This is a genomic window from Kribbella sp. NPDC055110 (assembly GCF_053607525.1).
Genome location: NZ_JBSGTS010000007.1, coordinates 57,672 through 113,315 on the forward strand (window position 1 = coordinate 57,672; position 55,644 = coordinate 113,315).

55 protein-coding genes, 3 tRNA genes and 1 riboswitch (2 of these 59 running past the window's edge) are annotated in these 55,644 nt (G+C 66.9%); of the genes, 31 read left to right on the forward strand and 27 right to left on the reverse strand.

Going from position 1 to position 55,644, the window contains the following annotated elements; translation table 11 throughout:
- The 3 genes in view from ACWF0M_RS13245 to ACWF0M_RS13255 are tightly spaced (at most 55 nt apart) and all read right to left on the reverse strand, a layout consistent with a single transcriptional unit that may run on beyond the window.
- Positions 1-96, reverse strand: partial view of a histidine kinase gene (locus ACWF0M_RS13245; RefSeq protein ID WP_452235884.1) — the start only. It extends 1,035 nt beyond the left edge of the window; the window shows 96 of its 1,131 coding nt (coding positions 1-96); the start codon lies at positions 94-96; the stop codon falls past the left edge of the window.
- 17 nt (positions 97-113) lie between these two features.
- Positions 114-851, reverse strand: a complete 738-nt coding sequence (locus tag ACWF0M_RS13250) for a metallophosphoesterase family protein (RefSeq protein ID WP_452235885.1) — start codon at positions 849-851, stop codon at positions 114-116.
- 55 nt (positions 852-906) lie between these two features.
- Positions 907-2,076, reverse strand: a complete 1,170-nt coding sequence (locus ACWF0M_RS13255; protein ID WP_452235886.1) for a hypothetical protein — start codon at positions 2,074-2,076, stop codon at positions 907-909.
- Between the two features lie 123 nt (positions 2,077-2,199).
- Here ACWF0M_RS13255 and ACWF0M_RS13260 point away from each other — a divergent pair, with 123 nt between their 5' ends.
- Positions 2,200-3,615, forward strand: a complete 1,416-nt coding sequence (locus ACWF0M_RS13260) for a serine/threonine-protein kinase (RefSeq protein ID WP_452235887.1) — start codon at positions 2,200-2,202, stop codon at positions 3,613-3,615.
- On the opposite strand, the gene ACWF0M_RS13265 is transcribed toward ACWF0M_RS13260, so the two are convergent.
- Positions 3,612-4,547, reverse strand: coding sequence for a hypothetical protein (locus tag ACWF0M_RS13265; RefSeq protein WP_452235888.1), 936 nt, complete (start codon positions 4,545-4,547; stop codon positions 3,612-3,614). The two genes, ACWF0M_RS13260 and ACWF0M_RS13265, sit on opposite strands and share 4 nt — an antisense overlap.
- Positions 4,548-4,664: 117 nt before the next feature.
- Between ACWF0M_RS13265 and ACWF0M_RS13270 the strand changes: the two genes are divergently transcribed.
- From ACWF0M_RS13270 to ACWF0M_RS13285, 4 genes are read left to right on the forward strand one after another with little or no spacing between them, the layout of a single operon-like run.
- Positions 4,665-5,999, forward strand: coding sequence for a M20/M25/M40 family metallo-hydrolase (locus ACWF0M_RS13270; RefSeq protein ID WP_452235889.1), 1,335 nt, complete (start codon positions 4,665-4,667; stop codon positions 5,997-5,999).
- Between the two features lie 43 nt (positions 6,000-6,042).
- Entirely contained in the window at positions 6,043-7,164 is a 1,122-nt protein-coding gene (locus tag ACWF0M_RS13275) for an NAD(P) transhydrogenase subunit alpha (RefSeq protein WP_452235890.1), read from the forward strand.
- Positions 7,161-7,466: an NAD(P) transhydrogenase subunit alpha gene (locus ACWF0M_RS13280; RefSeq protein WP_131293106.1), complete on the forward strand. Its 306-nt coding sequence runs from the start codon at positions 7,161-7,163 to the stop codon at positions 7,464-7,466. The genes ACWF0M_RS13275 and ACWF0M_RS13280 overlap by 4 nt, the downstream gene beginning before the upstream one ends.
- Positions 7,463-8,833: an NAD(P)(+) transhydrogenase (Re/Si-specific) subunit beta gene (locus ACWF0M_RS13285; protein ID WP_452235891.1), complete on the forward strand. Its 1,371-nt coding sequence runs from the start codon at positions 7,463-7,465 to the stop codon at positions 8,831-8,833. Before ACWF0M_RS13280 ends, ACWF0M_RS13285 begins: the two co-directional genes overlap by 4 nt.
- A 341-nt stretch (positions 8,834-9,174) precedes the next feature.
- Here ACWF0M_RS13285 and ACWF0M_RS13290 read toward each other — a convergent pair whose 3' ends face one another.
- Both ACWF0M_RS13290 and ACWF0M_RS13295 read right to left on the reverse strand, forming a co-directional pair.
- On the reverse strand, positions 9,175-10,161 hold the full coding sequence (locus ACWF0M_RS13290; RefSeq protein ID WP_452235892.1) for a hypothetical protein: 987 nt from the start codon (positions 10,159-10,161) through the stop codon (positions 9,175-9,177).
- Positions 10,162-10,168: 7 nt separating this feature from the next.
- A complete protein-coding gene (locus ACWF0M_RS13295) occupies positions 10,169-11,152 on the reverse strand; it encodes a helix-turn-helix transcriptional regulator (protein WP_452235893.1) in 984 nt (327 codons plus the stop codon).
- Between the two features lie 261 nt (positions 11,153-11,413).
- On the opposite strand from ACWF0M_RS13295, the gene purF reads away from it, so the two are divergent.
- Complete coding sequence (purF, locus tag ACWF0M_RS13300; protein ID WP_452235894.1) at positions 11,414-12,976, forward strand: amidophosphoribosyltransferase; 1,563 nt, start codon at positions 11,414-11,416, stop codon at positions 12,974-12,976.
- A gap of 22 nt (positions 12,977-12,998) precedes the next feature.
- Positions 12,999-14,072: a phosphoribosylformylglycinamidine cyclo-ligase gene (gene purM, locus ACWF0M_RS13305; RefSeq protein WP_452235895.1), complete on the forward strand. Its 1,074-nt coding sequence runs from the start codon at positions 12,999-13,001 to the stop codon at positions 14,070-14,072.
- A gap of 188 nt (positions 14,073-14,260) precedes the next feature.
- Here purM and ACWF0M_RS13310 read toward each other — a convergent pair whose 3' ends face one another.
- The 3 genes from ACWF0M_RS13310 to ACWF0M_RS13320 form a co-directional block, all read right to left on the reverse strand.
- Entirely contained in the window at positions 14,261-14,446 is a 186-nt protein-coding gene (locus tag ACWF0M_RS13310; RefSeq protein ID WP_131293116.1) for a DUF3073 domain-containing protein, read from the reverse strand.
- Between the two features lie 194 nt (positions 14,447-14,640).
- Positions 14,641-15,447, reverse strand: coding sequence for an ABC transporter permease (locus ACWF0M_RS13315; RefSeq protein WP_452235896.1), 807 nt, complete (start codon positions 15,445-15,447; stop codon positions 14,641-14,643).
- A gap of 27 nt (positions 15,448-15,474) precedes the next feature.
- On the reverse strand, positions 15,475-16,374 hold the full coding sequence (locus ACWF0M_RS13320; RefSeq protein WP_452235897.1) for an ABC transporter ATP-binding protein: 900 nt from the start codon (positions 16,372-16,374) through the stop codon (positions 15,475-15,477).
- Between the two features lie 142 nt (positions 16,375-16,516).
- Here ACWF0M_RS13320 and ACWF0M_RS13325 point away from each other — a divergent pair, with 142 nt between their 5' ends.
- Positions 16,517-17,749 carry a sensor histidine kinase gene (locus ACWF0M_RS13325; RefSeq protein WP_452235898.1) on the forward strand — a complete coding sequence of 411 codons (1,233 nt, stop codon included), beginning with the start codon at positions 16,517-16,519 and terminating at the stop codon, positions 17,747-17,749.
- A complete protein-coding gene (locus ACWF0M_RS13330; protein ID WP_452235899.1) occupies positions 17,746-18,402 on the forward strand; it encodes a response regulator in 657 nt (218 codons plus the stop codon). The genes ACWF0M_RS13325 and ACWF0M_RS13330 overlap by 4 nt, the downstream gene beginning before the upstream one ends.
- A 154-nt stretch (positions 18,403-18,556) precedes the next feature.
- On the opposite strand, the gene ACWF0M_RS13335 is transcribed toward ACWF0M_RS13330, so the two are convergent.
- Both ACWF0M_RS13335 and ACWF0M_RS13340 read right to left on the reverse strand, forming a co-directional pair.
- The gene (locus ACWF0M_RS13335) at positions 18,557-19,414 is read right to left on the reverse strand and encodes a C40 family peptidase (RefSeq protein WP_452235900.1); all 858 of its coding nucleotides are present in this window, start codon (positions 19,412-19,414) and stop codon (positions 18,557-18,559) included.
- A riboswitch (cyclic di-AMP (ydaO/yuaA leader) is annotated at positions 19,414-19,581 on the reverse strand. Its footprint overlaps the gene before it by 1 nt.
- Before the next feature lie 295 nt (positions 19,582-19,876).
- Complete coding sequence (locus tag ACWF0M_RS13340) at positions 19,877-20,833, reverse strand: threo-3-hydroxy-L-aspartate ammonia-lyase (protein WP_452235901.1); 957 nt, start codon at positions 20,831-20,833, stop codon at positions 19,877-19,879.
- Between the two features lie 101 nt (positions 20,834-20,934).
- Between ACWF0M_RS13340 and ACWF0M_RS13345 the strand changes: the two genes are divergently transcribed.
- On the forward strand, positions 20,935-21,297 hold the full coding sequence (locus ACWF0M_RS13345) for a YciI family protein (protein ID WP_452235902.1): 363 nt from the start codon (positions 20,935-20,937) through the stop codon (positions 21,295-21,297).
- A 72-nt stretch (positions 21,298-21,369) separates the two neighbouring features.
- Here the strand turns inward: ACWF0M_RS13345 and ACWF0M_RS13350 are convergent, their stop codons facing one another.
- On the reverse strand, positions 21,370-21,555 hold the full coding sequence (locus tag ACWF0M_RS13350; protein WP_134121754.1) for a YegP family protein: 186 nt from the start codon (positions 21,553-21,555) through the stop codon (positions 21,370-21,372).
- 117 nt (positions 21,556-21,672) lie between these two features.
- Complete coding sequence (locus tag ACWF0M_RS13355; RefSeq protein WP_452235903.1) at positions 21,673-22,338, reverse strand: TetR/AcrR family transcriptional regulator; 666 nt, start codon at positions 22,336-22,338, stop codon at positions 21,673-21,675.
- A 98-nt stretch (positions 22,339-22,436) separates the two neighbouring features.
- Between ACWF0M_RS13355 and ACWF0M_RS13360 the strand changes: the two genes are divergently transcribed.
- From ACWF0M_RS13360 to ACWF0M_RS13370, 3 genes are all read left to right on the forward strand, one after another.
- The gene (locus tag ACWF0M_RS13360; RefSeq protein WP_452235904.1) at positions 22,437-23,861 is read left to right on the forward strand and encodes a DHA2 family efflux MFS transporter permease subunit; all 1,425 of its coding nucleotides are present in this window, start codon (positions 22,437-22,439) and stop codon (positions 23,859-23,861) included.
- Positions 23,862-24,154: 293 nt separating this feature from the next.
- Positions 24,155-25,075, forward strand: a complete 921-nt coding sequence (locus ACWF0M_RS13365; protein WP_452235905.1) for a serine hydrolase domain-containing protein — start codon at positions 24,155-24,157, stop codon at positions 25,073-25,075.
- 71 nt (positions 25,076-25,146) lie between these two features.
- On the forward strand, positions 25,147-25,656 hold the full coding sequence (locus ACWF0M_RS13370; RefSeq protein WP_452235906.1) for an N-acetyltransferase family protein: 510 nt from the start codon (positions 25,147-25,149) through the stop codon (positions 25,654-25,656).
- Here ACWF0M_RS13370 and ACWF0M_RS13375 read toward each other — a convergent pair.
- Both ACWF0M_RS13375 and ACWF0M_RS13380 read right to left on the reverse strand, forming a co-directional pair.
- A complete protein-coding gene (locus ACWF0M_RS13375; RefSeq protein WP_452235907.1) occupies positions 25,606-26,808 on the reverse strand; it encodes a hypothetical protein in 1,203 nt (400 codons plus the stop codon). The two genes, ACWF0M_RS13370 and ACWF0M_RS13375, sit on opposite strands and share 51 nt — an antisense overlap.
- On the reverse strand, positions 26,805-27,932 hold the full coding sequence (locus tag ACWF0M_RS13380) for a hypothetical protein (RefSeq protein WP_452235908.1): 1,128 nt from the start codon (positions 27,930-27,932) through the stop codon (positions 26,805-26,807). The genes ACWF0M_RS13375 and ACWF0M_RS13380 overlap by 4 nt, the downstream gene beginning before the upstream one ends.
- Before the next feature lie 750 nt (positions 27,933-28,682).
- Here ACWF0M_RS13380 and ACWF0M_RS13385 point away from each other — a divergent pair.
- From ACWF0M_RS13385 to ACWF0M_RS13395, 3 genes are all read left to right on the forward strand, one after another.
- Positions 28,683-29,420 (forward strand): hypothetical protein, encoded by a 738-nt coding sequence (locus ACWF0M_RS13385; RefSeq protein WP_452235909.1) that lies wholly within the window; start codon positions 28,683-28,685, stop codon positions 29,418-29,420.
- A gap of 148 nt (positions 29,421-29,568) precedes the next feature.
- Positions 29,569-29,805: a hypothetical protein gene (locus tag ACWF0M_RS13390; protein WP_452235910.1), complete on the forward strand. Its 237-nt coding sequence runs from the start codon at positions 29,569-29,571 to the stop codon at positions 29,803-29,805.
- 568 nt (positions 29,806-30,373) lie between these two features.
- Complete coding sequence (locus tag ACWF0M_RS13395) at positions 30,374-30,886, forward strand: DinB family protein (RefSeq protein ID WP_452235911.1); 513 nt, start codon at positions 30,374-30,376, stop codon at positions 30,884-30,886.
- 7 nt (positions 30,887-30,893) lie between these two features.
- Here ACWF0M_RS13395 and ACWF0M_RS13400 read toward each other — a convergent pair whose 3' ends face one another.
- Positions 30,894-33,017 carry an MMPL family transporter gene (locus ACWF0M_RS13400; protein ID WP_452235912.1) on the reverse strand — a complete coding sequence of 708 codons (2,124 nt, stop codon included), beginning with the start codon at positions 33,015-33,017 and terminating at the stop codon, positions 30,894-30,896.
- Between the two features lie 156 nt (positions 33,018-33,173).
- Here ACWF0M_RS13400 and ACWF0M_RS13405 point away from each other — a divergent pair, with 156 nt between their 5' ends.
- Together ACWF0M_RS13405 and ACWF0M_RS13410 are read left to right on the forward strand one after the other, a co-directional pair.
- On the forward strand, positions 33,174-34,313 hold the full coding sequence (locus ACWF0M_RS13405; RefSeq protein ID WP_452235913.1) for a sensor histidine kinase: 1,140 nt from the start codon (positions 33,174-33,176) through the stop codon (positions 34,311-34,313).
- A complete protein-coding gene (locus ACWF0M_RS13410) occupies positions 34,313-34,969 on the forward strand; it encodes a response regulator (RefSeq protein ID WP_452235914.1) in 657 nt (218 codons plus the stop codon). Before ACWF0M_RS13405 ends, ACWF0M_RS13410 begins: the two co-directional genes overlap by 1 nt.
- A gap of 36 nt (positions 34,970-35,005) precedes the next feature.
- Here the strand turns inward: ACWF0M_RS13410 and ACWF0M_RS13415 are convergent, their stop codons facing one another.
- Positions 35,006-35,827, reverse strand: coding sequence for an SCO6745 family protein (locus tag ACWF0M_RS13415; protein WP_452235915.1), 822 nt, complete (start codon positions 35,825-35,827; stop codon positions 35,006-35,008).
- 337 nt (positions 35,828-36,164) lie between these two features.
- Between ACWF0M_RS13415 and ACWF0M_RS13420 the strand changes: the two genes are divergently transcribed.
- Positions 36,165-36,668, forward strand: coding sequence for a ComEA family DNA-binding protein (locus tag ACWF0M_RS13420; RefSeq protein WP_452235916.1), 504 nt, complete (start codon positions 36,165-36,167; stop codon positions 36,666-36,668).
- Between the two features lie 63 nt (positions 36,669-36,731).
- On the opposite strand, the gene ACWF0M_RS13425 is transcribed toward ACWF0M_RS13420, so the two are convergent.
- Both ACWF0M_RS13425 and ACWF0M_RS13430 read right to left on the reverse strand, forming a co-directional pair.
- Positions 36,732-38,267 carry a M28 family peptidase gene (locus ACWF0M_RS13425; protein ID WP_452235917.1) on the reverse strand — a complete coding sequence of 512 codons (1,536 nt, stop codon included), beginning with the start codon at positions 38,265-38,267 and terminating at the stop codon, positions 36,732-36,734.
- A gap of 257 nt (positions 38,268-38,524) precedes the next feature.
- Positions 38,525-39,502 (reverse strand): VOC family protein, encoded by a 978-nt coding sequence (locus tag ACWF0M_RS13430; RefSeq protein WP_452235918.1) that lies wholly within the window; start codon positions 39,500-39,502, stop codon positions 38,525-38,527.
- A 146-nt stretch (positions 39,503-39,648) separates the two neighbouring features.
- Here ACWF0M_RS13430 and ACWF0M_RS13435 point away from each other — a divergent pair, with 146 nt between their 5' ends.
- The 5 genes from ACWF0M_RS13435 to ACWF0M_RS13455 all read left to right on the forward strand — a co-directional run bounded on the left by ACWF0M_RS13435 (position 39,649) and on the right by ACWF0M_RS13455 (position 46,166).
- Positions 39,649-40,527 carry a hypothetical protein gene (locus tag ACWF0M_RS13435; protein ID WP_452235919.1) on the forward strand — a complete coding sequence of 293 codons (879 nt, stop codon included), beginning with the start codon at positions 39,649-39,651 and terminating at the stop codon, positions 40,525-40,527.
- 193 nt (positions 40,528-40,720) lie between these two features.
- Entirely contained in the window at positions 40,721-41,158 is a 438-nt protein-coding gene (locus ACWF0M_RS13440) for a hypothetical protein (RefSeq protein ID WP_452235920.1), read from the forward strand.
- 405 nt (positions 41,159-41,563) lie between these two features.
- Positions 41,564-42,745, forward strand: coding sequence for a Fic family protein (locus ACWF0M_RS13445; RefSeq protein WP_452235921.1), 1,182 nt, complete (start codon positions 41,564-41,566; stop codon positions 42,743-42,745).
- Positions 42,746-43,441: 696 nt separating this feature from the next.
- Complete coding sequence (locus ACWF0M_RS13450) at positions 43,442-44,740, forward strand: ApeA N-terminal domain 1-containing protein (RefSeq protein ID WP_452235922.1); 1,299 nt, start codon at positions 43,442-43,444, stop codon at positions 44,738-44,740.
- A 97-nt stretch (positions 44,741-44,837) separates the two neighbouring features.
- Positions 44,838-46,166 carry an AlbA family DNA-binding domain-containing protein gene (locus tag ACWF0M_RS13455; RefSeq protein WP_452235923.1) on the forward strand — a complete coding sequence of 443 codons (1,329 nt, stop codon included), beginning with the start codon at positions 44,838-44,840 and terminating at the stop codon, positions 46,164-46,166.
- Between the two features lie 270 nt (positions 46,167-46,436).
- Here ACWF0M_RS13455 and ACWF0M_RS13460 read toward each other — a convergent pair whose 3' ends face one another.
- A complete protein-coding gene (locus tag ACWF0M_RS13460) occupies positions 46,437-46,829 on the reverse strand; it encodes a pyrophosphohydrolase domain-containing protein (RefSeq protein WP_452235924.1) in 393 nt (130 codons plus the stop codon).
- Positions 46,830-46,918: 89 nt separating this feature from the next.
- Here ACWF0M_RS13460 and ACWF0M_RS13465 point away from each other — a divergent pair, with 89 nt between their 5' ends.
- On the forward strand, positions 46,919-47,458 hold the full coding sequence (locus ACWF0M_RS13465; protein WP_452235925.1) for a site-specific integrase: 540 nt from the start codon (positions 46,919-46,921) through the stop codon (positions 47,456-47,458).
- Between the two features lie 154 nt (positions 47,459-47,612).
- On the opposite strand, the gene ACWF0M_RS13470 is transcribed toward ACWF0M_RS13465, so the two are convergent.
- From ACWF0M_RS13470 to ACWF0M_RS13480, 3 genes are all read right to left on the reverse strand, one after another.
- Positions 47,613-47,685 (reverse strand) — tRNA-Phe (locus ACWF0M_RS13470).
- 48 nt (positions 47,686-47,733) lie between these two features.
- Positions 47,734-47,807: transfer RNA gene (locus ACWF0M_RS13475), tRNA-Asp, on the reverse strand.
- Positions 47,808-47,866: 59 nt separating this feature from the next.
- A tRNA-Glu gene (locus tag ACWF0M_RS13480) sits at positions 47,867-47,939 on the reverse strand.
- Positions 47,940-48,023: 84 nt separating this feature from the next.
- Here ACWF0M_RS13480 and ACWF0M_RS13485 point away from each other — a divergent pair.
- The 3 genes from ACWF0M_RS13485 to ACWF0M_RS13495 all read left to right on the forward strand — a co-directional run bounded on the left by ACWF0M_RS13485 (position 48,024) and on the right by ACWF0M_RS13495 (position 50,002).
- Positions 48,024-48,374 (forward strand): metallopeptidase family protein, encoded by a 351-nt coding sequence (locus ACWF0M_RS13485; protein ID WP_452235926.1) that lies wholly within the window; start codon positions 48,024-48,026, stop codon positions 48,372-48,374.
- 96 nt (positions 48,375-48,470) lie between these two features.
- The gene (locus ACWF0M_RS13490; protein WP_452235927.1) at positions 48,471-49,652 is read left to right on the forward strand and encodes a hypothetical protein; all 1,182 of its coding nucleotides are present in this window, start codon (positions 48,471-48,473) and stop codon (positions 49,650-49,652) included.
- Positions 49,652-50,002, forward strand: coding sequence for a hypothetical protein (locus tag ACWF0M_RS13495; protein ID WP_452235928.1), 351 nt, complete (start codon positions 49,652-49,654; stop codon positions 50,000-50,002). Before ACWF0M_RS13490 ends, ACWF0M_RS13495 begins: the two co-directional genes overlap by 1 nt.
- On the opposite strand, the gene ACWF0M_RS13500 is transcribed toward ACWF0M_RS13495, so the two are convergent.
- Together ACWF0M_RS13500 and ACWF0M_RS13505 are read right to left on the reverse strand one after the other, a co-directional pair.
- Positions 49,999-50,727, reverse strand: coding sequence for a polyprenol monophosphomannose synthase (locus ACWF0M_RS13500; protein WP_452235929.1), 729 nt, complete (start codon positions 50,725-50,727; stop codon positions 49,999-50,001). The two genes, ACWF0M_RS13495 and ACWF0M_RS13500, sit on opposite strands and share 4 nt — an antisense overlap.
- Before the next feature lie 55 nt (positions 50,728-50,782).
- Complete coding sequence (locus tag ACWF0M_RS13505) at positions 50,783-51,166, reverse strand: STAS domain-containing protein (RefSeq protein ID WP_452235930.1); 384 nt, start codon at positions 51,164-51,166, stop codon at positions 50,783-50,785.
- A gap of 213 nt (positions 51,167-51,379) precedes the next feature.
- On the opposite strand from ACWF0M_RS13505, the gene ACWF0M_RS13510 reads away from it, so the two are divergent.
- On the forward strand, positions 51,380-52,105 hold the full coding sequence (locus tag ACWF0M_RS13510; RefSeq protein WP_452235931.1) for a DNA alkylation repair protein: 726 nt from the start codon (positions 51,380-51,382) through the stop codon (positions 52,103-52,105).
- A 9-nt stretch (positions 52,106-52,114) separates the two neighbouring features.
- On the opposite strand, the gene ACWF0M_RS13515 is transcribed toward ACWF0M_RS13510, so the two are convergent.
- The gene (locus ACWF0M_RS13515) at positions 52,115-53,593 is read right to left on the reverse strand and encodes a DHA2 family efflux MFS transporter permease subunit (protein WP_452235932.1); all 1,479 of its coding nucleotides are present in this window, start codon (positions 53,591-53,593) and stop codon (positions 52,115-52,117) included.
- A gap of 4 nt (positions 53,594-53,597) precedes the next feature.
- Entirely contained in the window at positions 53,598-54,371 is a 774-nt protein-coding gene (locus tag ACWF0M_RS13520; protein ID WP_452235933.1) for a hypothetical protein, read from the reverse strand.
- A gap of 252 nt (positions 54,372-54,623) precedes the next feature.
- On the opposite strand from ACWF0M_RS13520, the gene ACWF0M_RS13525 reads away from it, so the two are divergent.
- Together ACWF0M_RS13525 and ACWF0M_RS13530 are read left to right on the forward strand one after the other, a co-directional pair.
- Positions 54,624-55,418, forward strand: coding sequence for a DUF4397 domain-containing protein (locus ACWF0M_RS13525; protein ID WP_452235934.1), 795 nt, complete (start codon positions 54,624-54,626; stop codon positions 55,416-55,418).
- A gap of 38 nt (positions 55,419-55,456) precedes the next feature.
- A protein-coding gene (locus ACWF0M_RS13530; RefSeq protein WP_452235935.1) for a class F sortase crosses the window boundary here: on the forward strand, positions 55,457-55,644 show its start. It continues 421 nt past the right edge of the window; 188 of the gene's 609 nt are visible here — the first part of the coding sequence; it begins with the start codon at positions 55,457-55,459; the stop codon falls past the right edge of the window.

A 55,644-nucleotide genomic window follows, 5' to 3' on the forward strand; every position in this document is an offset into this window, starting at 1 on the left:
GCGCAAATGCGGGCTGGCCAACGAGGCGGTATGCAGGGTCGCATACGTCGCCTTGTCGGCCGGAGTCCCGAAATGCTTCCGCCGCCGCGCGAACACCCCCTGACGGTAACCGCTCAGCCTTCTGCGCGCGGCCTGAACGCCTCCAGCGCCTCCGTGTCGGAGTAGTTGTGCAGCAGGTACTCAGCAACCCATTCAGTACGGCCCGGGTACGTCGACTCGCTCTCGATCCTGGCTGCTGCTTTGGTCGCGTCAAGCGGTGCACGACGCAGTTGTACGCCGTCCTCGGTCAAGAGCGCCCAGCTCGGACCAGGAGCGCCGTACGGCATCCCGACGCTGCCGGCGTTCACCACCAGCCGCCGATCGACCTGCCGGGCGAACGGCATGTGCGTGTGCCCGCAGACGACCGTCCTGACCTCATCCGGCAGGCCCTCGAACACCTGCGCCCACCGGGAGATGGGGCTGTCCACCAGCACCATCTCCTCGTCGTCGCGCGGAGTGGCGTGACAGAACAACACGTCCCCGATCGTCACCGTCGTGGGCAGCCCAGCCAGGAGCTCAACCTGGTCCGCCCGCAACTGCCCAGCAGCCCACGGGCTCACTGCATCCGGCGGCACACCGGCGTACATCCCCCGAGCCATCTCCACGAGCTCCCGGTCCGCGTTACCGCGCACCCACACCACCCGCTCGCCCAGCGCCCTCAACAAATCCAACGTCTCCACCGGCTGCGGCCCACTCGCAATATCCCCCGCCAACACAACCAGGTCGGCCGCCCGCACGTCAGGCTCGTTTAGCACCGCCTCCAGAGCAGGCAACACCCCATGAACATCAGCGAGAACAGCAACCGTGGTCATGCCCGCAGTCTGCTCCAGAACCCCAGCAAACCCAGGCCAATCTGCTCCAAGCAGATCAGGCGCCGATCAGCAGCTGGCCCTTGGCGAGCGGAGTAGCGAGCTCGCAGGCGCCCGTGGAGATGGTGCAGCGCACGATTGACGCCGGAGTCTGGTCGCCGGTGTCGGCGAGCAGCAGGATGTGCTGGTCGTCCTCGGGGACCGCCTGCCGGAAGACTCCGGACCATTCGTGCAGCAGGCTGCCGTTCTTCGCGTCCAGGACCGCCGCGATGCCGTCGCCGTACCCGTCCTGGTACTTCGACCCTGCGATGACTGTGGCACCGTCCGGTGTGAAGCCGGTGATCAGGTAGTCACAGGTGCGCCACAGGCGCTTGCCGGCCGGGACGGTGAGGAGGCTGCTGCAGCTGCTCTGGTCCGAGAGCGTGGTCAGCGAACCCGCCGTACCTGCCCCAGACACCGCCAGCGCCTTCGGGATGCTCTTGAGCAACGTGGCCTTCGACTCGCCGGGCGTCCACTCGTACAGCGCGGAGGCCCCGTCCTGCGTGGGGGAGGCGTCGAAGTAGACCTTGCCGTCGACGTACGCCTCCAGCGTGGTGTTCCAGATATCCGGAACGGTGATCTTCTGGACGCCCTGCGCCTCGGCCTGCTCGGCATAGATGGTCGCACCGGCGGTCTGCTCACCGGTGTCCTTCAGCTTCGTGCCGGCGTACGCCGCTGCGCTGCCGTCGTCTGTGGTGACGATCTGGGTGACGTCCGGCGTTCGTTGGGTGACGTTGCCTTGGCTGTCGAGGGTTAGCATCTCGTTGCCGAAACCCTTGGTGACCACGGCGAGCGACGAACTGCCCAGCCGCGCGACCTCCTGGATGTCGGTGGTGCCGGGGACCTTGACGTCCTCGCCGGCGCCGCCGCGGATCGTCCGGCCGCTCAGGTACGTGATCTGCGGGGTGCGGCCCGGGGTGAGCTTCTTCAGGTCGATCTTCGTCTTCACGGGACCGGCCGACGTGGTCGACGGCTTGGACGAAGGGGTCCCAGTCGAGGTCGGCTTGACCGTGGGGGTGCTTTTCGTCGGGGTGCTCGGGGCCGGGGATGGGGAGCTCGACAGGGGTGCGGCGTCGGCTTCCGCGTTGGCCTGCGGGCCCTGGCGGTATGCGAGGGCTCCGCCGCCCGTGATGGCGGCGACGGCAACAGCTGCGACGAGGGCGACCAGGCGGCCGTTCTGCACTCGCATCGGCGATCTCCTCAACACTTCACGGTCAGTTCGGCATCCCGCTGTCGCAGATGTGACGCCGGAAAATACCGCTTTGTTCACTCCAGCGAACCGGTCGCAGAACGGATCGAGCATAATTACGCCATGGACCAGCCACCGCGGATCGGCCGGTACTCCCTGGTCCGCCGGGTGGGTGCCGGGGGTTTCGCGACCGTTTGGCTGGCGCGCGACGAGCAGCTGGACGCCGAGGTCGCGGTCAAGATCCTGTCCGAGAACTGGGTCGAGGACGAGGACGTCCGTCGGCGTTTCCTGGCCGAGGGCAGGTTCCTGCGCAAGGTCGACTCGCTGTACGTCGTCGGCGTGCACGACATCGGCGAGGCCGACGACGGCCGCCCGTTCATGGTCCTCACCTACGCCGACGGCGGCACGCTCGCGGACCGGATCAAGGCCGGCCCGCTCGAGTTCGGCGAGGCGGTCCGGATCATCACGCAGGTCGGTCGCGGCCTGAAGCACCTGCACGCCCGCGGCGTCCTGCACCGCGACGTGAAGCCGGCCAACGTCCTGTTCCGCACCGATCCGAACGGCGATCGCGCGATGCTGTCCGACCTCGGTCTGGGCAAGTCGCTCGCCGAGGTCTCCCGCATCACGATGCCCGGCGGCACCCCGGCGTACGTCGCTCCCGAACAGGTGATGGGTGAACGGCTGGACCACCGCGCCGACCTGTACTCGCTCGGTGCGGTCGCGTACGCCGCCTTCACCGGCCAGGCGCCGCATGGTGTGGCTAGCCTCGGTGCGGTGATGCAGATCGAGGCGCCACCGCCCTCGATGACCACACTGCGCGAAGACGTGACGGATGCGGTCGATGTCGTCGTACGGCGTGCTCTCGAGCCGGACCGGGACAAGCGCTGGCCGGACCTCGACAGCTTCCTCAATGCACTGCGGGAGGCGCACTCCACGGGCAAGATCCCTGCGGGGCTGGTACCGGCCGCAGAGATGCCTGCACCGAGTCCTACGACCGCTCCGGTCGACCAGGCGACCGCACTGGCCAGTGCCGGCCAGTCCACCGTTGCTGCGAAGCCGGAGCGTCGCAGGCGGGCAGGTGTCTTCACAGCACTCGCTGCAGTGGTGCTGGCAGCAGGCGGCGGGTACGGCGGCTACCAGTACGTCCTGACCCGCCCGGTGAAGGTGGAGAACCAGAACCTGTCAGTACAGGTCCCGCGTCTCTGGAAACAGAAGGCTGTCGACGACGGGAAGTCGCTCGTGGTCAGCACGAACACCTCCAACTGGCAGACCGATCCGAACACCGAAGGCGTCTATGTAGGCCTGGTGGACGCCACTCAACTGCCGACGACTGCCTCCCCGCCGGCCGGCTGCACCGGAGGCACCGACCCGGAGACGACCGAGAACACCGTCACCTTCAGGTACAGCTGCAACAACGTGCCGACTGTTCTGGAGCAGTACAAGGTGGTGGACACCACGCACCTGCTCCGGGTGCAGGTGCGTGACGACAACCCGACTACGCGTCAAGCAGTAGTGGACTCGGCGACGTACAAGTCCTAAGGCACCAGGGACGTCAGGGACGAGATGGTGGCCTTGTGCATGCGGGGGATGACGTTCAACGTGGCGGGATCCGACGCGTAGAGGTAGGACCCGGACTCGTAGACCAGGTACGCGGTGCCGTTGTACTCCGTGATGCCCTCGGTCATGCTCGGTGCGCGGAAGCAGCTCAGGGCCGCCGCGTCCAGGTCCTTCTGGCCGCGCTTCACCACGTAGATGTTGCTGCGGTTCCCACGCCCGTACGACGTGCTGTAGATGAAGTGGTTCGCGGTGACCGTCAGCCCCTGCGTCTTCGTCGGGACCTCCCAGGCGCCGGCCAGTGTGGTCAGCGTGCCGTCGTCCGCGATCTTGTACTCGTACATGGTCCCGCGGCCGGTCTCGTTGAACGTCCCGGAGAACAACGAGTCCCCGTAGCTCCCGATGAACGACGATCCGGCCACGTCGCGCGCCGTACCGACCTGCGCGAGGTACGGCGTACCTGCGGCCTTCAACGCATCGCGCAACTCCGTCAGCCGGTACTTGCGGATGCTGCTGCCCTGGCCGGCCACGAACGCCCAGCCCTTGCTCACGGTGATCCCACCGACATGGGACTCGGCGATCGCGACCACGCCGACCGTCGAGCCGGTGGACGGATCGATGCCGTAGATCTGCGAGTCGGCACCGTCTCGGTACGCCGCGATCAGGATCAGGTTCTTGCCGGAGCCGTCCCAGTCGTACCAGGTGCCGGCGCCTTGCGGGGTGTGCGTGCTGAGGTTGGGGATGCTCGCGCTGTTGCTGAACCGGGCGTCGTACTTGTAGGACGCGGACGGTCCGTCGTAGAACGTCGAACCGCCGCTGGTCGAGGTGTCGCAACTGATCGCGGCGTGCGCGGGCAGAGCGCTCGTGAGGGCGGCAGCTGTGGTGATGAGTGCGGTCGAGATGGCAAGAATGCGCATGGTGACCTCCGGAGGTTGGGCGGAAACCTACGAGAATCTCAGAGTAAATCGGCAATCAGTTACGCGCGAGGGTTCACCGGGGGTCAGCTCCGCGAACGGACGCCGTACGGTTGTCGCATGAGCGATCTGTCAGCGGCGATCGACCGCGTTCTGCCCAGCGTCCGTGCCGACCTCGAGGACCTCATCCGGATCCCGTCGGTCAGTTACGAACCGGCCCGCGCGGCCGACGTCCAGCGGTCCGCGGAGGCGACCGCGGCGTTGTTCGAGGCCGAAGGCTTCACCGTGAAGATCGTCCGGGCCGGCGACGGCGCGCCCGCGGTCATCGCGAAGAAGGCCGCACCGGCCGGCAAGCCGACGGTCCTGCTGTATGCGCACCACGACGTCCAGCCGACCGGGGCCGTCGAGCAGTGGACGTCGGACCCGTTCGAGCCGACCGAGCGCGGCGACCGGCTGTACGGGCGGGGCGCCGCCGACGACAAGGCCGGGATCGCGGCGCACCTGGCCGCCGTACGGGCCTTCGGCAACGATCTTCCGGTGGGTGTGACCGTGTTCGTCGAGGGCGAGGAGGAGATCGGCTCGCCGACCCTCCTGCAGTTGCTGGACGAGTACTCCGACGAGCTCGCCGCCGACGCGATCGTGATCGCGGACTCGGGCAACTGGGATGTCGGCCGGCCGGCGCTGACAGTGTCGCTGCGCGGCCTGGTGGAGGCGTACGTCGAAGTACGGACACTGGATCATGCGGTCCATTCCGGTTTGTTCGGTGGACCGATCCCGGACGCCCTGTCGGCGTTGTGCCGGCTGCTCGCGACCCTGCACGACGACAAGGGCGACGTCGCGGTGGACGGGCTGCATGCGTCCCGGGCGGCCGATGTGGAGTACCCGGAGGACCGGCTGCGGGCCGAGTCGAGCGTGCTGGACTCCGTCCGGCTGACCGGATCAGGTTCGCTCGTCGACCGGTTGTGGACCCGGCCCGCGATCGCCGTACTGGGGATCGACGCGCCGTCCGTGGCGGAGGCCAGCAACACGCTCGTGCCGGTCGCGCGGGCCAAGGTGAGCCTGCGGGTCGCGCCGGGCGACGACGCAATCAAGGCCAGCGCGGCGCTCAAGGCGCACCTCGAGAACCACGCGCCGTGGGGTGCGCAGGTCATCGTCACCGAGGGCCAGAACGGTCAGCCGTGCAGCGTGAACGCGCGCGGCGCCGGGTACGAAGCGGCCCGGGCGGCGTTCAAGACGGCATGGGGTGTCGAGCCGATCGACATGGGCATGGGCGGCTCGATCCCGTTCATCGCGGAGTTCCAGCAGACGTTCCCGCAGGCCTCGATCCTGGTCACCGGCGTGGAGGATCCGGACACCCGCGCACACGGTATCGACGAGGGTCTGCACCTCGCGGAGTTCGCCAAGGTCTGCCTCGCCGAGGCTCTTCTGCTGCAGAACCTCGCAAACCAGTCGTGACCGGGCTTTTCGGCGACCCAGTGTTTGGCATAGGTTTCGGCGAGTGAAGATCGCAGTCGTACGGGAGACCAGACCGGCGGAGCGCCGGGTCGCGCTGGTGCCGGAACAAGTCGCGAAACTGATCGAGCTCGGCTACGAGGTCGCGGTCGAGCCGGCCGCCGGTGAACGCGCACTGTTCTCCGACGACCAGTACCGCGACGCCGGCGCCGAAGTGGCCTGGGGCGCCGACCACGCAGCCACCATCGTGACCTCGGTGCAGCCGCTCGAACGTGAGCGCCTGCAACGGTTGCACGCCGGTACGGCGCTGATGTCGTTCCTGCCGACGAACCCGCCAGACGTGGTCCGGACCGCAACCCGGGCCAAGCTGACGGTGTTCGCGATGGAGCTGATCCCGCGGATCTCCCGGGCCCAGTCGATGGACGCCCTGTCGTCGCAGGCGCTCGTCGCCGGGTACCGGGCCGCGATCGTCGCCGCCGAAAGGCTGCCGCGGTTCTTCCCGCTGAACATGACCGCGGCCGGCACCGTCCCGCCGGCCCAGGTCCTCGTCCTCGGCGCCGGCGTGGCCGGCCTGCAGGCGATCGCCACCGCGAAACGCCTCGGAGCAGTGGTCAAGGCGTACGACGTACGTACTGCCGCCGCGGAGGAGATCGCGTCGATGGGCGCCGTACCGATCGAGCTCGAACTCGGAACGCTCGACGGACCCGGCGGGTACGCCCGCGAGATGACCCCGGAACGCGCGCAGCTCCAGCGTGAACTGCTCACGCCGTACGTCGCCGCCGCGGACGCCCTCATCACGACAGCCGCCGTACCGGGCCGGACCGCACCGATGCTGGTGACACGGCAGATGGTCGAGCAGATGAAGCCCGGTTCGGTCGTGGTGGACCTGGCGTCGGAACAGGGCGGCAACGTCGAGGGATCCGTCGCCGGGACCGAGCTGACGATCGGCGACGCACTGGTCTGGGGCGGGGCGAACGTGCCGTCGCAGATGGCCGGACCCGCCTCGCGGCTCTATGGTCAGAACATCGCGAACCTGATCCGGCTGATGACCCGGAACGCCGCCTTCGATCCCGACTTCGACGACGAGATCGTCCGCGGCTGCTGCGTCACCCACGACGGCGCCGTACTCCACGAGCCCACCCGAGAGCTTCTGAAGGGCCAGGCATGACGGAATCCATCGCGTTGCTGACGATCTTCGTACTCGCGGCGTTCGTCGGGGTCGAGGTGATCAGCAAGGTCTCCTCGACGCTGCACACCCCGCTGATGTCGGGGGCGAACGCCATCCACGGCGTCATCCTGGTCGGTGCCATCATCGTCACCGGAGCCGCCGACTCCGCGATCGTGGTGATCGTCGGACTGCTGGCCGTCGTACTGGCGACGGTGAACATGGTCGGCGGGTTCGTGGTCACCGACCGGATGCTGGAGATGTTCAAAGGCCCGGGGGCTCGCAAGAAGGAGCTGCACAAGTGATCCCCACCTGGGCCCAGATCGGCTATCTGGTCTCCGCGGTCTGCTTCATCGTCGCGCTGAAGGCGCTGTCGTCGCCGCGGAGCGCGCGGACCGGCAACCTGATCGGCGCCGCCGGAGCGGTTCTCGCGGTGATCATCACGTTCGCGGCGTACAAACCCGACCACCTGGTGCCGATCCTGATCGCGCTGGCGATCGGCACCGTCGGCGGTGTGATCGGGTCGCGGCGGGTGCAGATGACCCAGATGCCGCAGCTCGTTGCCCTGTTCAACGGCGTCGGCGGTGGCGCGGCCGCGTTGGTCGCCCTGCTCGAGCTCAGCGACGTACCCTCCGACGCGACCGTCGCGGCGATCGCCACGGCGTTCACGATCCTGGTCGGCGCGATCAGCTTCTCCGGCTCGGTGGTGACGTTCGCCAAGCTGCAGGAACTGATGAGGACCCGTCCGGTGACGTTCCCGGGTCTGCCCGTGCTCTTCGTCGCGTCGCTGCTGGGCGGCGTCGCGCTCGCGGTCTGGCTCGTGTCGGATCCGCGGGTGTGGGTCGGCGTACTCCTCTGCCTCATCGGTCTCGCGATCGGCGTGATGCTCGTGCTGCCGGTCGGCGGTGCCGACGTACCGATCGTGATCTCGCTGCTGAACGCCTTCACCGGTCTGACCGTCGCCGCGGGCGGTTACGTCCTCGGGAACACGCTGCTGCTGATCGCGGGCACGCTGGTCGGCGCGGCCGGTACGTTGCTCACCAAGCTGATGGCGGACGCGATGGGACGGTCCGTCTTCAACATCCTGTTCGGTGCCGTCCGCGGCGGATCGACGCTGGGCGCCGGTACGGCGTCCGACCGGCCGGTGATCTCGGCGGGACCGGAGGACGTCGCGATCCTGCTCGGGTACGCGAACAAGGTCATCATCGTGCCCGGGTACGGTCTCGCCGTCGCGCAGGCGCAGCACACCCTCCGCGACCTCGTCGAGGAACTGCAGAGCCGCGGGGTCAAGGTCGACTACGCCATCCACCCCGTCGCCGGCCGCATGCCCGGCCACATGAACGTGCTGCTCGCCGAGGCCCAAGTCCCGTACGACCAGCTGCGCGAGATGGACGACATCAACGGCGACTTCAAGACGACGGACGTCGTCCTGGTCGTCGGCGCCAACGACGTCGTCAACCCGGCCGCCCGCAACACCCCGTCGGCCCCCATCTACGGCATGCCGATCCTGAACGCTGACGAGGCCCAGCGCGTCATCTTCCTCAAACGCTCCATGCGCCCCGGCTTCGCGGGAATCGAGAACGAACTTCTCTACGACCCCCGCACCACGCTGTTGTTCGGCGACGCCCGGGACTCCCTCAACAAACTCCTCACCGCCCTCAAAACGGTCTAGACCCGGACCAAAGCGAACGGCCGTCGGCACCCGCTTGAGCGGTGCGCCGACGGCCGAGCTGTTTCAAGGGTTCCTGCTCCGCACCGGGCAGCGCGGTTTTCGGTAACTATTTGGCACCTGGTGGCAGAAAGTTTCCGCAAAGCGGCCCTGGAAGCAGGTGGCCGCCCCCGGCCAACGACCTCCCCCGGCCACCGCCGCCCGTTGCCCACGCCACGTTCCCTCTGTTTGACTCCCGTACCGAGAGGCCGGGCGGCGCACCCATTCCTCTCGCCCTTCCCGCCCCACGAGGAGAACCCAATGTCCCGTCGCACCAAGCCCCTTTCCCGAGCCTGGGACTGGGGCTAATCCACCCACCCCCGCTGCGCCGCCCGAACCCCCAGCTCAAACCGCCCCGAAGCCCCCACCTGCTCACTAAGCTTCGCCGCAATCCGCCGCACGGTACGCAGAGAAACCCCAAGCTTCCGAGCCACCTGCTCATCGGTCCCGCCACGCACAAGCAACCGAAGAAACTCGGTTTCCTGCGCAGTGAGATCGTTCTCCGGTGGTATGGCGGTTTCGATCACACGCCGAGCACGCTGCCAGTAGTGCTCGTACAGGTCGACAGCGATCCGAAGGACAGCCGTGCTGTGGTGAACCATCGCCCCGGCCGGATTGTTGTCAGGGTCGATCCCTACAACCACGGCCTCGCCGTCGAAGATGATCATCTTCAACGGCACCGAAGGCACAGCCCGCACCTCCGCGCCGTATTCCCGTATGAAATCGAAATACTCGCGAGTTCCACGTACCTTCAACTGCGACTCGACAACGAGGTACCGAGCGTCGATGCGACGTTCCAGAAACCGGATGTCGCCCGATTCCTCCGGTGGGCGAGACAATGGCATCGGATCCGGTGGAAACATCGCCCAACTGGATTTCACCGGTTCGAAATGCTGCATCCGTTGATATGCGCGTTCGCCCTCGAGAACTTCCACGCCACCGGCGTTCTTCTGGACAAGAATGTCGGAGTAGTCCGCGACGAATTGAGCCGCCTCGGTTCTGTCCGCGTTCAGTTCGCCGGTGAGTTTGTCGATCTCCTGCTGGCGGCGGCTGGCCAGAATGTCGAACGCTGCCCGCGGGTCGAGAGGGTATTCCTCGTCCGGGATGTTCCAACGCGGCACGAGCAGACCAAGCTCTCGGAGCCGGCCGAGCCGCGCCTCGACTTCGCTCTCGCTCACCTCGACGGTGGCAGCGAGCTCACCGATATGCGCCGCGCGAACCAGTTCTGGGCGTTGAAGCAGAGCCTGGTAGACGGCGAGACTCTCCTCGGTCAGCCCCAGCGACTCGAACAAGTCGGACCTACACCCAGCCGCGCTTTGCGGCAGCTACGCCGAGTTCGAAGCGGCTGGCGGCGTCTAGGCGTTCGGAGAGGTTGGCGGTGATGCGACGTGCGGTGCGGAGGGAGATGCCTAGGAGACGGGCGACCTGCTCATCTTTGGCGCCGCCGGCCAGGAGGCGCAGCACCTCGGCCTCGTGAGGCGTCAATGGCGTCTCGTCGTCGCGGTCATCGGGGTCGAAGAGCTCGGTTGCTCTGGACCAGTACGAGTCGAAAAGGGCGATCGCGATAGATACGACAGCGGGAGTGCGGTGGATGACTGCGCCTGCGGTCGGGTTCTCCGGGTCCATCGGGAGGATGGCGAGCTCCTGGTCGAGGATCAGCAGGCGCATTGGCAGCGTAGGAGTGACGCGGACCTCGCCGCCCAATCGGTGCATCTTCGTCGCGTACTCCAGGGCCTGCTTCGACGATGTCATGCTCTGCAGGTAAACCGTCCGCAGTTTGATCCCGCGCTCGAGCAGATCGAAGTCTGGAGATCTGTCCGATTGGGGCAGCGAGTCATCGAAGTGTGCGGGAATCAAGCCCCAGAATGCGTCTCTCGCCTTCAGGGCGAGTTCCTCGATCCGCCGAGAAGCGTTCGCGCGCCCCTTGAGCACCTCGACGTCACCGCTCGTACGTGCTGTGAGCAGTTCGTTGTACTGCTCGGCGATCACTTCGGCCGAAGCCTCGGCCTCCCTGAGCTCACCAAGCCTCTTGTTCAGCTCAGTTCGCCGCCGCTCCGCCAGGCCGGTCAGCCCGACGCGTGGATGGACTGCGTGCTCACCGTCTGGATTGGTCCAGGTCGGCACCAGGAGTTCCAGCCGACGCAGGTTGTCCATAAGGCCGTGGACCTCGTCGGCCGAACGGTTGACTAGCTTGGCAATCTGCTCGGGCGTACTGTCTGGGTGGCTCAAGAGGGCGTGATAGACCGCAAAAGTGGCTTCGTCCACCCCCAGCGGCTCCAGCACAGGACCTTCTCCTCCAGAACTTGTCGGAACCGACCATATACACAGTGCGTCGATAGTAAGCACTCTGAGAGAGGTCGGATTATTTCGAAAGGGCGATCTGTGATCAAGAAGTTGCTGATTGTGGTCAGTATGGTCGCGGTTCTGGTGACGGTCACCCCGGCTACCACGTCAGCGGCGGTCGGGTCCGTGCCGATCTGCGGCGGCGTCGTCTGCTGGTAGACGCTGGTCTTCGGTCCACGTCGCGTCCCGTAGACTGCTGGTGTGGCTCGTGGCGATGGTCGGCTTACTCATGAACTCGACCCGCAGGATCTGGGTCCGCAGGACGCTTGTGGCGTCTTCGGGGTCTGGGCGCCGGGGGAAGAGGTTGCCAAACTCACCTACTTCGGGCTCTACGCCTTGCAGCACCGGGGGCAGGAGTCGGCCGGGATCGCGGTCAGTAACGGGAGTCAGATTCTCGTTTACAAGGACATGGGGCTGGTCAGCCAGGCGTTCGACGAGGCGACTCTCGCTTCGCTGCGCGGGCATATCGCGATCGGCCACTGCCGGTACTCGACGACCGGGTCCAGTGTCTGGGCGAACGCGCAGCCGACGTTCCGGTCTACCGCGACCGGGTCGATCGCGCTCGGGCACAACGGCAACCTGACCAATACCAGTGAGCTCGCCGCCAGCCTGAACGGTGAAGGTGACCTGGATCTCGGTCTGGACGCTGACGTCGACCATGCGAAGGCGAACGCGAAGCACGGTGCGTCGAGTGACACCGACATCCTCACCTCGATGCTCGCCGGGTACCCGGACCTGACCATCGAGCAGGCGGCCGCGAAGATCCTCCCGAAGGTCAAGGGCGCGTTCAGCCTGGTCTTCATGGACGAGAACACGCTGTACGGCGCTCGCGACCCGCAGGGGATCCGCCCGCTGGTGCTCGGCCGGCTGGAGCGTGGCTGGGTGATCGCCAGCGAGACCGCCGCCCTGGACATCGTCGGCGCGAGCTTCATCCGCGAGATCGAGCCGGGTGAGATGGTCGCGATCGACGCCGAGGGGCTGCGGTCGACGAGGTTCGCCGAGGCGGACCCGAAGGGCTGCCTGTTCGAGTTCGTGTACCTGGCCCGCCCGGACACCCAGATCTCCGGCCGCCGGATCTACTCGACCCGCGTCGAGATCGGCCGCAAGCTCGCCAAGGAGCACCCGGCCGAGGCCGATCTGGTGATCGCGACGCCCGAGTCCGGCACGCCCGGTGCGATCGGGTACGCCGAGGAGTCCGGCATCCCGTACGGCTCCGGCCTGGTGAAGAACGCGTACGTCGGCCGCACGTTCATCCAGCCGAGCCAGACGATCCGCCAGCTCGGTATCCGCCTGAAGCTGAACCCGCTGCGCGAGGTGATCGAGGGCAAACGCCTGGTCGTGGTGGACGACACGATCGTCCGCGGCAACACTCAGCGCGCCGTGATCCGGATGCTCCGCGAGGCCGGCGCCCGCGAGATCCACGTCCGCATCACCGCCCCGCCGGTGAAGTGGCCGTGCTTCTACGGCATCGACTTCGCGAGCCGCGCCGAACTGATCGCGAACGGGCTGAACACCGAGGAGATCTGCCGCTCGCTCGGCGCCGACTCGCTCGGGTACATCAGCCTGGACGGCCTGGTCGAGGCGACCACGGTGCCGATGGACAAGCTGTGCCGCGCGTGCTTCGACGGGGTCTACCCGGTGGCGCTGCCGGACCCGGAGCACCTGGGCAAGCACCTGCTCGAGCTGCCGGTGACCACCGACGTCGACGGCCTGGCGACGGTCTCCGGCGGTGGCGGCGCCGCGGACGCGCTCAGCCGCCCGTAGTACTTCTAGGGAGAACAAGAACGTGAGTCAAGGCGCGAGTTACGCCGCTGCCGGGGTCGACATCGAGGCCGGTGACCGGGCCGTCGAGCTGATGAAGGAGTGGGTGGCGAAGGCGACCCGTCCCGAGGTGGTCGGCGGGCTCGGCGGTTTCGCCGGGTTGTTCGACGCGACCGCGCTGACGTCGTACCGGCGGCCGCTGCTGGCGACGTCGACGGACGGGATCGGGACCAAGGTCGCGATCGCGCAGAAGCTCGGCAAGCACGACACGATCGGGTTCGACCTGGTCGGGATGGTTGTCGACGACCTGGTCGTGTGCGGCGCGGAGCCGTTGTTCATGACCGACTACATCTGCACCGGCAAGGTGGTGCCGGAGACGATCGCGCAGATCGTGAAGGGCATCGCGGAGGCCTGTGTCGAGGCCGGTACGGCGCTCGTCGGCGGTGAGACCGCGGAACACCCGGGGCTGCTGGAGCCGGACGAGTACGACGTGGCGGGCGCGGCGACCGGTGTGGTCGAGGCGGACGAGGTGCTCGGCGCGGAGCGGGTGCGCGCAGGCGACGTCGTACTGGCGATGGCGTCATCGGGACTGCACTCGAACGGGTACAGCCTGGTGCGCCATGTGTTCTTTGACCGCGCGAAGTGGGAGCTGGACCGGGTCGTGCCTGAGCTGGGTACGACGCTCGGTGAGGTGCTGCTGACGCCGACGCGGGTGTACGCCAAGCACTGCCTGGAGCTGATCCAGGAGCTGAATGGCGGCGACGAGAAGCCACTGCACGCGATGTCGCACATCACGGGTGGCGGGTTCGCCGCGAACCTGGCGCGGGTGATCCCGGACGAGTTGTCCGTGCGGATCGACCGCTCGACGTGGACGCCGGCACCGATCTTCGGGCTCGTCGGGCTGCTCGGCGACGTCGCACTGCCCGAGCTCGAGAAGACGCTGAACATGGGCGCCGGCATGGTCGCCGTACTGGATCGGTCGGCCGCCGACGCCGCCGTACGGGCGCTGGCCGCGCGCGACATCCCCGCCTGGATCTGCGGCGAAGTCACCGCAGCGCCCGGCGGGGCGGTCACCCTCGAAGGCACCTACGCCAAGTAGGTCGGTCGCTGACCGGAGTGCACCTCGCCACCTGAGAGCGGGTCTCGCTCGAGCCGTCCGACGCCTCGGGCTGCTGGAGTCGCTGATCCGCCACAGGTGGTGCAGGTGTGATGGAACACGTCGGGACGCACGGTGAGCTGCTCAGGCACCCCATGGCGCACTGAGCAGCTCAGCCGGGCGAATGTTGCTTACCGACGGGGGTGGTAGTCGTCGGCGTCGTCACCGTCGCCGTCGTTGTCACCATTTGCAGAACGGTCGCCACCCTGGTCACCGGACAGCTCTCGCTTGAGCTGGTCCAAGTCGGTGTCCCAGGTGCGGTACTTCAGGTCGCGTGCGACCTTCGTCTGCTTGGCCTTTGCACGGCCGCGCCCCATAGCGTCGACCCCCTCGCACAAGTCAACCGGGTACGCTGCGTGGCGCCCACGGATCAGTCGTCAGTAATCGTGGTTCAAGGATACCCGGAGCGGCGGATCGACACACGCACCGCCCCCGACCAGAGGTCCGATCACAGCATCGGTGAGGTGGGCAGGTCCCCTCAAACCGGCCCACCCCACCGCGTCCGGCCCCGTTACTTCACTTCGCGACGTGAGCTAGCCCACAGTCCGACGATGGTCGGCAGGACGATCCAGACCCCTACCGCGACCAGCGTTTCCGGCACCATCCCGTGCAGATCACGCTCTGCGATCCGGCCGAGCGCGCCGAACACGTCCAGCCAGTTCGCGTTGTCCTTGAACAGCGCCGGTCCGGCCAGCGACCAGGCGGTCGGCGCGATGAAGTACGCCAGGATCGCTACCGCGGTCTGCGGGATGATCGCACCGAACGCAGCGCCCATCACGACGTTCAGCGCGACAGTCAGGTAGGCCCCGGCGAGTTGCCCGCCGAGTCCGGCGTACGACGCCGCGTGGTCGGTGATCCCACCGGCGAGCGCGGTGCTCGCGAGCGCCAGCGCGACGACCGCGGTCATCACGACCGCGCTCAGCACGACCGCCGAGGCGAACTTGGCCAGCTGCACCCGGACCCGGCGCGGCGACAGCGTGAACGTGGTCAGCGCGGTCCGCTGCGTCCACTCCGACGTCATCGCCATCACGCCGATCACCGGCAGCAGCAGCATTACGCCGGTGGACGCGGCGCCGAGGAACCCGTCGAAGCCGGCGTCGCCCTTCGGCAGGTGGGTGAACTGCCAGGTCAGCGCGGCGAGCGCGATCAGCAGGATCGCGGCGATCAGGACCCGGCCGCTGCGGGTGTTCACGGACTTGCGGAGCTCGATGGTGACGAGCTTGAGGAAGGACTGACCGCGCGCGGGCGGCAAGCTGGTCGCCACCTCGCTGCGGTGCTTGGCGGTTGTCGCGGGCGCGACGTCGGTCAGGGTGGTCATGAAGGTCTCCAGGAAGATTCGAGGTGATCAGGCGGCAGCGGCGACGGGCTGTGACGGTTGGGTGGTCAGCTGGAAGAACAGGTCCTCCAGGCCGGCGCCGTCGCTCTGGCGGAGTTCGAGAAGGATCTGACCGGCAGCGGCTGCGGCCCGCCCGACCTGCTCGGCGGTGGCGTCGACGCGGAGCGCGCCGTCGTGCAGCGGCTCGAGGTTCAGGCCGGCCGCGGTCAGGGCCTCGTTCAGGCGGATCGGGTCGAGGCCGCGGACGAGCGTGCCGGATCCGGCCAGCAGTTCCTGCAGCGAGCCGTCGGCGACGATCCGGCCGCCGCCGATGACGACCAGCCGGTCGACGGTCGCCTGCACCTCGCCCAGCAGGTGGCTGGACAGGATCACCGTGCCGCCGCGGGAGGCGAAGTCCTGCAGCAGTCCGCGCATCCAGCGGATGCCTTCCGGGTCCATCCCGTTCGCCGGCTCGTCGAGGATCAGTACGGCGGGATCACCCAGCAGGGCCGAAGCGATCCCGAGCCGCTGCCGCATACCGAGCGAGTACTGACCGACGCGGCGCTTCGCGGCATGGCCGAGTCCGACCGCCTCGAGCATCTCGTCGGCGCGCGTCTTCGGCACGCCGAGCAGGCTCGCGTTCAGCAGCAGCGTCTCGCGCCCGGTGCGGCCCGGGTGCTGCGCAGCGGCGTCCAGCATGACCCCGACGACACGGCCCGGGTTCGGCAGGTCGACGTACCGCTTGCCGGTGATGGACGCGGTGCCGGAGGTCGGCGGCGTCAGACCGGTGAGCATCCGCAGCGTGGTCGACTTGCCGGCGCCGTTCGGGCCGAGGAAGCCGGTGATGCTGCCGGACTGAACGGTGAACGACACGTCCTGGACAGCCGTGGTGCTGCCGTAGCGCTTGGTCAGGTTCTCGACGGTGATCATGACATCGAGTCAACCGTCACCGACCCCGGTCGCACATCGGACGAGCGGCTGTCGTCACCCCCTACGAAAGTCGTCCGATCGGCTGCAGAACCCACCCGGAAGGGGGACGTGATCGCGTCGACCGTCGAACTACAGTGACGGAATGCGACGGTTGCGCCGGTGGTACGCCTGGTGGGTCAGGCATGCCCCGCGCCTGCGCGACATCCTGTACGTCGGCTTCAGCCTGGTGACGATCGTCACCCAGGCCGCGTCCGGCGGCAACGGGTGGTCCGTCAAGGACTGGTACGTGCTGGGCGCCGGCATCGTCGCCTCCGTCGCGCTGTTCTGGCGCCGGCGGTTCCCGGTGACTGTCACCGCGGTCACCGTCCTCGCGATGCTGACCGGGTCGATCTTCGTCCCGATGGGGCTCGCCCTGCTGACGCTGGCGATCCGGCGCCGGGACCTCGCGCTGGCGATCCTCAGCGTCGCCGCGTACGCCGCCTACGTCCTGAACGGCTGGAGCAGCCGGGGCCAGATCTGGACGTCGATCTTCACCGGACCGTTCCTGGTCGGCACCTGGATCGCCATCGGCGCGTACGTCGGGGCGCGCCGCGACCTGATGGCGTCGCTGCGGGACCGCGCCGAGCGGGCCGAGGCCGAACGCGAACTGCGCAGCGAGCAGGCCCGCCTCGGCGAGCGCGCCCGGATCGCGCAGGAGATGCACGACGTCCTCGCGCACAAGGTCTCGCTGATCGCGCTGCACGCGGGCGGTCTCGAGGTGAACCCGTCCGTCGGCTCCGACAAGGTCGAGGACTCGGCCCGGCTGATCCGCGAAACCGCGCGACAGGCGATGGAGGATCTCCGCGAGGTCCTCGGCGTACTGCGGTCCGACATCAGCGTCGACGGCGCGGACCTGACGCCCGTCCCGAAGGCCTCGGACCTCGAACGGCTCATCACGGCCTCGCGAGACGCCGGAGTCGCTGTGGGGTACGACGTGACGCTGCCCGACGACGTACCGGTGTCTGTCGGGCGGACGGTCTACCGCTTGGTGCAGGAGTCGTTGACCAATGTGCACAAACACGCGCGTGGCGCCGCGACCGACGTACAGGTGCATGGCGCGCCTGGTGAAGGCGTGACGGTCAGGGTGACGAATGTCCGGCCGGTGGCTGCTGGTTCACTGCTGCCTGGTGCCGGTGCCGGCCTGGTCGGTCTGCGGGAGCGGGTGCAGCTGGTCGGCGGTCGGCTCTGGACGGGACCGACGACGGAAGGCGGGTGGCGGGTGGAAGCCTGGCTGCCGTGGTCGGACGGTCGCGAGCCGTCCGACCCACTGGTGCCGGACGAGGTCGAGGCCTTGCACGGAGACGCGGTATCGCACGGAGAAGAAGGAGAGCGATGACTCGGCTGCTGATCGTGGACGACGAGGCACTGGTGCGAGCCGGGCTGAAGATGATCCTCGAGTCCGACGACGAGCTCGAGGTCGTCGCCGAGGCCGATGACGGCGCGGACGCGGCGAAGATGGTGAAGGAGCACCGGCCGGACGTGGTCCTGATGGACATCCGGATGCCGCGGCTGGACGGGCTGGCCGCGACCCGCGAGGTGCAGGCGCTGCCGGATCCGCCGAAGATCGTCGTACTGACGACATTCGACCTGGACGACTACGTGTTCCGGGCGTTGCAGGCCGGGGCCAGCGGGTTCCTGCTCAAGGACACGCCGCCGCGGGAGCTGGTGCAGGCGATCAAGGTGGTGGCGGCCGGGGACGCGATGCTGTCGCCCGCGGTGACCCGGCGGCTGATCGGGCACTTCGCCGGGGACCCGCGCGCCGACCGGAAGCGGGCCGCGCAGGAGCGCATCAACAAGCTGACCGAGCGCGAGCGGGAGGTGCTGGTCGCGGTCGGCCGCGGCTTGCAGAACGCCGACATCGGCCGACGGCTCTTCATGAGCGAGGCCACCGTGAAGGCGCACGTCTCCCGCGCCCTGGTGAAACTCGACGCCACCAACCGCGTCCAGGTCGCGATCCTCGCCTACGAAGCCGGCCTCCTCGACGACTGACTCGCGGGGCCGGGGGAAAAAGGAAACCGGCCCGATCCGTCGGAGGGGTGGGGGCGACGGTTCGGGCCGGTTTCGCACGTCAGCGTGCCTGGGGGGATAGGACGCTGACGACCGGCGGCGCCCAATGGGGGGAAGGGCGCCGGCCGGTCAGGACTCAGACGCGGCCGAAGGCCACGCTGCTGGTCCAGATCTTCGCCTTGGCGACCGGGCGACCCGGCTTCGAGGCGTGCCACAGCATGTTCCCGCCGGCGTAGATGCCGACGTGGTACACGCCGCCGCCACCGTTGCGGAAGAACACCAGGTCACCCGGCTTGGCGGCCTTGCGGCTGATGTGCTTGGTCGCGCTGTACTGCTGGCGCGACGTGCGCGGCAGCTTCTTGCCGGCCTTCTTGTACACGAAGCCGGTGTAGCCGGAGCAGTCGAAGCCGCGGGTCGTCGTGCCGCCGTAGCGGTACGGCGTGCCCTTAAGCTTGGCCGCCTCGCGGAGCACCTTGGCGCGGAACGTGGTGGTGCCGCTGCTGGCGCTGTACTTGCCGTAGAGCACCTTGTGCTTGGCGGCCCAGGTCAGCCGGCCCCAGGTCTTCTTGTCCATGTAGCCGGTGGCCGTCAGACCCCAGGAGGTCTGGAACTTCTTCAGCACCCGGACGGTGCTCGCGCCGAAGTAGCCGTCCGGACCAAGGTGCAGGGCCCTCTGGACGTACTTCACGGTCGGGCCGCTGTCGCGGAACCGGAGCAGCGGCTTGCTCGGGATGCTCCAGTACCCACGCGGCGTCGTCGTCGCGGTGGCGGAGGTGGTGGCCGCCGAAGCAGCAGGGGTGGTGCTGACGGTGAGAGCGGCTCCACCGCCCACCGCGAGACCGACCGTCAGAACGGCGGCGGCAGCCCGGGGAGTTCCCGGACGGGTGGACCTACGGTGCTTCGCCAGAGTCCGGCCGGTAGGCCGGCTAGTACTGGACTCGGCGGTCTGGCTGACGGCGCGCAGAAGCGACGTCCGTCGGGCAGTGACGGGCATGGTTGTCTCCCGACGCCTGTGAAGTTAGCTGTCGGGTTCGGGCTGGGATTCATAGCCCGGTCCGCTCCCGCGGACTTCACCCCAGGGTCTCGGCCACTCACGGTCGAGACCCAACTTCATGGGTCCCCCACCCCTGCCATGTAGTTCGAGGGGAGCACATGGGCCCTGGCAGGGCTCGGCGTTGACCCGTGTGCAGTTCGTGTTGTTTACCGAACCGCCGACGACTGTATAACAGAACGATCACGACGCAAACCCTTAGATCGACAAAGTCGCTCCCAAATGGCCTTGAGAGGGCCGCTGACGGGTCAGCAAGCCAGGGTGAACACCAGGTGTCCTGAGCGCATCTGAGCGGGGCGGAGGCGGCAAATGAGGGCTCCGGTGTGGCCTCGGTCACATTTCATGATTGCTTTCTGTGACAACGGGCACAGAGGGTGCTCAGGGCACCCTAAAGTTCTTGCGTCTTCAGCTAGTTCCGAGCAGCTCGTGGAAGCGCTCCAGCCCCACATTCCCGCCTGAAAGCACCACTCCGACGCGCTCCGGCAGCCCGTGGATCCGTCCGGCCAGCAACGCGGCCAGCGCGCTCGCCCCGCTCGGCTCCAGCACGATCTTCAGCCGCTCGAACGCGAACGCCATCGCGGCCAGGATCTCCTCGTCGCTGACCAGCTCGAACGACTCCACCAGCCGCTGATTCACCGCGAACGTGAGCTCACCCGGCGTCGAGATCGCCTGCCCGTCCGCGATCGTCCGCGGGACGGCGATCTCCACCCGCTCACCCGCCGCCAGCGAGCGGGCGTGGTCGTCGCCCGCGGCCGGCTCGACACCGATCATCCGGATCCCGGGCGACATCAACGTCGCCGCGGTCGCACAACCGGCCATCAGCCCGCCGCCACCGACCGGGACCAGGAGCGCGCCGAGGTGCCCGACCTCCTCGATCAGCTCGAGCGCCACCGTCCCTTGCCCGGCCATCACGTCGTAGTGGTCGTACGGCGGAATCAACGTCCGCCCGCGCTCGGTGGCCAACTCCTGAGCCAGCGCGGTCCGGTCCTGCGTGTACCGGTCGTACGTCACCACCTCAGCGCCGTACCCGCGGGTCGCAGCCAGCTTCGTCGGTGGAGCGTCCTCGGGCATCAGGATCACCGCCGGCGTCCTCGCAAGCCGGGCAGCCAGCGCGACGGCCTGCGCGTGATTGCCCGACGAGTACGCCGCCACGCCGGCCGCGAGCTGCTCCGGGGTGAGACGGCTGATCGCGTTGTACGCCCCGCGGAACTTGAAGGCGCCGATCCGCTGGAAGTTCTCCGCCTTGAGGAACACCTGCGCGCCGACACGCTCGTCGAGCGTCCGCGAGGTGAGTACCGGCGTACGGTGCGCGACACCCTTCAGGCGCTCTGCGGCGGCCTGGACATCTGTGAGACTCAGCACGATCTGACGTTATCCGTGGGCGATGTCAAAGTGCAGCGACTCGCTCCGTACTGATGGATGAGAGGCACCCACCACCGGGGGCCGTGTGTGAAGGAGACATCGTGAAGTACCTACTGGTCCTGAACGTCAACCCCGACGTGCTCGCCGCGCTGACCGAGGAGGAGCAGCAGGCCATCGGCAGCGGTCACCAGAAGTTCATCGACACGATCAAGGCATCGGGCGAGTTCCACAGCACGGTCGCGCTGCAGCAGCCGGCCCAGTCCGCGGTGGTCAAAGTCCGCGACGGGCTCCCGGCCGTCACCGACGGGCCGTTCGTGGAGTCGAAGGAGTTCCTCGGCGGCTACTACCTGATCGACGTGGCGTCCCGGGAGCGCGCCTGCGAGCTGGCCGCGCTGATCCCGGACGCGAGCATCGAGGGCCTCGGCGTCGAGATCCGCGGAGTCGAGTTCTCCGACGGTCTCTGAGTCACGACAAAGGAGGGTTTCTCCACGGGATCATGGAGAAACCCTCCTTGTATTACAGGGGTTTCAGGGATTTCAGTCGGTCTGGTCGTCGACCTTCGCGTCGGCCGCGTTCTTCTTGATCGACTCGATGCCGTTCTCGGCCGCGGCCTTCGTCTTGTAGCTCTCGCTGCTGGTCGCGATGATCTCGCCGTTGCCGGCCTTCAGGCGAAATCGGAACTCGCCGGACTTGTCCTTGTACAGCTCGAACTTCCCCGCCATCGGTGTACCTCCATAGAGAGTGGTATCGCTCCGTTTCGGAGCGTAGTCCTCTCCGGCCGCCTGCGCCGCGCGCACACGCCCTAGCTTCTTGCCGCACGCCCTAGCTTCTGGCCCGCTCTAGCTTCGGGCGACGCCGCGGATGCCGGCGACGACGAGTTCGAGGCCGAGGTCGTAGTACCGGTCCCGGGATGACGGGCAGATCAGCGCGCCGGCGGCGGACGTGATCAGCGGGTAGCGCTCGGGCGACAGGGCGCCGAGCGAAGCACGCTTGCGTCGCAGCGACGCCTCGCGGGCCTCCGGGTCGCTCACCTCGCGGACGATCGGGTCGGTGGTGACCAGCGCGATCAGTGAGCAGATCGACTGCCGGCCGACCTCGGCCGCGTCGTCGACGGAGAATCCGCCCTCGATCAGCAGCCCCAGCGCCCGCTCGGACAGTGCAAGTCCGGGCCCGGCGACCAGAATCCGCGACAGCGTAAAGTCCGCCAGCCGCGGATGCGCGCGCAGTGCAGTGACGAACGCGCCCAGCAGCGCCTGGAGCTGCACGTCCCACGGCTCGTCGGTCGGCTCCGGGAGTACGACGTCCGCGAGCAAGCGGTCGCCCAGCGCCGCCAGCAGGTCGTCCTTGTCCTTGAAGTGCCGGTACAGCGCCATCGGCGTGACGTCGTGCTGCGCAGCCAGCTTCCGGAACGAGACCGCGGCCGGCCCCTCGTCGTCGGCGATGGCCAAAGCGGTGTCGACGACCTTCTCCGGATCGAGGCGACGCGAGGTCTCTTTGGTGATCACGTTGACAAGTCTACACCGTAGACCTACTGTCTACTCCGTAAGCTTACGCCGTATACATACGGTGTAGACAAGCTCTTGCTACCGAATGAGGTACGGCGATGCGACGCAGTCCTTGGGCCACCCTGGCGGTGCTGGCTCTCGCGCAGTTCATCGTGGTGCTGGACGTGACGATCGTGAACGTCGCGCTGCCCCACATCCAGGCGGACCTGAACTTCTCCGCCGACTCCCTGCAATGGGTGATCAACGCGTACACACTGCTCTTCGGCGGCTTCCTGCTGCTCGGCGGGCGGATGGCCGACCTGCTCGGGCCGCGCCGAGTGTTCACCGGCGGCCTGATCCTGTTCGGCCTCACCTCGCTGGTCGCGGGGCTGTCCAACTCGCCCGAGTTCCTGATCGGGGCCCGGGCGGTCCAGGGCCTCGGCGGCGCGCTGCTCTCGCCGTCCGCGCTGGCGATCCTGACCATGACCTTCGCTCACGGCCGCGAACGCAACATCGCGATGGGCGTCTGGGGCGGTCTGGCCGGCCTCGGCGGCACGCTCGGTGTGGTCGCGGGCGGCGTACTCGTCGATTCGCTGAGCTGGCAGTGGGTGTTCTTCGTGAACGTGCCGATCGTGCTCGCGCTGGTCGCCCTGATCCCGGTCTTCGTTCCCGACGTGCGGCTCGCGACGGGCCGCCGTACCTTCGACACGCTCGGCGCGGTGCTCGGCACGACCGGCTTGATGGCAGTCGTGTACGGCGTGGTGCGGTCGGAGCCCTCCGGGTGGGGATCGTTCGAGGTCGTCGGCGTACTGACCGCAGGTGTTGTCCTGCTGGCGGCCTTCGTCCTGGTCGAGGCCCGGTCGGCCGCGCCGCTCGTTCCGTTGCGGTTGTTCCGGTCGCGGGCGTTGAGTGTGTCCGGTGCGTCGCTCGCGCTGAACGGCGCCGGGTTCCTGTCGATGTTCTTCCTGACCGCCATCTACCTGCAGCAGGTTCGCGGGGACAGTGCGTTGGATGCCGGCATCCACTTCCTGCCGATGGGTGGCGCGGCGATCGTCGGTGCGGTCCTCGCATCGCAACTGGTGCAGCGGTTCGGGACGCGGACGGTTCAGCTCGCAGGTGCGGTGCTCAGCGTCGTCGGGCTGCTTCTGCTGTCGCAGGCGGACGCGACCGGTAGCTACAGCTCACAGTTGCTTCCCGGTTTGATCGTCTTCGGATTCGGCATCATCGGCGTCGGCGTGCCGGGTCAGATCAACGCGGTCTCCGAGGTCCGTCCCGCCGAGGCCGGCGCGGCGTCGGGTGTCGTCAACGCGATGTACCAGGTGGGCGGCGCACTGGGCCTGGCGATCGTCACCACCCTCTCCATCACCCACACCACCAACGAACTGACCCACGGCGCAACCCAACTCCAGGCCCTCCAGTCCGGCTACGAACGCGGCCTACTAGCCGCCGCCGTCTTCGCGGTAGCCAACGTCCTCCTGACCTTCGCCACACCCCAACTCCAACCCACCCCCGAGCAACTAACCGAAGCCACCGCCGCAGCCTAAGTTGCCCCCAGCAACGTCCGGTGGTAGCCCCTGAATTCAGGGGCTACCACTGAGCAACTGAATGGGTTGACAGGTCGTATGGCGGGGAGAGCCAGGGCGATCCCCGATGTTTGTGTGGGCTGTTGCCGTAAGGGTTGAGGGCAACGGAACGGACAAGAGGAGATCGGGATGCTGGTGGCATTGGCGGCGGCGGTTGTTGGGTTGGCGCCGGGAGTGGCTTCGCCGTTGCAGAAAGGGCTCGACGGCGTGGTGTCGATCGGGGCCGTTGCCGAGGTTCGGGACGGTGGGGCGGTTTGGCGGGGGAGCAGTGGTGTTGCGGAGCTCGGCAGTTCGCGGAAGGTTCCGGTGGCGGGGCGGTTCCGGATCGGAAGTATCACGAAACGTTTGTTGCCACCGTCGTACTGCAACTCGTTGCCGAGAAGCGGATTCGGCTCGAGGACTCGGTCGAACGCTGGTTGCCGGGTGTCGTGCCGAACGGCGCAAACATCACAGTGCGCCAATTGCTCAACCACACCAGCGGTTTGTACGACTTCAAGGACACCTTGCCGATGCCGCCGAGCGCAGAGTTCTACGCGCTGCGTTATCGCACGTGGACCGCATCCGAGCAGATCGAGCGGGCGCTCGCGAATCCGCCCGTGTTCGACAAACCGGGCTCGCGATACGACTACTCGAACACCAATTACCTGCTCATCGGCGAGATCATCGAGAAGGCGACCGGCCGGACGTACGCCGATGAGATCGAGCGTTGCCTGATCCGCCCGCTGAAGCTGCACGGTACGTCGCTTCCCGGTACGTCGCCGTACATCAAGGGACCGCACGCGCACGGCTATATCCCGAAGGACGGCGCGCAACTCGACTTCACCGAGATGAGCCCGACGCTGTTCGGTGCCGCCGGCGACATGATCTCCACGACGCGCGACCTGAACCGCTTCTTCGCCGCCCTGCTCGGCGGGGACCTGCTTCCGGACCGGCTGCTCGCCGCGATGAAGACGCCAGGTACCTCGGACGGGACGTACGGACTCGGGCTGTCGTGGCATGACACCTCGTGCAAGGTCCGGGTGTACGGCAACGACGGCGACGCGCTCGCGTACCAGACCTACTCGTTCTCCACGGAGGACACCCGGCGGCAGGTCACCATCGCCGTGACCCCGCACCTCCCGGACAACCCGGACAACTCCGTCGACGCGTTCGTCGACCAGGCGATCTGCCGCTGAAACCGGTCACCGGATGTGACATTGTCGGCGCGCCGGTTTGGTGACCGAGGGAAACGGCGACACTGGTATGGATGTCTTGTCGCCATCTCCCGAAGGGGTCCGGGACCTTGGAACTCGCCATACTCGGTGCCGACGACTGGCCGATCGCCCGCGAAGTCCGCCTCCGGGCGCTGAAGGATTCGCCGTCGGCGTACATCGCGGACTACGAGGACGAGGTGACCGTCGGTGAGGACACCTGGCGCGAACGGTTCACCCGCATGCAGTGGGCCGTCGCCCGGGACGAGACCCGGATCATCGGCCTGGCAAGCTCGGTCCGCGTCGCCACCCGCCCGACGTACGAACGCCACATCGAATCGGTCTGGGTCGACCCGCGGTACCGCCGCAACGGCGTACTGCGGGCCGTCCTCAGTCAACTGGCAGCCGTCGAACCCGAGGTCACCGAATGGCGCGTCTGGGTCCTGGACACGAACACGATCGCACGCCAGGTGTACGAGCGACTGGGCTTCTACGCAACCGGAGAACGCCAACTCCTAGCAGACGACTCCGGCCGGCGCGAGATACGTCTCCGATTCGGTCGGTAGACCGTAGCCACAGGAGACCCATCTCGAGAGTTTCAACTGAGCCAGCGCCTCCTGCTTGGTGAGCCTCGACGGAAGGTTGCTGAGCATCTTCTGCCAGAGCTCCTCGTCTTCCTGCCAGCTCTGGACGAACTCCACACACAGCTCCGCGGAGATGCGCAGGGCCCACTGCTTCGCGGTCTCCAGCGACTTCTCGATGCGTCGGAACTCGGTCTCGCCGAGCGACGACTTCGCCGCCTTGATGTCGGCGAGCGTCTCCGTGATCGTCTTGAGCCGGACGCCCTTGAAGTAGTCCCAGTAGCCCGGCTCCATGGCGATCCGCAGCTGCTCCTCGAACGTCGCGCCCGGCTGGCGCTCGAACGCGGCGTACAGCCCCTCGGCCAGCAAGTCGCCGAACTCCTCCCGGGCCGCGCGTTGCGGATCCGCGAACGGGTCGTACTCCAATTGCTTGACCTCGCCGATCTTCGGGATCGCCCGCCGCGCTGCGTGCCGGGCGAAGAAGAACCAGTCCTCGTTGTAGATGTCGGCGAAGAAGGACAGCTCGGGTCGTTGCAGATCGACGCCGAGTACGGCGCCGCTGACGAACACGTCCTGGGGCCCGACCTTGCCTCGGGCGTGACAGACCACCGAGTTGTCCGGGAAGTCCGAGCTGACCATCGATGCGACCGGGTGCCGGTCGAGGTACCCGGTCAGGCGCCTGACGTCCCTTGCCTTGAGCGCCCGGATATCGTCGTCGACGAAGAGGATCTTGTTCCACCCGTGCAACCGACCGAGCAGCAGACCGATGTTGCGTTTCACGCTGAGGTCACTGGACCGGCCGGCCGAGGCCTGCCGGAACTTCTCCGCGGATGTCTTCGGCTCCGGGCACGGAGGCCGGTAGTCCTCGGGCACGTCGATCACGAGGGCCTGGGCGGGGAACGTGTCCTTCACGCGTCGGACGACCTGGCCGAGCTGCGTGCTGTGGCTGCAGAGAACGACCAACTGGACTTCCAGTTCGGCGGCCAGGTTGATCACGGGCTGCAGCTCCGACGCCGGCCGCGCGGCCGGGACGACGATCGCGTCCAGGCGCGTGTTCGCGGTGGCTGCCACCGGCGCGGAGCCGTCGAAGAGCAGGCCCGCGTGCGACGCCTTGATTTGTCTGGTTCGACGGCTCATGCGTTGTCGTCCTCCTGGGACCATTCGAAGAGCCGGTTGTCGTCGATCTCCAGGTCCGGGGTGACGGCCTCGCCGTTGATCACCGGGACGCGCATCAACAGGCCGAAGACGCCGCCGGGGAATCTGTCGGCCAGATACGCCTCGTTGCGCTCGCGCACGGCGTCGTCGGTCAGCGTCCGCACGGCGCCGAGAACGCCGCGGCTGTAAACGCCGTTGCAGATCGTGATGGTACGGCTGTGATTGAAAGGATTTGGGAGCCGGGCCAACAGGGCGACGTCCTCGACGAGCTCTCGGGGAGTTTCGTCGCGCCACGCGTCCTGGGCCTGGTCCGCCTCGAGTTCTTCTTGCGACGGGGCCTCGTCCTCGGGGACAGCTTCCTTGCTCTCCTCCCAGACCGGCCGGTATTCCTGACCGTCGCGGGAGCGGAAGATCTCGCCGTCTGCGAAATCCGGAACCGCCATCTGCCGGATCGGCAGGTTGTCGAGGACCCGCAGCAGCCTGCCGGTGACCCGGTTCCAGGCGATACCGCCGATCAGGATGAGATGGCCGGACAGGTGGTCCGCGCTCACCTCCGCCGGCAGGCGGTGCCGTACGCGGAGTTCCGGGTTGGACGCGCGTACGTGACCCCACATCTCGATCAGTGCGTCGAGGTCGGCGTACCGGTAGAGCTTGGTGTGGTTCGGGTTGTTCTCGTCCGCGAGTGCGGAGCGCCCTAGCAAGGGGACCTCAGGACAGATCAGTGTGATCCGGCCGGACTCGAAGTCGAAGGTGTACGAGCTGCCGGAGGACGGCGAGCCGGTCTGCTGGCGACGGACATCTTCGCGCAGCGAGCTCAGCTCCCGGTGCAGGGCGTTGAACCGCTCGCGTTCGGCCGTGCTCAGGTCCTGTTCGCGCGGCAGCCGCTCGAGGGTCGGGGACATCGCGAAGAACAACGCGTACGTCCGCAGCCGCTCCTCCGGAGGAAGCTTCGGGTTGGACTGCGACTCCCATGAGCTGATCGTCGCCACCGCGACGCGGGTATCCGCGCTAAGTGCCTGCGACAGGTCCTTTTGCGTGAGTTGCTCTGACTCGCGCAGGTCCCGGAGTCGCCTGGCGAGTCGTACGGCCTCTGGAGAAGGGGCCACTCTCACTCCCGTAAATGGTCGACCAACTTGCGGGTGTGGCGGATCGGCTGATCCTACACCCCGCTCTACCCGACTTCACCGAGCCCTCCTGTACCGCGGACCGCCGGGGGTCACCCAGCCGTCGTGCTGTCGTAGGAATGGAGGCTCGCTGGTGCGGCTCGGATCGCCATTGCTCCTGACAAACTGGCGATTGACCGCAGTTACACCGTGGCTCTACCGTAATACTGAAGTCGACCTGAAGCCAACTGAAACCACGCGACGCGCGGAGACAGGAGATTCCCGAGGATCCGGACGGGGTACTCAAGCCTCTGGTCGAGCCCGCTCCGCTGCCGGGCCTCGCCAAGCTGGACCGCAACCTCCTCCCGGTCGGATGGCTCACCAAGGCCGACGGCAGCACCCTCACCTTCGACCTTCAGCACGGGCGGTGTGACCCGAACCTGCGAGCCCACGTCGTCGAGTTCAACGACCTGGTGGTCATCGGCGGCAGCCACGCCCCATTCAACGGCGCCTGCGACGACGTCGGAGTCACCACCCCAGCAACAGTCACCCTCGCAGAGCCCCTCAGAGACCGAGCCATCATCAGCGCAGACACAGGCGCCAGACTCACCGTCTACCCCCACCTCAGGTAAGCCTCCTGTGGCTAGATGGGTTGCTGGACCCTGGCCCGACAAGATGAACGCGTGGTCCGCGGCGGTCGCCAGGGATGCGAGGCTGGTGCGATGCGCTAGTCGGACTGGCAGAATTTGGCGCGTGCCGGATCTCGCCCGCGACGAAGCCACTGCCTTGTTGGCGGACGCCGTCAACCTTTGGCGCCTCAGTCCTGGGAACGCCAATCAGGTGATCGATGCCGCCGTGCAATGTCTCGTAGCCGGCGTGGACTCGCCGACGCTTCGAGAACTGGCCGGAGCTTCTCCGCGTGAGTCGCAGTTCGTTCTAGAGGGGCTGATCGAAGACACACTCCAGGAGTTGGGGATGCAGGAGGTGCTGGCAGTAGACGCTCAAAGAGGCGCCCTTGCTGCCATACTCCGTCGCTTCAAGGGCAACGAGCTCAGCGCCCATGACCTCGCACGTTGGGCTCACACCAACATCGGCCACGGCGGCGATGCGCGGTGCCAGGTATTCGTGGACCTCGACGACATGTACGACACTGCGGACTACTCCGACTACGGCACTGACGATCTCGACCGTTGGGCCGCCGAGGAGGCCGAAGCGTTCCTGGAAGGACGACCTTCGCCTGGTCGAACGACGGTCTGGCGGACGCCTGCGAATCCCGCCGCGGTGATCTGTGGACGCAGGCGCGGGCGTCGCCGGTTCGAAGTCCGCATCTCTCCCAGCGGGCGAGTCTTTGCTCTGAGGAGCTGGGATGCCCTCTGGTCCACCCTTCCGGAACTCGGCGTACCGTGGCGCAACGTCTCGTTCGAGTCGAGCCACGTGAGGGATCAAGTGCTGAAGGCGTGGGGCAATCACCCGGACGCCCCCGCCATGTGACTGACCGGGTCCCGACGTGGTTGGCTTTGGTTACAGTGCGAGCGTGACCGTGCGAGTTGTGGCTGATGAGGTCGGTCTCTGGATAACGGAGTCCAGGAACACGTACGGGTTTTCGTGGCCGGAGATCACGGGTGCCAGCATCTAGGCGGTGGAACAGCCGCCCAACGATGAACGCGTGCTGACTGTGGAGATTGATCAAGTCAGCGGCGAGTTTCTGACGATCATCGACGCCTTCGACGCCTTCGACGCCTTCTACGCCTTCGACGCCTTCGAGGGCTTCGCCGAAGCCGTCGCTGCCCTCGCGGCACGCGGTGGTGCCGCGGCACCCGATTCGGCGGCACTATCACCCGCCAACAGCGTGGTCGAGATCCGGTTGGCAGATTGATGGGCTCTTGTGGCTCATGTGTGGGTGGTCGACGGGTTCCAGGCGGCGCCGGGCCCGGTGCGATCTGCAGCTCGACAGGATGTGTCGAGCGAACGCATAGTGCACCTGAGCGTGAACGTGTCCGTGCGTACACCGTCTCGCCGGTGCACTACCTGTCGAGCGTGCACATCACACCACCGCGAGCAGCCCATCCGCCACCAACCCGGCCGCCCAGCCTGCTCCCCGGCCGGGGGCAGCCCGATGCCGGCCCGTCGGCAGGTCACCACTGGCGGGTTATATCCACCGCTGGCCTCCTACTTCCCCCCGTCGGACGTACAACCCGCTGTGAGTATGCGCGGTGGCTGGCCTGGGGCTGCCTGGTGCAGCAGGCACACACCCACCCATCCAGCAGAAGACCGGATATCCCCTCGCGTTGTGGGTTCTCCCCTCTAGTACCAACGGAGAAGGCACAACACGGTCGGATATCCCCTCGTGTGCGGGGACCTTCGTCGCGCCCGGCCGGGGCCTGCCAGCGGCACGGACCGGGCGGTGGATGCCGGGTGCGGTGGCGCGGTCGTATTGTCGGTGCATGGGGTTTTCGTCGCCTGTGGAGCGGGGTGTGCCGGATCGGGTGGCTGACGAGCGGGACGCGCTGACGCAGCAGCTCGACTTTCATCGCGCCACCCTGCTTCGCAAGCTGGAAGGGCTCGACGACGAGCCGTTGCGCCGGCCGATGACCGCGTCTGGACTCAGCCTGCTGGGGTTGGTGAAACACCTGGCCGAAACGGAACACGGCTGGTTCATCAGGATCTACGGAGGTTTGCCCGAGCCAGATCTGTTCCCGACCGACAATGACCCAGACGCGGACTTTCGCTTGGGCCCGGATCAGACGGCCGATGTCCTGGTCGGGCAATACCTGAAAACCTGCGAACGGGCGCGGGCCGTCGTGGCCGCCGGCGGACTCGACGACGTGGTCACGACGCCGTGGGGAGCTGAGGTCAACCTACGGGCGGTCCTGGTTCACATGATCCAGGAAACCGCCCGCCACAACGGCCACGCTGACATCATTCGGGAGGCGATCGACGGCGCGACAGGTCATTGAAGCTGCTTCAGTCTGAAACACCGACTGATTCACGCTCGGAGATCGTGATCCGGGCCGGTCGTCGGTTGAACCAGGCAGGCGTCCACCAGTTTGCGTCGCCGAGGAGTTTCATCAGGGCCGGTACGAGGATCAGGCGGACGATCGTGGCGTCGATGAGGACCGCGGTGGCCAGGCCGAGGCCGAACATCTTGGCTGTTGGGTCGTCGGCGAGGGAGAAGCTGACGAAGACCGCGATCATGATCAGCGCGGCCGACGTGATCACGCGGCCCGTCGTGGTGATGCCGTGGATGGTCGAGGCGGTGTTGTCGCCGGTCCGGACGTACTCCTCGCGGATCCGGGTGAGCAGGAAGACTTCGTAGTCCATCGACAACCCGAACACCACGGCGAACATGAACATCGGGATGAACGGAAGGATCGGAATGGTCGACTCCAGCCCGATCAGGTCCGCGGCCCAGCCCCACTGGAAGATCATCACCATGACGCCGAACGATGCGCCGATGCTGAGCAGGTTCATCAATGCGGCCTTCAGCGGTACGACGACCGACCGGAACACCACGGTGAGAAGTACGACGGACAACAGGATCACCGCGCCGATGAACCACGGCAGCCGATCGTTGACCTTCGCCCCTACGTCCGCGAGGGTCGCCGTCTGACCACCGACGTGAGCCTTCGCCGGACTGTCCCGCAGTACCGAGGGAAAGACCTGCGCGCGCAGCCGTTTGACTGTCGTCATCGTCGCATCGTCCTGCGGACCGGTCGTCGGTACGGCGACCAACGTCGCGACGCCCGCACCAGTGTTCACCGAAGGAGGTGCGACGGATGCGATGCCCCGATCGGCGCGGATGGCGTTGAACAGAGGCTGTACGACGCTCGGATCGCGTGAGATGTCGACGGCGATCACCAGCGGACCGTTGCTACCGGCACCGAATCCCGCGGCGACCAGATCGTATGCACGGCGCTCGGTGCGTTGCACAGGAAGCGCGCCGTCATCCGGCGTACCGACGCGGAGCGAGAGCACTGGTGCGGCCAGCGCCAACAGCAGGATGGTGGCGCTGACGGCGTACGCGACGGCGTGCTTGGACACATGCCCGGCCCACCGCTGCCAACCAGAACCAGCAGACGAGTGCACCCGCCGTACCCGAAGGCGGTTGATCCAGTGCCCGGCCAGACCGAGGAACGCGGGCAGCAAGGTGATCGAAGCGAGGACCATTGTCAGCACGATCAGCGAGATGGCGATCCCGCCGGCGGTCATGAACGGTACGCCGGCCACCACCAGCCCGAGGATCGCGATCACGACTGTGCCGCCGGCGAAGAGCACAGCCTGTCCCGCCGTGGCGACGGCACGCCCGACCGACTCGTCGACCGCCATCCCGCGGGCCAGGTACTCGCGATGCCGGGTGACGATGATCAGCGCGTAGTCGATGCCGACGCCGAGCCCGATCATGCTGCCGAGTACGGGCGCCCAACTGGGCAGCTCGATGAGATACGTGACCAGGGACAGCGAACTGATCGCGAGCGCGAGCCCGAACACGGCCATCCCGATCGGCAGCCCCATCGCGATGATCGATCCGAACGCGAGCAGCAGGATGACCATCGCGGCGATCAGCCCGACCGCCTCACCGAGTCCGGCCTGGCCTTGCTCGAACGCGTAGAAGAGGTCCCCGCCGAGCTCGATCCGCAGCGGCGAGTCACTGGCCGTCAGCGTCTTGAGCCCGGCGAGGTCGCTCGGCTCGAGCTTGTCCAGCACCGGGTATTGAAGCCGGATGAGCCCGACGCGGCCGTCAGGCGAGATGACGGGATCGCCGGCCCTCAGCACATGCGGCAGCGACGCCGCAGTCGACTGGAGCCGCGTCAGAGCGGTCCGCAGGTCAGGCGAGTTGAGTGTTGACGCCGAGTCGATCGGAGTCACGACCACCTGCGCGGTCAGGCCGGCCTGATCCGCTCCCGCGGCCGACAGCAGGTCGGTCGCGTACTGCGAATCCACGCCAGGCGCTCCGAACGATTCCTCGAGTTTCTTGCCGAAGGCGCCGGATGCGGCGACCACGAGCGCCGCGACAACCAGCCACGCCCCGATCACCACCCACGGACGACGTGCGGCGTACCTGCCCAGTCTGTACAGAGTCGACCTCATAATGAGTCCCTTTCACTGAGAGCTGGACTCATGGTGTGGTCGAGCGGACGGCCCCCACCTCGGGCGATGAGCCGGACTTCCCTCGGCCGATCAGCTGGGTCGCGTCCCGTACTTTGAGCCGATCCGATCGGCGCCCGGAGTCCCTACGCTGTGGTCATGATGAGAAACGCCGTCCGCTCGCTGCTGGCCGAGCCGCGAGCGCCGGACGCACCCAAGCGGGTGTGGCGCGACTGGGTGCTCGTGGCCGGTCTGCTGACGGCGGTTGTTCTCGAAGGCGTACTCCGTGACGACGTCGTCTGGAGGCCTGTCGCGCTCGTGGTCGCTGCGGTGACCGTGTGCGCTCTGCTGTGGCGTCGTACGCACCCGTTGGGCGTGGTGGCCGCCGTGTTCGGCGGACTGATCGTGGTCAACGTCGTGGCCCTGATCAGCGGGGATGCGACCTTCGGCCTGTACACGATGATCTGTGTGGTGTTGCTGCCGTACTCACTTGTTCGCTGGGGGTCCGGTCGCGAGATCCTCATCGGGCTGATGTTCGTCCTGGTGGCGTTGGTGCTGGGAATGGCCAGTGACTTCCCTGGGTACGGCGAAGCCGCGGTCGGCAGCATGTTCCTGCTGTTCCCCGGGACCGTCGGGCTCGCCGTCCGCTATCGGTGGACCGCTCGGCACCGCGAGCTGGACCAGGTGCGACTCCGGGAGCGCGAGCTGCTGGCCCGCGAACTGCACGACACAGTCGCTCATCATGTCTCGGCCATCGTGATCCGCGCCCAGGCCGGCCGAGCCGTCGCCGCCACGCGCCCGGAAGCCGCGGTCGATGCGCTCGCGATCATCGAGGCGGAGGGCACGCGGACGTTGGGCGAGATGCGGGCGATGGTCGGCGTACTGCGTGCTGACGGTACGGCGGCGCTCGCGCCACAGCCGGGCGTTGGCGATCTGGAGCGGCTCGCCCGTAGCGTCGGGGATCGGCCGCGGGTCGAGGTCGAGGTGTCGGGCGACCTCGACGATCTCGGACCAGCGCTCGGCGCAGCGATCTATCGCATCGCGCAGGAGTCGATCACGAACGCCGTACGGCATGCCCGGCAGGCAACACGCATCGACGTACGGCTGATGTCGTACGACGACTCCGTCCGACTGACCGTCCGCGACGACGGGGAAGCGACCTCGAGGAATCCGGGAGGGTATGGCCTGGTGGGGATGACCGAGCGCGCGACGCTGCTCGGCGGCACGTTCGCGGCGGGGCCGGATCCGGACCGGGGCTGGTCTGTTGACGTAGTGCTTCCTCGAACGGCGGGCGGCTGATGACGATTCGGGTGCTCGTCGCCGACGACCAGGATCTCGTCCGGACCGGACTCGCGATGATCCTCGATGCGCAGCCCGGTATCGAGGTGGTCGGTCAGGCGGCCGACGGTCTGGAGGCAGTGGAGTTCGCCCGCCGGCTGCGGCCCGACGTGTGTCTGCTCGACATCAGGATGCCCGGGCTGGACGGGATCGCGGCGACCCGCGAACTGGCCGGACCCGGCGTCGACGACCCGGTGGCGATCGTGGTGATCACGACCTTCGATCTCGACGAGTACGTGTACGGCGCTCTGAAGGCCGGTGCGCGTGGATTCCTGCTCAAGGACGCCGGCCCCGACCTTCTGGTCCAGGCGATCCACGCCGCCGCCAACGGTGACGCACTGATCGCGCCGAAGATCACCGCACGGCTGCTGGCCGCGTTCTCCGAGCCACCGACCGCCCGCACGCCTGTGCAGCCGATTGATCCGCTCACCACCCGCGAAGAACAGGTCCTGATCGCCGCAGCCACCGGCCGCACCAACGCCGAGATCGCCACCGAGCTGCACATCAGCCTCAGCACCGTAAAGACCCACCTGACCAGCGTGATGGGCAAAATCAGCGCCCGAAATCGCGTCGAAATAGCCATCTGGGCCTACGAAACCGGCCGCATCAAACCCTGACTCACCTTGTGGCTGAGGTACCCAGCCGGTGTTGCTTCAGAAGGTCCTGTCGGCGTTGACCTTTGCGACGATCGGGCCGAGGTCGGTGATGAGTTCGTCGACTTCGTGCGGTTCGAGGCAGGTGTACGCCGGGGCGGCCAAGGCGTCAGTGAGCTCCTCGATCTCGGTCCTGAGTTTCCGGCCGGCCGGCGTGAACCAGCCGGCGGCGTCCACCAGGCCGCGGCGCCGGAGACCGTCGATGACCGCGTCCAACTGGTCGTCGCTGAGCGGGTCGAGCCGGCCGAACTCTCGCGGCTTCATGTCCCAGTAGAGCGCCTGCAGCACGTGCGCTTCCTGTCCGCCGATGCCGGCGGCGACCAGTGCGATCAGGTGACCGTCACCACGGTGTTCGCGGAGCAGGGTGGCTGCGTGCCAGAGACGAGCGAGGGATTCCTCGGGTACGGCGAGTGCGCGAAGTCCGGCGTACAGGATCCTGCCCTCCATCGGCGCGTTGAACGCTGCCCTGGTGGCGAGCTCGGCGGCACGTGCAATCGCCGGGCTGTCGGCCAGGTCGCCCAGGATCCGGCGGAGCGCGGCGACACAGCCACGCTGCCGGGCGGCGAGGACGGCCTCCGGCGTGGCGACGTCCCAGACGCTCGGGATGCACGCGGCGACCTCGCCCGGGGCGAAGTTGTAGAACAGTGCGTCCACGACCTCGGCCGGCACGCGTCCGAGTGGTGCTGACCTCGAGGCGAAGTACAACGGCCAATAGCTCTCGTACCCGAGCGCCTGCAGTTCCTCGTTCGGCTCGTCGGCCAGGTAGGCGACTTCATGGATCGGTACGAACAGCTCCTTGAGTCGCCGCGCCACGCTTTCCATCGGTTTCTCCCAGTCGTCGAACCGGCCCGTGACCGGCCTCTCACTATGCCTACGAACCAGCCACGCACCTTTCGACAGCAGTCTGTATCGGGCCTGAGCGCGTACCATCCGACACATGGCTGCCGTTGAGCCACCCGGTGATTCCGAGCCGGTATCGCGGTCGGGGGATTCGTCTTCTGGACCCCCGTCATCGCGCCATGGGCGCGGCCGACGGATGAATACCCGGACGCTGGTCTTCAGCTGGATCTGGGCGGTTTTGCCGTTTGTCACTCTCGGGCTTGTCACACCCGTGACGTTCCTGTGGGCCGCACAGCGGGTGAGGTCCAGGCAGTACGTGGTGGCGACGCTTGTGTACACGGTGCTCGTCTTGCTCGGATTTGTCGTGCCTGACGAGGATGTCTCCTTCGTGTTCTTCACCGTTGCATGGTTGGGCGGCACTGTGCACGCGCTCGCGGTTCGCTCCTCGGTCTTCCGCGCGCAGTCGCCGACCGAGGAGACCACGATGGACACGGTGGTCGAGGCCGCCAGGGACCGCCGCGAGTTGCGGCGCAAGGCCCGCGAGATCGCGACCGACGATCCGGGATTGGCGCGTGAGCTCGGAATCGGACGTCCCGACGTACGCCGTGACTTCGATGACGGCGGCCTGATCGACATCAACAACGTTCCCGCCGAGGTGCTACTGCAGTTGCGTGGGATGACCGCGGAGCTGGCCGAGCGCGTAGTCCAGGTGCGCGAGACCCGCGGTCCCTATTCCTCGATCGAAGAGCTAAGCGTCTTCGCCGACCTCCCGCCAGGCCTGAGCGACCAACTCGCCGACCGCCTCCTCTTCCTCCGCGAGTGAGGCCCCCAGACACCGACGGGTCGCCGTCCCGAGTTCGAGACGGCGACGGCGTCGGAGCACAGGTCAGCTGGTGACCATGCCCTTGCGAGCGATCTTCGGTTGGGCTACTGCCTTCTTGCTATGACCGGTGCCGGGCTTGCTGGAGTCGAACACCTGGGTGTCGTAGGCCATGTGCCCGACCATGTTGGCGAAGGTCTTCGACATCCAGGTCAGTACCTCGGGGTCGTTGTTGCTGAGGTTGTCGCACCAGCGGAAGGGGTTGTCCACGCAGCCTCCGTCGGTGCTGGGCACGTTCCCCTCGAAGTTGCCCTCGAAGCCGCCGAAGAGGGCGACGTCCGACGCGAGCTTGCAGCAGTCCTGGCCGGTGAGGACACCGCTCGCCGGGATCCCGGCCTGCTGGAACATGAAGGCATCCGTGCCGTCGGCCGAGAAGAGGATGTTGTTCTTCCCGATCGAGTTGAGGTACGCGATCCCGAAGTCGCGCCCGATCGCCGAGGGAGCCCAGATGCTCGGCGGCATCGGGGTGCCGGGGCCGCGACCGAACAACGTGACCCCGTCCTTCGGGTCGAGGACGCCCGCCACGTAGTTCGGCGTGGCCGTCACGTCGGCGTCCAGGTCGAACTTGATCTTGGCGAGCTCGTCGGCCGGGAGGGTGTTGACGTAGTAGTCCGAGCCGAGCAGGCCGAGCTCCTCGCCGCCGAACCAGATGAAGCGCAGCTTGTTGCGGGTGTTCGTGTTCTTCAGCTGCTGGGCGATGTCGAGGATCGTGGCCGAGCCCGACGCGTTGTCGAGCATCCCGGCTCCGAAGATGGCGTCCAGGTGCGCGTCGATGACGAGGATGTTGTTCGGGTCGCCGCCCTTGGAGTCGGCGATGACATTCCAGTCGGAGCGGTTCGGGTCCTCGATGGCCTTGACGTCAACGGTCAGAACCGGGGCTGACCCCGGGACGTACTGCGCCAGTAGCTGGGTGCCGACGGCGTACGTCGTGAACAGGACAGGAACGTGTTCCGTGCCGGCCAGGCTCCCGTTGAACAGGCCGGTGCGCCCTGGGTTGCCCTCGTTGAAGATGACGACCGCCGAAGCACCGGCCGCCTGAGCGTTCGCCACCTTCTGGGCGAAGGTGCACGTGCCCCGCTGTATCAAGGCGATGTTGCCCGGCACGAACCCGGCGAAGTCGGAGGGTGCGCAGCCGCTGGCCGAGCTGGGCGTGGGCGTAGCGGGCACGACAATGCCGGCCGCGGGTTGGACTTTCGCGCTCGTCGTCCCGACGACCGGTCCAGGGTTGAAGTCCGTGCCGAGCCCGAACGACTGCGGCGTCGGCGAGTCCTCCCGCATCAGCGGCGTACCGACGAAGCTGAAGTAGTCGAACTTGTACTCCTGCAACGTCACGTTGTAGCCCGCTGCTCTCATCACGTTGGCCACGTAGTCAGCCGAGGCCTTGTAGCCGGGCTCCCCCGAATTGCGGGACGGGTGGCCGTCGGCGCCGGGATTGGCGTCCGCGATCTGCTGGAACTTGACCATGTGGGCCCAGAGGTCGTTCTGGTTAACACAGTCGACGAGTTTCCGCGGGGTGTTGTTGACCCGGTTGGCACATGCCACCGGATTGGCGTCGGTCGGAGTTGTAGCGGTAGCGCTCGAAGCGACCGGCTGCATTGCGCCGGTCGCAATGGCCACTGCTGCCGCAGTGGTCAACGCGAGCGTCCATCCTCGACGTCGTCCGTGTCTTGGCCTCATCGCGATGGTCCCCCTTGCTGACGGCGAACTCGCCGGCGTCGTTGTCGACGAGCCTTGCGATGCCTACAGCCGTTGATACTCCCGGTGCGGCCAATTGGGTAGTCGTGGACGGCAACTGGCTTTCACTCGCCCTTGTAGCAAAGGCAGAACGGGTGGCCGGCGGGGTCGGCGTACACGGGGCAGCTGCCGCCCTGCGGCGGTAGCCGTGTCCCTCCGAGCGCGAGGGCGAGCCGTTCCTTCTCGGCGCGGTCGTCGAAGCCGACGTCGAAGTGCATCTGTGGCGGATATTCGGGGTCAGGCCAGCGTGGTGGCCGGTAGTCGGGGACGCGCTGCAGGGCGAGCATCGGCAGCCGGTCGTCGCGGGCGATCACGATCCGGTTGGGTGAGTCTTCGACCACGCGAGGCATGTCCAGCACGCCGCCCCAGAACCGCGCCAGCGGTACTGGATCGGCGCAGTCGATCACCACGCGGACGAGCGTGCCGAATCGGTCCGTGGGTTCAGTGGGGCCGGGGTACAGGCAGAAGGGGTGGCCCACCGGGTCGGCGTACACGCGCCAGCCGGGGAAGTCCTCCAGCTTCGTCGCGCCGTGCTCCAGTACGGCGTGCTCGGCGGCCTCCAGGTCGGCGACCTGCACGTCGAGGTGGATCTGCGTTGGGTCTGCCGGGTCGCGCCACCGTGGAGGGCGCATCCGGCCCTCGCCTGTCCCGATCCGTCCATGGGTGAGCATCGTGTAGAACGCACGCAGCTCGTCCTCCCGCTCCTCGGGGCAGCCCACGACGACCCAGAATCGTCCGTCCTGCTCGTCGGCGTCGACCGACGTACCCACGACCTTGGCGGCCTCGTCGAGCACCACGCTCACGAACGCCTGTCCACGGTCGCCGACCAGGACGACGCGGACCACGTGGTCGTTAACCTGCCGCGCACTGCTCACCGCCCGGTCCGAACCCGCGAGCTCCTCCACCCTTGGCTGCCACGCGTCGGCGATCCACGGACCTGGATCCCATCCGAGGAGACCACTGACAGCGTTGGCCGCTGGTACGTCGCCTTGCTCCAACGCACCGATCCAGCGGCACGCGACTCCCACGAGATCTTCCGACATCTCCGTAGTCTCACGGCGGCGCGCCACCCGATCAAGACTCGGCCGGCCCGGAGTGCTGGACCTGGCCGCGGCGTCGGCTTCCACAGGAAGGATCGGCAACCAACCGGGGGCTCCCGCTGTCTAATGGGGTAGGAGGGCTGGTTCAGATGGCAGTGGAGAACCGTGGGGATCGGACGCGGCTCGGTCGGGCAGCCGCGATCGTCGGTGCGGCCGCGGCGCTGGTCGTGGTGTCGGCCCTGCTGGTCGGACTCGGCGTCTGGTACTTCGGCGGCGGACCGGCATCGCAGCCCGGGCCAGGCGCCGTACCGCTGCCGGCATCGACCTCCGCGACCACCAGGCCGTCCAGCGCCCCGACATCTACGTCACCCACACCGACGCGTACGTCGACGAGCACCCATTCATCCAGCACAGCAACAACGAAACCCTTTGCCTACCAGCCGTTGTGGCCGTTCGCGTCGGTCGCCAAGGCTGACGAGTGGCAGCGGGCCGGCGGGCGTCAACCCTGGCACCTGGACGCAGCCCAAACCGCCGTGTCGTTCACCACCGGTTTCCTCGGCTTCACCGAGCTCAACAAGGTGGTGGCCCGGTCGATCAAGGGCGACGACGCCCGGATCACCGTCGGATACGACTCCCCCGAGGGCAAGTCCAGCGTCGCGGCAGTCCTCCACCTGGTCCGAATCGGCCACGGTACGAACGCACCCTGGGAGGTCGTCGGCACGAGCGATACGACGCTGACCCTCGACCGTCCACGGTACGGCGCGAACACGTCGTCACCGATCACGGTCGGGGGGCGGATCACCGGAGTGGACGAGTCCATCCGGATCGCCGTACGGCAACCGTCTTCGGAGCGTCCACTCGGGTCGTTCTGCTGCGTGCCGGGCGGTGGCGAGCGGCAACCGTGGTCGGCGCAGGTGAGCTTCCGCGGCGCGACCGACCCGGTGTTGACGGTCGTGGCGTCGACCGGTGGTCATGTCCAGGCCGTCGAGCGCTTCGCCATCACCGCGATCCGGGCCGGCGGCAGCTGATTCGTACGATTGCTTACCCGAGTTGCGGGCGAACGACGGCCTGGGGATGACGAGAAAATGACGGCGAGATGACGGGTTCTTCATTTGCTGCCGTCGGCGTCCGATCGGGATCACACTGCGAACAGGCAGTTCATGAGCGCGAGAACGACCGGCTGGGGGAGTACGCCGGGTTCTCTGGACGAGGGAGGCTCACATGCAGCGGCCTGTTACTGCGCGCCTTGGCGGCGCCGTTCAATCCGGGGTTTCCGCGGCTCCCATGGTCGTGGTGACCTGCGCGCTGGCGTTGGCGGTGGGGATCATCCACCTCGCCCTGACGGTCGAGTACCTGGGAGAGGAACTCCTGCTCGGGTTGGGCTTCCTTGTCGGCGGCATCGGCCTGGTCGCAGGCGCGACCGTGGTACCTACCCGGGTCGTCGGCGCGATGACCCGCCCGGTGATGGACCTGCTCGCGCTGACACTCGCAGGCATGTTCGTCGGCGGGATCCTGAGCCGCACTGTCGGACTGTTCGGCTTCCTCGAGAAGGGCAACTGGGAGCCGCTGCTCGTGATCAGCCTGACCCTCGAGGCAGTCGCACTGGCCTGCTGGCCCTTCGCCCGCCGCCTGGTCGCGCCCACCCCCGGCCTGGCCTGAAACCCCGATTCGGCGTGCCTCCACCCCACACAGGCACGCCGACCTCCCGCCACCGCACCGAATCTGCTCCGACTGAGGCAGCGCCCGCGCCGACAACGGCCGACCGTTGGTGAGCTGGGGCAGGAGGTCCGTCTCACAGGACAGCGTCAGCCGGTGTACCGCTTGCAGTCCGACGACCCCTCTCGATAGAGGCTCGAGTTCTGGGAGCCGACATCCGCGTCGCGAGATGTCTCACGTCGGACTCTAAGCCGGACTAATATCGCCGTAAGTCCAGGTTAGAGAGATAACCTGGACTTAGCGACGAGGAGATCCAGGTTGAGTCGACAGATCACCGCAGTCTGGCAAGCCCATCCAGATGCCTACGGGCCTCGCAAGCACAGGCGGCCGTGCGAGTATTCAGCGTACGTGCCAGACCTGCTCAGTGCCCACGCGTTAGATTTCAGTGCTGAACTCGCGGCGGACATCGCCGACTCGGAACGTGCTCTGGCGGCCTTCGGTGGGTTCGGCGAGCATCACCTGGAGCAACTGGCAAGATTCTTGCTGCGTGCCGAGGCTGTCGCCTCGTCCAAGATCGAGGGGCTGCAGGTCAACAGCCGCCGGCTCGCCAGACATGAAGCAAAGTTGGCAGCCGGAGTACAGGATACGGACGCGACCGCCGAGGCCGTTCTGGGCAACGTCAAAGCCATGGACTACGCAGTACAGTCGGTTGCAGTGGTCGAGAAAGTTGGGGTGAAGCATCTTCTCGATATCCACCAGGCTCTTATGGAGCACTCAGATCAACCCGAGATCGCCGGTGTGATCAGAACCAGGCAGAACTGGATCGGTGGCAACAACTTCAATCCCTGCCAGGCGGCGTTCGTACCGCCACCGCCGGAGTACGTCGAAGCACTACTCGAAGACCTGTGCGCGTTCGTCAATCGCGACGATTTGCCCGGCACGGTGCAGGCCGGATTGGCCCATGCGCAGTTCGAGACGATCCATCCCTTCGCGGACGGGAACGGTCGAACCGGTCGTGCCCTCATCCACGTCATCCTCAGGAGGCGAGGTCTGGCAACGGATTTCGTCCCGCCGATTAGCCTTGCGCTCGCGACTCGAGCCTCGGCATACGTCGACGGCCTGTCCAGCTTTAGGTACGCCGGCCCGCCGGACGGGCAAGCGGCGCTCGATGGCCTCCGCGACTGGCTGGACTTATTCCTGACCGCAACCCGACGAGCCACCGACGATGCAGCCGCCCTGCAATCGCGTCTGGCTGATCTGGAGGCGGATTGGAGGACCACACTCAACCCTCGCAAAGGCAGCGCGGCCGATCGCCTGCTTCCCAAGTTGATCGGGCATCCAGTGATCACTGCAGAAGATGTCATGCAATTGACCGGGGCCAGCAGATCCGCCGCGTTCGCGGCCATGGAAAGCTATGTCGAGGCGGGGATCCTCCAGCCGATCGGTAATCAGCAGCGCTCTCGTCTCTACGAGGCGCCGAAGGTGTTCGGCATCCTCACCGACTATGAGCGCGCGTCCGCCACCGAGTCGGGTAACACCCGCGGAGAGCAACCGAAACGCGCGGTTCCTTATCGCCAGAACCATTCTTGAGTGCGCCGCCCTATACCTGCATTCATCGTGGAACGAGCAACGAGTCCCCGGGACGGCGAGGCCAAGAATGTCCGCTATTGAGCCGACATCGTCCTCGGGCGTGCGGCGATGGCATGTGGAACAAGTTGCTGTGAATCCAGACCGTCGGCAGACACTCAGCTGATCGAGCTTTCCAGGCAGCGATGATGCCGGATCGAGCTGATGCGGGTCGTCCGCGCGCGAGCTAGCCGAGAAGAGTCCGGCGCGCAAGCGTCACCACTTGACCGTCACTGAGATGGGCCAGAGCCGGTTCCGCCGGCGTGCAACATCCGTGCAACTACGGATGGTCGCTGAGGGGGATTCACGGGGACTGCCGGTGCGGCCAGAGCGGCCCGTTCCACGCTTAAGAAAGGTGTTCAGGGGCGGTCTCGAACCGCCGACCTTCCGCTTTTCAGTTCGACAGCGGGCCCCGGATCGCCAAGCTGAACCGTCGGGGCCCTGGTCTGCCAAGTCGATCGTGGTGGTGGCTGGTGCTGGCCGTTGCGGTACCGGTTGCGGTAATCGAAGGCTAGCTGCGGGTGTCGGGATCAGTCAGGAACTAGCGCGACGCTGTCGGCAGCGGCAGTCAGGGAGCACGCATCGGAGGTAGCGTCGTCGGCGTGATCGATCGCGCCGCCTGGGACGGCCTCGGGCATAACGATCAGGGTTGGGGGATTCGTGGACCAGGCGTTGGAGAAGTTTCGCGAAGGCACCGTCGGATACTTTGCGCCGCTGACGCCTCCGCCCGGGGCCGATGATTGGGAGAAGGGCCACCTCCAACTCCGAGAAGACGGCGAGGCGCACGTCGTAACGCTTGATGAACGGGCAACTCGGAGGCTTGGAGAGCATCCGCCGACCGCGTCGAGTTTGGTCGGAATCACCGAGCATGGCGGTGTTCTGCTGCTCGATCTTCCCGGCCGTGGGGCAACGACGAGCCTAGGTGGCGTGCGGGCATCGGTCTATCGATACCGAGCCGGAACCATGGTCATGGGGATTGATCCCGCCAGCATCGTCTCGCCTCGACTGAGGAGAGCGGAAGTGTTCTTCTACGGGCTGGGCAGCTGGGCGGGGATCTCTGGATCTACGACGAACCGAACAGTCGACGATGCGGGCAGGCTACAGTCCTGGTCCGCCACTCTAAGTTCGGCGCAGGCGGTGGACGCGGAGACCAGCAAATCGCGTGTTCTCCAATTGTCTGCGACTTGGCGTGTAGACGGGCCGGAAGATCGGAGGGTGTTGCACACGCCGCTGAAACTCGGTGTGTGGACGCGACGGCCTCGGGACGTGCGGTCCATTCTTGGGCCAATAGCTCACATTCAGGAGCTAGCTTCGTTCGCGTTCGGGGGCTTTGTAGCCGCACGTGGCGGGCGCGCTGTGCCTCATGCAAGCAGCGACGATCCAGGGGATCTGTGGGATCGGCGCCTGATGCGGGTCCCCGATTTTGTGAAGGAGCCTAAGTCTCAGACAGAGTTTCCTCTCTTCTCCCTGACCGGACTCGGAGGGCTGCCAGCGCTGTCGCGGTGGGTCCGGCTGAGCGAAGAACACTGGCGGGCAGTCGGTCCGGTCGTCGCCCGCTTCAGAGTAGGCTCCGGTGCAGCGGAGACGCGACTGCTCGACGCGTGCGCAGGAATTGAGTACTGGGTCGCGTTTCATCGTCGCCAACGCGTCGCATGGGCGCGTGAACGCCTGTGGCCACTCGCTATCGCACGTCGGGTCTCGTCCGCGTTTGCGAACTGGGTGGGTGATACCCGGGTGTGGGCGGACGCGGTGTGGACTACATACAACGAACTCAAGCACCAGCCGGGGGCGCAACTCGATCCCTGGCGAACACATCTACTTGCCGAGAGTGCGCGTCTCCTGCTCGGCGCGACACTCGTCGATCGTGCCGCAGGCTCACGCAAAGCGTCAGAGCAGATCTTCCGCAGCCATCGGGTGTACAACCTCGGCGCGGACGTTCGCGGTGAGCTGGGGACCTAGTCATTCACGCGCCGACATCTCCACGGCCGGGCGATGATCGTTCAGACTGTCCCCCATGGTGGCCTTGCGTTCTCGGAGACTTGAGACCTTGTTCGGCGTGGTTCTGGATGACCTGACGTCAGATCACATCCAATCCCTGGTGACAAACAGCGTGTCCGAGGAGTTCGACCTCGACTTCAAGCGGGAGTTGTACGGCAAGGCTGACAAGGACCGCAGGTCGCTCGCTGGGGACGTGGCGGCACTCGCAAACACAGCAGGTGGCGTCGTCATCCTCGGTGTCGAGGAGAACAAGCAGGCTGTAGCCGTCGACGCTGCGGGCGTAGCGCTTAGCGGCGCCGAAGAGGAGCGAATGAGGCAGATCATCGGCAGCCTGGCCGCGCCAGTTCCTACCTTTGACATTATCCGGGTAGCGGATTCAGCCGACCCCGATCACGGGTATTACGTGATCGCAGTCCCACGGAGCACTCGGGCCCCCCACGGTGTGATCGTCGGTGACGGATATAGGTTCCCAAAGCGAAATGGGTCAACGACGCGCTACCTATCCGAGTCTGAGATTGCGGCTGCATATCGGGATCGGTTTGCCGGGGCCGAGCAACAGAATCGTCGGGTTGATCAGGTGGAAGCGGAAGCCGTGCAACGGTTGAGCACGAGCGCACATCCATGGTTAACGGTAACGCTCGTTCCCGAACTGTATGGACACATGGATATTACACATTCAATTCAGAAGGCATTCGGAGCGGAAATAGTCAACACCCCGGCGGACGATATGGTGGGTCTGCAGGGATCCAGGTTCGATAGAGCCCTCGTCGGGCGCCGACGTCTCATGGCTGATGGATCGACGTCCGGCGCAAGTCACGCGACTTGGGTTTCGGCGGAGTATCACTCGGATGGGTCGGGGGCGTATTCGCTCTGGGTTCGCGATCTAGAGGCCCCCGATGTCGGCCGGTTGCAGGGGCATGATCCCGAGGTGCAGGTCATCGACGATGAATCCATCGTCGCGGCAGTCCTGACCGGAGCGCGACGCCTTGCGGCACACGCTAGAGACCGAGCTGCGGCCGGTGGTGACGCTGTCATCCGTGTGCGGCTGACGCCGAAGTATCCGGGTCCGCGATACGTCGAGATTGGCTATCAGCGTGGACATGGCCCATTCAGTGAGTCTAGAAGCCCATCAAAGGGCATCGAGGTGCCAGCTCCTGTGGAAACTGTTGCAAGTATCGACGAGTTGGCCGACTCAGGTCCAGCCCTTGTCTCCGCGACTGCCCGGCTGGTCGATGAGCTTGCGCAGAACTTTGGCATTGCCGAACTAGGACAAGTCACAGTCGAGGGTGAAATTCGTAGGATTTACTGGAAGAGTCAGATGCAAGCTCTTGTGCTTGCCTGGGCCGCATCCGCGGGAGTTCGAGTGATCGAAGGCGGATTGGAATAGACGCGCTACCACTTCGTGCGGACCAAGGACTTCATTGGCGACTACAAAGAGAACAATCCCGGTAAGGATGGCATGTTGTGGATGGATCTCTTAAATGAGACGCTGAACGCATCAGGTGCAGAGGTTGTCAGCGTCGGCCACGACGCGATGGCTGAGCCGATGACGCTGTTGCTCAGAGTTCCGGAAGCTGCTCCGGGCAGGGGAGGCTACGCTCCTCAACCCGTGCTGCTGGCCCAGGCGCTCCCCGTCGCGGCATTTTACCGAGAATGTCTACGCCGTCCGGCTCTGCTGGGCGATCACCTCTGCGACATTGGGTGGGCGGTACCTATCGCTCTTCTGTACCTTTCCGTTCCTCTCAATTGGCAGGCCGTTGGCGTCGAGCTTGGTCATGTTGGCCTTGTGGATCTCGATGAGGACGGCGTCTAGGTCGATGCCGTAGCTGATGGCTGTGCCGTAGGCCGCGTAGACGACGTCGGCCAGCTCATGTGCGATCCAAACGAGATCACGCGCCCGTGCGGCTTCTTCAACCTCGTCGACCTCTTCGGCGAGAATTCGTTGCCGAGCTTCTGCCTTGTCGTGTGGCAGCAGAGTCGGTTCCTCGGGATGGTCCAGGTCGAACGCCTCGTGGAACTCTCGAACGAGATGGATCGGGGATTCACTCATCGGTGATACTTCGCCTCTCATTCTTTCGCGGCTTCCGCCGCAGCACAAATATCGATTTGCGTTCTTGCTCTGACCCCTGCAGATCTCTCGTGGCTGCCTTCTCAAGAACTGAGGAGCAGGCGCGACTTCTGCTCAGGGAGGCGAAGCCGACGCGGCTCTATGCGCTGTATGTGCTAGCGCTCTACATGGGGTTGCGACGCGGGGAGCTGCTTGGACTGGCGTGGACGGATATCGACTCCGTCGAGAAGACGCTCGAAATCAGGCGGAACCTGCAACGCGTAGATGGTGCGCTGCGAGCGGTGACGCCGAAGACGAAGAAGTCGCGTCGGACCGTGCCGCTGATCAAGGTGTGCCTTGAGGCGTTGGAGAGCCACAAGAGGCAGCAGGCCATGGAACGGCTTTTGGCCGGCGCGAAGTGGGTCGATTCCGGGTACGTGTTCACAACGGAGATCGGTACGGCGATCGAGCCGGACAACCTCCGGCGGACTTGGTACCCGATCCGCAAGGCGGCCGGGCTGGACGAGATGCGCTTCCACGATCTCCGCCACTCGTGTGTGACCTTGCTCCTACGGCTGAAGGTTCCCCGCACATCGTGCAAGCGATCGTCGGTCACGCGGACGTTCAGGTGACCATGGCGGTGTACGCCCATGCGTCGCTGGAGGACCAGCGGAAGGCGCTGGAACAGCTTGAGGAGATGGTTGCCGGATAGGCGTTGCGGTACCTGTTGCGGTACTAGCGGGAGGATCGGCGGTTCTCAGATTGAGAAACCGCAGGTGAGAAGTGTGGTCAGGGGCGGTCTCGAACCGCCGACCTTCCGCTTTTCAGGCGGACGCTCTACCAGCTGAGCTACCTGACCGGGGAGAAAGTTCGGCGGCGGTGTTGTGGACACCGCCGCCTTCTCCTGCGACCCAGACGGGACTCGAACCCGCGACCTCCGCCGTGACAGGGCGGCACGCTAACCAACTGCGCCACTGGGCCAAATGACTCGACGATCCTACAGCATCTTCGAGGTACTTCTTGCACCGGCCTTTCGGCCGTATCCCCAACGGGATTCGAACCCGCGTTACCGCCTTGAAAGGGCAGCGTCCTAGGCCACTAGACGATGGGGACTCGGACCCGCGGGAGCCGAAGCTCCAGGGACAGCCGTAAGCATAGAGGAGACCGCGCCAGCTTCCAAAACGAGATACTGGCCGGGTGATCGAGATGAGTCGGGGCGACTTCGAGGGGCTGGTGGCGCAGGCTCTGGACGAGGTACCGGAGGAGTTGGCGGCGCTGATCGACAACGTGGCGGTGTTCGTCGAGGACGAGCCGCCGGCGAGCGATCCGGACCTGCTGGGGATCTACGAGGGCATTCCGTTGACCGAGCGCGGGCACGACTACGGCGGCGTACTGCCGGACCGAATCACGATCTATCGCGGCCCCACGCTCGCGATCTGCGAGACCGTCGACGACGTCGTCGATGAGGTGAACATCACGGTGGTGCACGAGATCGCGCACCACTTCGGCATCGACGACGCCCGGCTGCACGAACTCGGATACGGCTGACCGTAGGCCGATCGCGGCTTGGTGGGGTAGCCTCGGGCGGCCGGTTTCGGGGACCGGATCGCCCAGTCTTTTGAACGATCTAGTGAGGCCTTCGCCGTGAGCGATCAGCAACCGCCTGCCTGGAACCCCGACCGCCGCCCGACCGGCCCGTACGGCGCCCCGCCGCCACCGCCTGGCACGCCGCCACAGCCGTACGGCGCCCAGCCGGAGCACACCCGCCCGCTGCCGCAGTACGGCCAGCCACCGCACCACGGCCAGCCACCGCACCAGGGTCAACCACCGCAGTCCGGTCAGCCACCGCAGCACGCCGGCCCGCCGTCCCAGTACGGCAACGAGCCGCCGCAGCCCGGCCAGTCACCGCAGTACCCCGGCCAGTCACCGCAGTACCCCGGCCAGTCACCGCAGTACGGCAACCAGTCACCGCAGTACGGCGGCCAGTCACCGCAGTACGGCACCCAGCCGCTGCAGTACGCCGGCCAATCACCGCATGGCCACCAGCCGCCGCCGTACGGCCCGGGCCCAGGCAGCCATCAGCCGACTGGCGGGCGCTCGAAAGGGCCCTGGTTGCTGGTTGGGGCCGTCGGTGTGGTCGTGGCGCTCGTTGCAGGCGCAGTGGTCCTCCTGACGACCCGCGGTGACGACACCGCCGACGCTGGAGCCCCGATCCCCACGGCCACCTTCACCGACGGGGTGGCGACGCCGACCGCCAGCCCGTCCACCGAGGACCCGTCGGCGACCCCGTCCACCACGCCGGCCCCGTCGTACACGCCCAAGCCCACGCCCGCCGAACGGCGCCGGACCCTGAAGGACGTCGACAAGGGCATCCAGGTGTACGACGACGTGTACGTCGAGCCGGCTGCGGGCTGGAAGAAGAGCCGCGCGACGACGTACTCAGTAACGCTCGGCGCCACGACCAAAGCGGGCGCTGCCATGGTCGTGGTGAGCCCGGCCGGGATCGCTCCGCGGACCGCCGTCGCGACTGTTGCGCGAGCGCTGATCAAGGCCGACCACCTGAAGGCCGCCAAGCTTGGCCCCGTAAGGACCGTCAGCCCGGCGAACTCGAACATCGGCGCCCAGGCCGAGATGACGTACTCGGGCCGGTACACCGCGCCGGACGGTGCTGTGTTTTCACTCGTCGCCAGGTGTACGACGATGACCGGCGTCGAGTCGATCCACAACGTGACGGTGACGCTGTGCGTCGCGGCCCGGAAGGACGCGCAGAAGTCGGTCTTCAAGGACGGCGCCCGGATGCTCGCGTCCGTCGCTCGTTCGATCTGATGTCGCGGCAGGAACCGGCGGGCGGTCGTGCGGTCGCTCTCCTGACCGCCGGTCTCGCCGTCCTGGTGCTCGGCGTCTTCATGCTCGGTGGCCAGCTGATCCCCGATCCAGTCCGAGCAGCACCTCCCGAAGCGGCAACCCCCGGACCAACCACTCCCGGCCCGGCAACCGGCCGCCGTCGTCAGGACGACGTGACGTACTCGCTGGCCGGCGAGTGTGTGCGGCTCCGGGGTGCACCGGAGACCAATGACGTCAGCATCAGTGTCTGCTGGGCGGCGTACGTGCAGGACCTCGGCGCGGTGCGTCCCGAGGTCCGGCAGATGATCGCCACCGCGGCGCGGTCGATCTAGGAGCGGCCGAAGAGGAGTTTCCAGGGCATCATGGCTGACTCGAGTTGCACCTTGAGCGACATCTTGGAGACGCCTTCGGTGCGTTCCTCGAAGTGGATCGGGACCTCGGCGATCTTCAGGCCGCGCTTGACCGTGCGGTAGTTCATCTCGACCTGGAAGGAGTACCCGTTGCTCTCGATCGACGCTACGTCGATCCAGCGCAGGGTGTCGGCCTTCCATGCCTTGAACCCGGCGGTGGCGTCCTTCACGTGCAGCCGCAGGATCGCGTTCACGTAGAAGTTCGCGAACGCGGACAGCGCCCGCCGGTGCCAGCCCCATTCGGCCGCGGCCGAGCCGCCCGGCACGTACCGGGAGCCGATCACGACGCCGGCGTCCGTGGTCCGCAGCGTCTCGACCATGGTCGGGACGACCGAGGCCGGGTGCGACAGGTCGGCGTCCATCTGGATGACGATGTCGGCGCCTTCGTCGAGCGCGCGGCTGATTCCGGCGACGTACGCGCGGCCGAGGCCGTCCTTCGCGGTCCGGTGCAGTACGCCGACCTTCTCCGGCGACTCCTTCGCCAGTTCGTCGGCGACGTCGCCCGTGCCGTCGGGGGAGTTGTCGTCGACGACGAGAAGCTCCAGGCCGGGCAGGTTCAGGTCGGACAGCAGCCCGGCCAGCACGGGCAGGTTGTCCCGCTCGTTGTAGGTCGGTACGACGACCACGATCTTGGCTAGCTCACCCATGACTTTCCTTCGTCGGAGACACCGAAAGCTACCGTATCCGCCGACCAAGGCGATCTCAGAGCTGGGCGAGTGCCTCCGCGACCGTGCTGAAGATGCGGAACTGACCGCCGAGACCGGTGACGCTGAGCGGGCGGTCGACCGGGCGGCCGACGCCGACCAGCGCGAGCGTGATGTTGTGCTGCCCGGCCAGGTTGCGGGCCTCGACGAGGTTGCCGAGGCCGGCGGAGCTGCAGAACGTGACGGCGGACACATCGATCAGCACCAGTCGTGCCGGTGGCGCTACCGCGGCGCGGATCGCCTCGGTGGCGAAGTCGGTGCTTGCGATGTCGATCTCGCCGGACATCCGGACGAGTAGTACGCCGGGTTCCAGCTCCTCGGTGACCGCGTCGAAGGTGGTCCTGATCATCTCGCCGTCACGCGGTTCTGGGTGGCTGGTCACGCCGATCTCTCCCCGGGTAGCGCCACGAACGCGTAGGTCCTGGCGGAGTGGAACTGCCCTGCCATCACCGTATGCCTGAACGCGCAGGCATAACAACGGGTCTGCCGCGGATGACCCCGGAGCGTGACCTCCGGGCTGTAAGCGCTGCCAAAAGTCAAGCAAACGAAGGAACCAGCATGGTGGTAGACAGGGCGGCATGGGCGGGATGCTGCTGTGAGCACGGAGGAGCTGATCGGCGAAATTGACGCGGCCGCGGATCCTGCGGTCGCGGAGGTGCTCGCGCGCTACTTCCAGCTGCAGCCCGGCGGATACGGTCACGGCGACCGGATGATCGGCGTGAAGCTCTCGACGATCCGCGGCATCCTCAAGCCGTACCTGCGCGCCGGGCTCCCGCTGCCGGAACTGGAGCAGGCCCTGACCAGCCCGGTGCACGAGCATCGGCTGGCAATCCTCTGCCTGCTGGCCGAACGCGCGTCCCGCAGCCTCAAGCCGCGTACGGCGAACGCGCACGAGCTCACTGCGATCTACGAGCTGTACACGCGCAGTACGGCGTACATCAACAACTGGGATCTGGTGGACTGCAGCGCTCCCCAGATCGTCGGCGGGTACCTGCTCGACAAGCCGCGCGATCCCCTCTACACGCTGATCCGCTCCAACGAGCTCTGGGTACGACGGATCGCGCTGGTCGCCATGCAGTACCTGATCGGCCAGGGGCAGACCGCGGACACGTACAAGCTGGCCGCCGAGGTCCTCGACGACCCGGAGGACCTTGTCCACAAGGCCTCCGGCTGGATGTTGCGGGAAGCCGGAAAACGGGTTTCCGAGGACGAACTGCGCGCCTTCCTGGACCGGTACGCGACCCGGATGCCGCGCACCATGCTCCGCTACGCCATCGAACGCCTGGACCCGCGCAGCCGCGCCCACTACCTCAAAAGATAAGTCGACAAATCAGCTCGGTGTGCGGCTGTCGGCGTACGGCGGGGCCTCGAGCGCGCAGTGCGGGTGGTGGTGCACGACGTGGCGCCTGTGCGGTACGCCGCGATCGCCGAGGGTGACCCACGCGATCACGGCGCCGGCTGCCGCGAGGACCGCGGAGATCCACAACGCCTTCCCGAACCCGTTGTGGAAGGCAACGGGATCGCGGTACGCGTCGCCGGTGATGCCGGCCGCCATCGGGATCGCCGCGACCGCCATCAGCTGCGCCGACCGGGCGACCGCGTTGTTCACCCCGGACGCGATGCCCGCGTGGTGGTCCTCGACAGACGACAGCACCGTCGCGGTCAGCGGCGCCACGGTCGCAACCAGACCGAGCCCGAGCAGAACGACGGCGGGCAGTACGGCGGTGTAGTAGCTGGTGCCGGTGTTGATCCGCAGCATCAACAGGAACCCGCCGGCCATCAGGAGCGGCCCGACGGTCATCGGGATGCGCGGGCCGATCCGGTCCGCGAGGCCACCGGCGTACCCGGACAGGCCGAGCATCAGTACGGTCATCGGGAGCAGTGCGGCGCCGGCCCAGAGCGCTGAGTAGTGCAGCGCGGTCTGTAGGTAGACCACGACCAGGAACGTCGCCGTACCGAGGGCGCCGTACACGACAACGGTCACCAGGTTCGCGCCGGTGAAGCGGCGGTTGGCGAAGATGCTCATCGGCAGCATCGGGTGCGAGCTGCGCCGTTCGACCTCGATGAACCCGGCGAAGGCGACGACCCCGATCACCAGGCTGGTCAGCACGATCGCGTCGCCGAAACCGTGGTCGCCGGCGCTGATCAGGCCGTACGTGATGCCGGCGAGTCCGACGGTCGCGAGGACCGCGCCGTTGATGTCGAGCTTGCCGGCGGCCTCCTCGTCGCGGGTCTCCGGCACGTGCCGGAGCGTGACCAGAACGGTCGCCACAGCGAGCGGCACGTTGAGCAGGAAGATCAGCTGCCACGATCCGCTGTCGACCAGGCTGCCGCCGACGAACGGGCCGACGGCCGCGGCGACCGAGGTGAGACCGGACCAGGTGCCGACCGCCTTGCCGCGATCGGAGTGCTGGAACGTCGTCTGCAGGATGGCCAGGCTGCCCGGGGTCAGCAGTGCACCGCCGATGCCCTGCAGGACGCGACCCGCGATCATCACCTCGAGGTTCGGTGCGATCGCGCAGATGACGGAGGCCGCGGCGAACCAGATCACTCCGGCGACGAACGTCCGCCGTCGTCCGAGCCGGTCGCCGAGCGAACCGCTGAGCAGCACCAGCGACGCCAGCATCAGCATGTAGCCGTTCACGATCCACTGCAGACCGGCCATGTCGGCGTTCAGGTCCTCGCCCATCGCCGGCAGTGCGACGTTGACGACGGTTCCGTCCAGGAACGCCATACCCGATCCCAGCGCGGTCGCAGCCAGCACCCACCGGCCGCGCGCCGTACCCAGCGCGATCCGCTCATCACTCATGGGGTCAGCGTGGCAGATTCAGCTGCAGTACGACGAGGGCTTTGCCTGCCGGGATGGCGGGCCGGACCGTGAGGTTGGGCGGATCGCCGACAGCGCACCGGGGCTCGTCCAGCAACGGGCAGACCGCGTTCAGTAGTCCGCTGGTGACTGTGATGTCGGTCGGCAGGGCGCTCTCGGCGCTCGCGGTCAACGGACGGATGACGGCGGCGGCCCGGGTCGAGGGTGATGGCAATGGCGTGGCGCGCACCGTCGAGCCGGACAGCCGGTACGTCAGCTGGATCCTGGTGGCCCGGATGGTCAACGGAACGTTGTCGGCGGCGGTCATCGTGGTGGTTTCGAGCGGCACGGATTGGTCGTCGGCGAGCACCTTCAGATTCGTCACGTGTGGCGTCGTCCGCGCCATGATTCCGGGCAGGTGCTCACCGGGCGCCGGCAGTTGCAACGGCAGGATGTCCGTGGCAGTGGGCAATCGCACGTTCTCGATGATGTCGAACGAGCCGTCCGCGCGCGGTACCGCAGTGAGCCTGATCCCCGGCTTGGGTCCCTCGGTGCTCGGTGTGATCGTCGCCTGCGGGGTGGGGGTCCGCGCGGACGGAAGGGACGCGCTGATGCCCGGGCTCGGCGCAGCGGGAGCAACAGACCCGTCCGAGCAGGCGACGGTCGCGCTGTACCCCAGCGCCAGCGCGACCGCCGCCAGATATCGGGTCGTGGTACGCCGCGACTCCTCCACCCCCGATGTTCTGGCCGGGAGGAACCCGGGACGCCCACGTCCTGACACGACTCACCGCTCCCCCAAAAAACGGACCTGGCCGCAAAGAAGATTCGCAACCCCTGGCGACCAGGTAGAACTTCCGCATACGATACGCCCGAATTCGAGGGGTCGGGCGTTTGTTTCACGATTTTCCGTGAACTCCGAGGGGGAGACAAAATGCGGAGACGGAGCGTGTCCGGGCAATCCCGGGCGGTAGACAAGAATGTTTCGAGAATTCATGGTCCGGTAATTCGACGGGTCCTTCCGCTGTTACTCGCAGTGCTGATCGCGGCTGCTCCGGCACTACTCACGGTGCCCGCCGAGGCGGCCGCGGGCGCCAACCTGTACTTCGTCCAGGGCCTGCCCGGACGCACGCTGGACATCAGCGTCGACGGCCATCAGGTCGCCAGCGGAGTAGCCGGTGGGAAGGTGGTCGGGCCGTTCGGGGTAGCGGCCGGCAAGCGCATGATCACTGCCCGGCAGGACGGCAAGGTGGTGATCCAGCGCGCGGTGACGGCGGGTTCCGGTACGAGTCTTGACGTCGTCATTCATCAGCCGGTGTCGCCGACCGGAGGCCCGCTGATCACGACGTACGCCAACAAACTCACCTCGGTGGCGAAGGACAAAGGCGCATTGCGGGTCGCGCACGACGCGGCGGTCGGTCCGGCCGACATCCGGGTGAACGGAAAGGTGCTTTTCCAGAACGTCGCGAACGGTGAATCCCTGGACGTGGTTGTTCCGGCGGCCACCTACAAGGTCGAGATCGTGCCGACCGGTGCGACGACGCCGGTCGTGCTCGGTCCGCTGGATCTGCCGGTGCAGGCCGGATACCTGACCCGGGTGTTCGCGATCGGCGCGCCGAGTCAGAGCACGATGACCGTCGCGCTCGGCACGATCAAGGTTCCGGCCACCGGGTCGGCCAAGCCGGGTGTGGTGAACACCGGAACCGGCGGACAGGCGGCGGGGCTCGACCAGGCGCAGAGCCCCGCCGGCCAGTCCGGTCTCTGGATCGTGGTATTCCTCGCCGCGCTGGGGGTCGCGGTCGTCACCGGCCGGAAGGTGGTCCGTCGCTGAACCGGCGACTTATAGGTACGGCACTGTGCTGTCTCGCCTTGGCCGGCTGCTCGGCCGAGGCGGACGGCGCGGCGCCTACTCCCACGGCCACGGTCAGTTTCAAGTTCAGCGGTACGCCGTCAGCGGTCGAGCCGACCGCGCCGGTGTCCGCACCTCCGGGACGGGTCGGTACGCCGGCGCCGAGCCAACGCGTCCGTTTCGTTCCGGAACAGGTCGTGCTGCCCGG

Bases quoted from the DNA above. Each gene is read 5' to 3' on its own strand.
- ACWF0M_RS13250 (WP_452235885.1), bottom strand. From the start codon at position 851: ATGACCACGGTTGCTGTTCTCGCTGATGTTCATGGGGTGTTGCCTGCT.
- ACWF0M_RS13255 (WP_452235886.1), bottom strand. From the start codon at position 2,076: ATGCGAGTGCAGAACGGCCGCCTGGTCGCCCTCGTCGCAGCTGTTGCC.
- ACWF0M_RS13260 (WP_452235887.1), top strand. From the start codon at position 2,200: ATGGACCAGCCACCGCGGATCGGCCGGTACTCCCTGGTCCGCCGGGTG.
- ACWF0M_RS13265 (WP_452235888.1), bottom strand. From the start codon at position 4,547: ATGCGCATTCTTGCCATCTCGACCGCACTCATCACCACAGCTGCCGCC.
- ACWF0M_RS13270 (WP_452235889.1), top strand. From the start codon at position 4,665: ATGAGCGATCTGTCAGCGGCGATCGACCGCGTTCTGCCCAGCGTCCGT.
- ACWF0M_RS13280 (WP_131293106.1), top strand. From the start codon at position 7,161: ATGACGGAATCCATCGCGTTGCTGACGATCTTCGTACTCGCGGCGTTC.
- ACWF0M_RS13310 (WP_131293116.1), bottom strand. From the start codon at position 14,446: ATGGGGCGCGGCCGTGCAAAGGCCAAGCAGACGAAGGTCGCACGCGAC.
- ACWF0M_RS13315 (WP_452235896.1), bottom strand. From the start codon at position 15,447: ATGACCACCCTGACCGACGTCGCGCCCGCGACAACCGCCAAGCACCGC.
- ACWF0M_RS13320 (WP_452235897.1), bottom strand. From the start codon at position 16,374: ATGATCACCGTCGAGAACCTGACCAAGCGCTACGGCAGCACCACGGCT.
- ACWF0M_RS13325 (WP_452235898.1), top strand. From the start codon at position 16,517: ATGCGACGGTTGCGCCGGTGGTACGCCTGGTGGGTCAGGCATGCCCCG.
- ACWF0M_RS13330 (WP_452235899.1), top strand. From the start codon at position 17,746: ATGACTCGGCTGCTGATCGTGGACGACGAGGCACTGGTGCGAGCCGGG.
- ACWF0M_RS13335 (WP_452235900.1), bottom strand. From the start codon at position 19,414: ATGCCCGTCACTGCCCGACGGACGTCGCTTCTGCGCGCCGTCAGCCAG.
- ACWF0M_RS13350 (WP_134121754.1), bottom strand. From the start codon at position 21,555: ATGGCGGGGAAGTTCGAGCTGTACAAGGACAAGTCCGGCGAGTTCCGA.
- ACWF0M_RS13360 (WP_452235904.1), top strand. From the start codon at position 22,437: ATGCGACGCAGTCCTTGGGCCACCCTGGCGGTGCTGGCTCTCGCGCAG.
- ACWF0M_RS13370 (WP_452235906.1), top strand. From the start codon at position 25,147: ATGTCTTGTCGCCATCTCCCGAAGGGGTCCGGGACCTTGGAACTCGCC.
- ACWF0M_RS13375 (WP_452235907.1), bottom strand. From the start codon at position 26,808: ATGAGCCGTCGAACCAGACAAATCAAGGCGTCGCACGCGGGCCTGCTC.
- ACWF0M_RS13395 (WP_452235911.1), top strand. From the start codon at position 30,374: ATGGGGTTTTCGTCGCCTGTGGAGCGGGGTGTGCCGGATCGGGTGGCT.
- ACWF0M_RS13400 (WP_452235912.1), bottom strand. From the start codon at position 33,017: ATGAGGTCGACTCTGTACAGACTGGGCAGGTACGCCGCACGTCGTCCG.
- ACWF0M_RS13405 (WP_452235913.1), top strand. From the start codon at position 33,174: ATGATGAGAAACGCCGTCCGCTCGCTGCTGGCCGAGCCGCGAGCGCCG.
- ACWF0M_RS13410 (WP_452235914.1), top strand. From the start codon at position 34,313: ATGACGATTCGGGTGCTCGTCGCCGACGACCAGGATCTCGTCCGGACC.
- ACWF0M_RS13415 (WP_452235915.1), bottom strand. From the start codon at position 35,827: ATGGAAAGCGTGGCGCGGCGACTCAAGGAGCTGTTCGTACCGATCCAT.
- ACWF0M_RS13430 (WP_452235918.1), bottom strand. From the start codon at position 39,502: ATGTCGGAAGATCTCGTGGGAGTCGCGTGCCGCTGGATCGGTGCGTTG.
- ACWF0M_RS13435 (WP_452235919.1), top strand. From the start codon at position 39,649: ATGGCAGTGGAGAACCGTGGGGATCGGACGCGGCTCGGTCGGGCAGCC.
- ACWF0M_RS13440 (WP_452235920.1), top strand. From the start codon at position 40,721: ATGCAGCGGCCTGTTACTGCGCGCCTTGGCGGCGCCGTTCAATCCGGG.
- ACWF0M_RS13460 (WP_452235924.1), bottom strand. From the start codon at position 46,829: ATGAGTGAATCCCCGATCCATCTCGTTCGAGAGTTCCACGAGGCGTTC.
- ACWF0M_RS13495 (WP_452235928.1), top strand. From the start codon at position 49,652: ATGTCGCGGCAGGAACCGGCGGGCGGTCGTGCGGTCGCTCTCCTGACC.
- ACWF0M_RS13500 (WP_452235929.1), bottom strand. From the start codon at position 50,727: ATGGGTGAGCTAGCCAAGATCGTGGTCGTCGTACCGACCTACAACGAG.
- ACWF0M_RS13515 (WP_452235932.1), bottom strand. From the start codon at position 53,593: ATGAGTGATGAGCGGATCGCGCTGGGTACGGCGCGCGGCCGGTGGGTG.